Here is a 57671-nt window from a genome sequence, read left to right on the forward strand (position 1 = left end):
GCTTGAGGTATTTCTCGCGCAGCACATCCAGGCTGATGGGCTGCAAGGAAAAGGTGGTATTCATGGGGGGATTGGATTCGCGCTTCATGGTTTGGAATGATTGGTATTCGCTGCCTGCAGGCCTTGCGTTCCATCAAGAAGGGAATCAAAGCGCGTCCAAAAGAACCTGCCCGTCATGCTCCACATAGGGGTGGTACGGCCCCGTACCACTGTTGTCCGCCAGCGACGCGGGCACGAAGCCCCCGGTCTTGACATCGAACACATGCACTTCCCCCTCCTCGATCACATAGTGCCAGCCGTGCAGGCTGATCTGGCCTGCCTGCACTCGGCTACGGACCATAGGATATTCCATCAGCCGCTCCAACTGCAGCACCACCGCCCTTTGTTCCGTGCGGCGCAACACCTCGGGGCCTGGCTGCACGGGCAGCAAGGCCTCGCGCCCCAGGTCCAGCCAGCGGTTCAGGTTGGGAGCCTCGGGTGAAACCTCACCATACATGGCCTTGATAGCCCCACAGTGACTGTGGCCACACACCACGATGCGGTGCACGTGCAGGTTGAGCACGGCGAACTCGATCGCCGCCGTGGTGCCATGGTGGCCGTGCGATCCGTCATAAGGTGGAATGAACGCCCCCACGTTGCGCACCAGAAACAGCTCCCCCGGGCCCGCCCCGGTCAGCAGGTAGGGCACCAGGCGCGAGTCTGAGCAGCCGATGAACAGGGTCGTGGGGTGCTGCCCCTCGTCCACCAGCGTCTGGAACTGCTCGCGGTACTGGGGGAAGGCGTCGTCATGAAAACGGCGCAGGCGATCAAGCAGCTCGTCGGGCATGGAGATCGGGTGAAACGCGCTGCGGTTACTGCACCAGCGGCGAATCGGCCGCATCCAGCGCCACGCCTTCCACCACAGCAGCGCCTGCCAGCAGCTGCAGGTATTGGCGCAGTGCATTCACCCAGGCCTGCTGGCGCAGGGTGAGCGCGATGGCCTGGCGGACTTCCTCGAACGAGGGCTGCTGTCCCGGGTCGCGGGCCACCACCTCCACCACATGCAGTCCAAAGCGGCTGTGCACCAGGCGGGCCAGCACGCCGATTTCGGCACTGCCAAACACCTCGCGGGCGAACTCGGGGGCGCAGTCGGCACGGGTCAGCCAGCCCAGATCGCCCCCTTGCTGGCCGCTGGGGCAGTTGGACCATTGGGCGGCAGCCTCGGCAAACTTGGCACCGCCGTCGTCTGCGCAGCGCAAGTCGATCAGCATGGCCTCGGCCCGCAGGCGCAGCTGTTTCACGTCCACACCCGGCGTCACGGCAAACAGCACATGGCGCAGTTGGACGCGCTCGCCCTGGGCGTGCGCAGCGGGGTGGGCCTCGTGGTAGCGGCGGCAGGCTTCTTCCGACGGGTCGGGGATGTTGAGCTCACGTTCCAGCAATTGCTCGATGGCGTTGGAGGCCTGGACGCTGATGGCGCCTTCGACACCCGGCACATCGCTCGCGGGCAGCAGCCCGGCCTGCTGCGCAGCCTGGCGCAGCAGCTCGGTGCAGGCGCGCTGGCGCAGGGATTCTTCGTCCAGCAGCTCGTGCGGCGCATTGAGGGCCACGCCATTAACGCGTGCCACCTCGGCCACCACCGCGTCCACCTCGGGCGCCTGCGCGGCCTGCAGGGGCGCGTCGGTCATCGTCGCAGCCAGGGCTTCGTAAGCCGCTGCCTGCGTGGGACTCAGCGTGCTGGCTGTTGCCGCTGCGCTGTTGTCGGTGGAGCTGCAGCCGCAGCCCCCGGTTCCACATCCGCTCATGGTGTGCTCCTTGGGTCGGTGGATTTCAGGCGCGGCGGTCTTGCGACTGCATGTGGCCGGCGGGCAGATTCAAGCGGCGCGCACGCACCACCTGGTAGGGACGCAGCACATAGGCCAGCGTGCCGAAGCCGCTCCACACATGCACCAGTCGGGTGAACGGGAAGATCAGGAAGATGCTCATGCCCAGCGCCATGTGCGCCTTGAAGATCCAGCCGGCATCTGCCAGCAGCTCCACCCCGCCCGAGCGGAAGGTGACGATGCGCTGCGCCCATTCCGCCAGCAACATCATCATGGAACCATCCAGGTGCTTGGCCGACAGCGGAATCGTGGCCAGGCCCAGGGCCAGTTGCAGCCACAGCAGCAGCAGCAGGACGATGTCGCTCGTCTTCGACGTGGCGCGGATGCGCGGGTCCGACAAGCGGCGGTGCAGCAGGATGGAGACCCCCACAAAGCCCAAGAGCCCGGCGATACCGCCCGACACCATGGCCATCAGCTGCTTGTTGCCCGCGCTGATGAATGCCTCGTACAGGAAGTGCGGGGTGAGCATGCCCACTGTATGCCCGAAGAACAGGAACAGCACACCGATGTGGAACAGGTTGCTGCCCCAGCGCAGGCTGCCGGTGCGCAGCAGCTGCGAGGAGTCGCTCTTCCAGGTGTACTGGTCGCGATCGAACCGCGCCCAGCTGCCAATGAAGAAAACGGCCAGGCAGATGTAGGGATAGATGCCAAACAACAGGGTATCGAGCCAGGGGGTAGTCATGCTGAGACTCCTTCGGGGGCCCGCTCGGCGCGGGGAGTACGAACAAAATGCAGGGGTTGCGGCTGGTCAGGCTTGGACTGGCCCTGGGTGCTGCAACCTCCAAACGCTTCGGGCTCGGCCCAGACCTCGTCCATGGGCGGCTCGGGCGTGAGCGCGACCGACTGCACGCGCTGGCCCGAGACTTCGAGCACCGCGGCGATCACGCTGGCGTAGGGGCTGTTGCGCGCCACGAGCGCACTGAACAGTGCGTTGAGGATGTGGGCCATTTCGCCCAGAAACTCCTTGGCCACTGCGGGTGGCTGGGTGGAGGCGAACTCCAGCACCACGGGCAGGTGGTCGGGCAACTCGTCGGCCTCGAATTGCAGGCCGGCCTGTTCGTAGGTCTGCATCAGGTCGATGAGCGCCGGCCCCCGGTCGCGCGAGTCGCCGTGCACATGCTCGAACAGGTGCAGCGAGGTCTGGCGGCCCCGGTCGAAGTTGTCCACGTAGCGGGCCTCGGCTTCCAGCGGGTCCAGCGCGGCGAGGTGCTGGCACACGGCCTTCAGCTCGTCCATGCGCTCGGGTGTGAGGGCCTGTTCGGATTGCAGTGCGTCGATGAGCTGCGGCATCACGCTGCGCAGCTGCGCATCGGGGTAGCTCAGCAGGTAGCCCAGGGCGCGCAGGGTCAGGCGCACGGAGGTCGGGTTCTTCTTGAACATGGTGATTCCTTCCGTCGCACTCAAACAGTCGCTTTGATCGGGATCGTGCGGGGCTTCTTGCCGCCGAACATGCTGACTTCCGTCGCGCCGTCCGAGCAGCCGTTGCCGAACGAGAAGCCGCAGCCGCCCCGGATGTCGAACGCGTTCTCGGCGTATTCGCGGTGAGCCGACGGGATCACGAAGCGGTCCTCGTAGTTGGCAATCGCCATCACCTGGTACATCTCCTCGACTTCGGCCATCGACAGGCCTGCCTGCTTGAGCACGGCCAGGTTCTGGCGCTGCTCCACATGCTTGTCGCGCTGGTAGGTGCGCATGGCCAGCATGCGCTCGAGCGCCCGCACCACGGGGCCGGTGTCGCCGGCGGTGAGCAGGTTCGCCAGGTACTGCACGGGAATGCGCAGTTGCGAGACATCCGGAATCTCGCCGTTCGCCCCCACATGGCCTGCGTTGGCGGCGGCCGTGATGGGAGAGAGCGGTGGCACATACCAGACCATGGGCAGCGTGCGGTACTCGGGGTGCAGCGGCAGGGCCACCTTCCATTGCACGGCCATCTTGTAGACGGGGCTGTTGCGGGCGGATTCCATCCAGCTGTCGGGAATGCCGTCGATGCGCGCCTGCTTGATGACATCGGGATCGTTGGGGTCCAGGAAGATGTCGAGCTGGGCCTGGTACAGGTCGCGATCGCGCTCCACGCTGGCGGCTTCCTGGATGCGGTCTGCGTCGTACAGCAGCACGCCCAGATACCGGATGCGGCCCACGCAGGTCTCGGAGCACACGGTGGGCTGGCCCGCTTCGATGCGGGGATAGCAGAAGATGCACTTCTCTGCCTTGCCCGACTGCCAGTTGTAGTAGATCTTCTTGTAGGGGCAGCCGCTGACGCACATGCGCCAGCCGCGGCACTTGTCCTGGTCGATCAGCACGATGCCGTCTTCCTCGCGCTTGTAGATCGAGCCCGAGGGGCACGATGCCACGCACGCCGGGTTCAGGCAGTGCTCGCACAGGCGCGGCAGGTACATCATGAAGGTGTTTTCGAACTGGCCGTAGATGTCTTTTTGCACATCGTCGAAGTTCTTGTCCTGGCTGCGGCGGCTGAACTCGCCGCCCAGGATTTCTTCCCAGTTCGGCCCCCACTCGATCTTCTCCATGCGCTGGCCGGTGATCAGGCTGCGCGGGCGGGCCGTGGGTGCGGCCTTGCTTTCGGGCGCGGCCTGCAGGTGGTCGTAGTCGAACGTGAAGGGCTCGTAGTAGTCGTCGATCTGCGGCAGGTTGGGGTTGGCGAAGATGCGCATGAGCAGCTTCCACTTGCCGCCCTGGCGGGGCGCAATGGAGCCGTCGGGGCTGCGCACCCAGCCACCGTTCCAGCGGTCCTGGTTTTCCCATTCCTTGGGGTAACCGATGCCGGGCTTGGTCTCGACGTTGTTGAACCAGGCGTATTCCACGCCGGGGCGGCTGGTCCAGACGTTCTTGCAGGTGACGGAACAGGTGTGGCAGCCGATGCACTTGTCCAGGTTCAGCACCATGCCGATTTGTGCGCGAATTTTCATCGTGTTTCTCCTTGTCTTCGGCTTCAGGCGTGCGCGCCGGTGTCGGACATTTCGTCGTCCAGCCAGTCCACGCGGTCCATCTTGCGCACCAGCACGAACTCGTCGCGGTTGGTGCCGATGGTTCCGTAGTAGTTGAAGCCGTAGCTGTACTGGGCGTAGCCGCCGATCATGTGGGTGGGCTTGAGCACGATGCGCGTGACCGAGTTGTGGATACCGCCGCGGGTGCCGGTGATCTCGGAGCCGGGGGTGTTGATGATCTTCTCTTGCGAGTGATACATCATCACCATGCCGGGGTTCACGCGCTGGCTCACCACCGCGCGGGCCGCGATGGCACCGTTGGCGTTGAAGAGTTCGACCCAGTCGTTGTCCACGATGCCGGCGCTCCTGGCGTCGTCTTCGCTCAGCCACACCACCGAGCCGCCCCGGTTCAGCGTGAGCATCATCAGGTTGTCGCTGTACGTGCTGTGGATGCCCCACTTCTGGTGCGGCGTGATGAAGTTCAGCTGGATTTCCTTGTTGCCGTTGGGCTTCTTGCCCTCGACTTCATGCAGCGTCTTCAGGTGCACTGGCGGACGGTAGCTCACGAAGCCTTCGCCGAAATCGCGCATCCAGGGATGGTCCTGGTAGAACTGCTGGCGGCCCGTGAGGGTGCGCCATGGGATGTACTCGTGCACGTTGGTGTAGCCGGCGTTGTAGCTGACCTTCTCGCTCTCCAGGCCCGACCAGGTGGGCGAAGAGATGATCTTGCGCGGCTGTGCCTGGATGTCGCGGAAACGGATCTTCTCGTCCTCGCGGTGCAGCGCCAGGTGCACGTGGTCGCGTCCCGTCTGCTTGCCCAGGGCTTCCCAGGCCTTGCAGGCCACATGGCCGTTGGTCTCGGGGGCCAGCATCATCACCACTTCGGTGGCGTCGATGTCGCTCACGATGCGCGGCATGCCCTGCGTCACGCCCTCCTCCTTCACGCGGCCGTTCAGGTCGCCGAGCTGGCCGACTTCGGTCTGCGTGTTCCAGCCAATGCCCTTGCCGCCGTTGCCGGCCTTGTCCATCAACGGGCCCAGGGCGGTGAAGCGCTTGTAGAGGTTGGGGTAGTCGCGCTCGACCACCGTGACCTGCGGCGCAGTCTTGCCGGGGATGAGTTCGCACTCGCCCTTCTTCCAGTCACGCACGCCATAGGGCTGGGCCATTTCGCCGGCCGTGTCGTGCATGATGGGAGTGAGTACCACGTCCTTCTCGACGCCCAGGTGGCCCACGCTGACCTCGCTCACGGCCTTGGCGAAGCCCTTGTAGATCTCCCAATCGCTCTTGGCCTGCCAGGCCGGGTCCACCGCGGTGGACAGCGGGTGGATGAAGGGGTGCATGTCGCTGGTGTTGAGGTCGTTCTTCTCATACCAGGTGGCCGTGGGCAGCACGATGTCGGAGTACAGGCAGGTCGTGCTCATGCGGAAGTCGAGCGTGACCAGCAGGTCGAGCTTGCCTTCGGGCGCGTTGGCGTGCCACTGCACTTCCTCGGGCTTGGCTTCGTCCTTGCCCAGGTCCTTGCCCTGCACCCCGTGGGTGGTGCCCAGCAGGTGCTTGAGGAAGTATTCATGCCCCTTGCCCGAAGAGCCCAGGATGTTGGAGCGCCACACGAACATGTTGCGCGGCCAGTTGTCGGGATGGTCCGGGTCCTCGCAGCTCATCTGCAGGCTGCCGTCCTTCAGGGACTTGACCACGTAGTCCTTGGCGTCCAGCCCCAAGGCTGCGGCGTCCTTGGCCACCTGCAGCGGGCTGGTCTTGAGCTGGGGCGCCGAAGGCAGCCAGCCCATGCGCTCGGCGCGCACGTTGTAGTCGATCTGAGCGCCATGGTAGGCGCTGGCGTCGGCCAGGGGCGAGAGGATTTCCTCCATGCCCAGCTTCTCGTAGCGCCACTGGTCGGTATGGGCATAGAAGAAGCTCGTGCTGTTCATCTGGCGCGGTGGGCGGATCCAGTCGAGGGCAAAGGCCAGCGCCGTCCAGCCGGTCTGGGGCCGCAGCTTTTCCTGGCCCACGTAGTGCGCCCAGCCGCCGCCGCTCTGGCCGATGCAGCCGCACAGCATCAGCATGTTGATGATGCCGCGGTAGTTCATGTCGCAGTGGTACCAGTGGTTCATGGCCGCGCCGATGATGACCATGGATTTGCCATGGGTCTTGTCGGCGTTGTCGGCGAACTGGCGCGCCACGGTGATGATCTGGTCGCGCGGAACGCCGGTGATCTTTTCCTGCCAGGCAGGGGTGTAGGGGCGGTCAGCGTCGTAGCTGCCACCGGGCTCTTCACCGGGCAGGCCACGGTCGATACCGTAGTTGGCGGCCAGCAGGTCGAACACCGTGGCGACCATCACCTTGCCTTGGGCCTCGTGGCCGGCCAGCTCCAGGTGCGTCACGGGCACGGGGCGCACCATCACGTCGCTGCCTTGTTCGTTGGCCGTGAAATTGGGCGTCTGCACGCCGCCAAAGTACGGGAAGGCCACGGTGGCCACGTCGTGGGCCTGCGCACCACCCTCGATCACCGAGAGCTTGAGCTTGACGGTGTTGCCGGTGCGCGCTTCCTTGTTCTCCAGGTTCCACAGGCCCTGGTCCGCACGGCCATCGGCGCCCCAGCGGAAGCCGATGGAGCCATTGGGCAGCGTGACCTGGCCCAGCTCGTCGTAGCCGACGGTCTTCCAGTCGGGGTTGTTCGACTGGTCGAGCTGGCCGGGGAAGTCGCTGGCGCGCACATAGCGGTCCGGCACCATCACCGTGCGGCCATCGGGCAGCGTCTTTTCCTTCAACACGACCAGCAGCGGCAGGTCAGTGTAGCGGCGCGCATAGTCGTCAAAGTAGGTGCTGCGGCCCTTGCCGCCATCCTTGAAGTAGAACTCCTTGAGGATCACATGGCCCATGGCCATGGCCACGGCGGCATCGGTGCCCTGCTTGGGGTGCATCCACAGATCGCCCAGCTTGGCCACCTCGGAGTAGTCAGGGGTGATGGCCACGACCTTGGTGCCCTTGTAGCGCACCTCGGTCAGGAAGTGCGCATCGGGCGTGCGCGTCTGGGGCACGTTGGAACCCCAGGCAATGATGTACGAGCTGTTGTACCAGTCGGCTGACTCGGGCACGTCGGTCTGCTCGCCCCACACCTGCGGGCTGGAGGGTGGCAGGTCGCAGTACCAGTCGTAGAAGCTCATGCACACGCCGCCGATCAGGCTCAGGTAGCGCGAGCCAGCGGCGTACGAAATCATCGACATCGCGGGGATGGGCGAGAAGCCGATGATGCGGTCAGGGCCGTGCTTCTTGATGGTGTAGACGTTGGCCGCGGCAATCATCTGGTTGACTTCGTCCCAGGTGCTGCGCACGAAGCCGCCGAGGCCACGCTGCTTTTGCCATTCGCTGCGCGCGGCATTGTTCTCGACGATGCTGGCCCAGGCGTCCACCGGGCTCTTGGCCAGCGCGATGGCGGCACGCCAGTGCTTGAGCAGGCGGCCGCGCACCATGGGGTACTTCACGCGATTGGCGCTGTACAGGTACCAGCTGTAGCTGGCGCCGCGTGCGCAGCCACGGGGCTCGTGGTTGGGCAGGTCGGGACGGGTGCGGGGGTAGTCGGTCTGCTGGGTTTCCCAGGTCACGATGCCGCCCTTGACGTAGATCTTCCACGAGCAGGAGCCCGTGCAGTTCACGCCGTGGGTGGAACGCACGATCTTGTCGTGCGCCCAGCGGTCGCGGTAGGCGTCTTCCCAGGTGCGGTCTTCACCGTTAGTCTGGCCATGGCCTTGGGCAAAGGTTTCGCGGGGTTGCGAGAAGTACGTGAGTCGATCCAGAAAATGGCTCATCGGGGGCTCCTTGTTCTATTGGGGGGGATTGCTGATGGCTCAGGCAGCCATCAGCAAGGCATCTCGGCGTGCTTGCGCGCGTAGTACCACCAGGTGACTACGATGCAGATGGCGTAGAAGACAGCAAAGCACCACAGCGCAGCGTTGGGCGCGCCGGTCAGGGCGATGGAGCTGCCATAGCTCTTGGGAATGAAGAACCCGCCGTAGGCGGCCATGGCAGCGGTGAAACCCAGCGTGGCGGCGCCCAGGGTGTTGCCTTCCTTGTTGGCGCTGGCCACGGCGGCAGCATCGTTCTTGTCCACACCACGCATGGCTTCGGTCAGGAAAATCACGGGGATCATGCGGAAGGTGGAACCGTTGCCGATGCCGGTGGTGAGAAACAGCACCAGGAAGCACACGAAGAAGCCGGAAAACTGGCCCTCGTTGCCTGCCGAGGGAAGGAACACCGTCACACCCATCACGGCAATGGCCATGACGATGAAGTTCCACAGCGTGACGCGGGCTCCACCGAGCTTGTCGGCCAGCCAGCCACCAAAAGGCCGCACCACGGCGCCGACCAGCGGGCCCAGCCAGGCGTAGGCCAGTGGGTTGATGCCGGGGAACTGGCTCTTGATGAGCAGCGGAAAGCCTGCGGCGTAGCCAATGAACGAGCCGAAGGTGCCCAGGTACAGCACGCACATCAGCCAGTTGTGCTTGCGCTTGAAGATGGCGGCCTGCGCGGCGAACGAAGCACGCGCATCGGCAATGTCGTTCATGCCGAACCAGGCGGCCAGCGCGGTGATGGCGATCCATGGCACCCAGATGAAGGCGGCGTTCTGCGTCCAGACCTGCACGGTGTTGCCGTTCTTCACGATGGTCTGGCCTTCGCCGCCAAAGATGCCGAAGATGCCGGCCGTCACGACCAGCGGGCTCAGGAACTGCACCACCGAAACGCCCAGGTTACCGAGGCCGGCATTCACGCCCAGCGCCGAGCCCTTGCGCTCCTTCGGGAAGAAGAAGCTGATGTTGGCCATGCTGGAGCTGAAGTTGCCGCCACCCAGGCCGCACAGCAGCGCCAGGATGAGCATGGTGGGGTAGGCCGTGGTGTTGTCCTGCACGGCAAAGCCGATGCCGATGGCGGGGATCAGCAGCGAGGCGGTGGAGATCGCCGTCCAGCGGCGGCCACCCACCAGCGGCACCATGAACGAGTAGAAGATGCGCAGCGTGGCGCCCGAAAGCGCGGGCGCTGCCGCCAGCCAGAACAACTGGTTGGTCGAATACTTGAAGCCCAGGCCCGGCAGGCTCACGGCCACCACGCTCCAGACCTGCCAGATGGCAAAGGCCAGAAACAGCGCGGGCACCGAGATCCAGAGATTGAGCTTGGCGACGGCCTCGCCTTCGCGCTCCCAGAAGGACTTGTCCTCCGGCGTCCAGAGAGTGAGCAGGCGCCCCTGGCGCCCGCTGGTGGTGGTGGCAGACATGGTGAGGTTCCTTGAGATAAATCAGCGGGCAGCCGCAGGTGCGGCGGCGTCCTGCGAGCCCATGACGGGGGTGCGGCGCACTTCGGTGAAATACATCCAGATCAGCGAGACCCAGACCACGCCATACATCAGCATGAACGCACTGGAGCGGACGCCGGTGAAGTCCATCAGAGCGCCGAACATGATGGGCAGGACGAAGCCACCAAGGCCACCCGCCAGCCCCACAATGCCGCTGATGGCACCGATGTTTTTCGGATAGTCGTCGCTGATGTACTTGAAGACGCTGGCCTTGCCGAAGGCGAACGCCACGCCCAGCACCCCCATCAGCGCCGTGAACGCATAGACGTTCAGGCCGAGGTGGAACGTGGTGGGCCCATTGACCGTGAGGATGGTGAAATCGGTCTGCGGATAGCTCAGCAGGAACAGGCAGATCCAGCTCACCCACATCACCCACCAGGTGACGCTGTGGGCACCGTACTTGTCACTGAGCACACCGCCAATGGCGCGCAGCACACCGCCCGGCAGCGAGAAGCAGGCCGCCAGCAGCGCTGCCACGCGGATGTCCAGGCCGTATTCACCCACGTAGTACTGCACCATCCACAGCGACAGCGCCACATAGCCGCCAAACACGATGCTGTAGTACTGGCAGTACTTGATGACCTTGGGGTCCTTCAGCGCCCTGAGCTGGTCGGTGAACTTGACGTTGCTGGGCACCAGGTGGGCCGGGTCGCTGTAGCTGAACAGCCAGAACAGCACCAAGGTGCCGAGCATGATGGCGGCGTACACCTGCGGCACCATGGCCCAGCCAAACGCCACCAGCAGCACCGGGGCCACGAACTTGTTCACGGCCGCACCGGAATTGCCCGCACCATACACCCCCATCGCCGTGCCCTGCCGATTCCTGGGAAACCAGCGCGCCACATAGGGCGTGCCCACCGAGAACGAGCCGCCCGCCAGGCCCACAAACAGGCCGATCGTGAGGAAATGCCAGTACTCGGTGGCATAGCTCATGAGCCAGATGGCCGGCACCGTTATTGCCATGAGCGCGGCCATCACGATCCGCCCGCCAAACCGGTCGGTCCAGATGCCCAGCGGCACGCGCACCAGCGAGCCGGTAAGCACCGGCATGGCCGTGAGCAGGCCGAACTGCGTGGCGCTCAGGTTCAGCATTTTCTTGATGGGAATGCCGATCACCCCGAACATCATCCACACCATGAAACAGACGGTGAAGGCGAGCGTGCTGACCAAGAGCACGGACCAAGCCTGCCGGGTGCGTTGCGGACTGTCGCCCGCCGAAAACGCTGCATTTGCCATGGGTTGTTCCCTCTGTTTTCTGTATGGCATGCATGGTCCCGCGAAGGCAGGGTTTTGCCTATCCCTCTTCAGGACGGGTCAGCACGGCAAAAGGATGATGGGAGCGCCACCCCATCGTTCGAAAGGACTAGTCCCCTGAAACAGGGATGTCGGGGCTTGCGCGCTACCGCTGGCGGTCAGAGGCGTACACGGCGGCCTGCACGCGCGAGCTCAGTCCCAGTTTGCGCAGAATGTGCTGCACATGGATCTTGACGGTGGTTTCGGCAATATCCAGCGCCCGGGCGATTTCCTTGTTGCTGGAGCCCCGTGCAATCTCGCGCAGCACGTCTTCCTCGCGCGGAGAAAGAGGCGTGCCCTGCGGCGCCACCGCCGACGCCTTGTCGGAAGTCGACGCCGCAAGGGCGTCGTTCGCCTCTGGCGCCCCCTGCGACTGGAAAGCAGCCACCAGCTTGCCCATCAACTCGGGGCTGACCACGGGCTCGCCGGCGGCAGCGCGGTGAATGGCCTGCGCCAGCAGATCGCCGTCGATGGTCTTGAGCAGATACCCCTGCGCACCGTTGCGCAGCGCGGTGGCCAGATCCTGTGAATCTTCGCTCACGGTGAGCATGAGCACGCGGGAGGCCGGAGACACTTCACGCAGCCCCTGGATGGCATCCACCCCCGTCACCCCGGGCAAATGGTTGTCGAGCAGGATCACGTCCGGGCGCAGGGCGGGGGCCAGGCGCATCGCCTGCGCGGCATCGCCCGCCTCGCCCACCACCTGCAGGCGCGGGTCCTGCCCCAGCAAGGCCACCAAGCCCCGGCGAAACAGGTTGTGGTCGTCCACGACGAGCAAGGTCACGGGCGGCAGATTTGGCATAGGCATCAATGAACGAAACGGGCAACAGGCAGCATGGGCGGCTCGCGCGGCTCCTGCGCTGCGGACAGGGTGGGAAGCTCGATGCACACGCGCGTGCCCGCACCGGAAGACGAATCGACCTGCACCGCCGCGCCAATGCGCTGCGCGCGCTCGCGCATGATGCCTAGACCGACATGCATGGAGTCGGGCGGCACCGCCCGAACATCAAACCCCACCCCGTTGTCCTGCACTTCGAAGCGCCAGCGGGGATGCCGTTGCACGCGCAACTCCACCCGGGTCGCGCCCGCGTGCTTGCGCACGTTCGACAGGGCTTCCTGCACCATGTGCAGGACCTGGATCTGCACATCGGGCGGCAGGGGCAGGCCGTGGCCCGCCATGGTGAGCGCAGTGGCGATGCCGGTCTGGTGCTCGAACTTGGAAAGGGTCGAGCGCAGTGCCGTCTCGATGTCTTCTTCGCTGGTACGTGTGCGGAAGTGCACCAGCAATTCGCGCACATCGGCATAGCACTCGCGCACGCCCACATCGAGCTCGCCCATGCTGCGGTCCCGCGCCACGATATCGCCCTTGGCCACGGCATCGCGCAACAGCTGCGTCTGGATCTTGAGGAAAGCCAGCGACTGGGCAATCGAGTCGTGCAGCTCGCGCGCCAGCAGGCTGCGCTCCTGCGCCACGGCGGCCTCGCGCTCCAGGGCAGTGGCGCGCAAGCCCTCCATGGCGCTGGCCAGATGGCGCGTCATGGCTTCCAGAAGATCACGCACTTCATCCGTCAGCGCCACCGACGGTCGGAAAAACAGATTGACCTCGCCGAGCACCCGCTGCTGCATCTGTACCGGTATGGCCACCAGGGTCTGGTAGCCGGCATCGCGGCAATGTGGAAACACCAGCGGGGTGGATGCAACGATCGGTATGACACGGGTATAGGCCTGGTTCTGCGGCTGGCCGCACATGCAAGTGCCCGTGTGCAGACAATGTTCCTTTTCGGTCATGGCGTGCGGCATGCCGTCGCCGGCCAGCAGCACATAGCGCTCGTTGGCCTCGTCGGACCAGCGCACTGCGGCTGCATCGGCGCCCGCCACCCGGCGGATCTGCTGCACAAAGCCTTGCGCCAGCGCTTCCAGAGCGGTCGCCGTGGAAGCCAGCGCGCTCACCTCATAAAGCGCCGCCAGGCGCTGGTTCTGCACGGCGATGCTGGCGGTCTTCTCGCGCACCTTTTGCTCGAGGTCCTCGTGCGAGACCTGCAAGGCATGGGCCATCAGGTTGAAGCCCGCCGAAAGCTGGCCAAATTCGTCCTCTTCCCCCAGGGGTAGCCGCACTCCCCACTCACCCTGGCGCAAGCGCCCCAGCGCCTGCTGCAATTGCGCCAGCGGGTTGATCACCAACAGATAGCTCACCGCCATGAAGGTCACCGCTGCGGCAATCGCCACGGCCATCATGAAGAGCTGAAAGACATGCAACGCGGCCGTCCAGCCCGCGATCTGGACTTCTATGGCCTCGACGAAACCGTCCACCTGCTGCACAAAGCGGTCGGCCTGGGCCAGGGACCGGGCACGGTCCGGCGGCAAACCCAGGGACCACTCGGTGCGCAAGCCCAACCAGGTGTTGCGGATGCGTTCAAAGCGTGTCCGCGTGTCATCCCCCCAGGGCACGAACAGGGGGCGCGAGGGATCGCCCGTGCGCAGCAACTCCAGGCTGGCGTCGAACTGCCGCGCATGCCTTTGCACCTCTTCGGGGGACGCCGTCTGCTGCACCAGCACCATGCGCAGCATGTTCATGCGCAGGCGCCCGGCCTCGTTGACGGCCGCCGCGCCGCCTTCGAGTTTCCAGGTCACCCACAGCGTCAAGCCAATGGAAGCCAGGGCCACCAGCAGAAAGCCCCCGCCCATGGCCAGCAGTTTGAAGGTCAGCGGGGACTTGGTGCGCATAGGCGCAGTGTAGGAAGGGTGGGCAGGTCTTGTCTTGACGTAAATCAAGTTGAAGATGCGTAGCATGGCGCCATGCCGTCCACGTTTTCCCGCTTTTTTCGGCCTCTGGGAGCCGCTTTCGCCGCCCTGGCCCTCGCCGGCTGCGCCAGTTCCCCTGCCGTGGTGCCTGGCGCCTTGTGGCCGGCGCCGCTGGAAGGCGCCGCGCCCACCGACATACTGCTGCTCGGCGAGCAGCATGACGCCCCCGACCACCAGCGACTGCAGCGCGACACGGTGCTGTGGCTGGCAACGCGCGGCCGGCTGGCGGCCCTGGTGCTGGAAATGGCCGAGCGCGGCCACAGCACCGCGGCGCTGCCGCAGGATGCCACCGAAGAGAAAGTACAGGCGGCCCTGCAGTGGCACGACGCCGCTTGGCCCTGGTCCACCTATGGCCCCGTGGTCATGGCCGCCGTGCGTGCCGGAGTGCCCGTGCTGGGGGGCAACCTGCCGCGCAGCGCAATGGCCGCGGCCATGCAGGAAACCCGCTGGGACAACCACCTGTCTGCCACCGCCCGCCAGCAACTGCTCGATGCGCTGCAGGACGGCCATTGCGGCCTGCTGCCCGCCGCGCGCCTGCCTGCCATGGCCCGCATCCAGATCGCGCGCGACGCCAGCCTGGCCCGCACGGCACAGGAGGCGGTGCGCCCAGGCCAGACCGTGCTGCTGGTGGCCGGCGGCGAGCATGTGCTGCGCCACCGGGGCATTCCCACCCACTGGCCGGGCAGTTTGACATCCCAAGTGCTATCAGCGCATACGGGTCCGGCGCTAGCAGCTCCAAAAACAGGAGTAGACATCGCCATCACCACCGCGCCGCTGCCGCCGCAGGACGCATGCGCCGTGTTGCGTCCGCAGAAGTAGCCCGCACCGGCTCGCCGGCCGGAAAAGCCGTCGGCCTCGCCGCCGCGCTCGCGCAAAAATGCCAGCTGCTCGGCCGTTTCGGCGCCCTCGACCAGCACCCGCAGGCCCAGTTCGCGCAGACGCCGCATGGTCACGAGCGCCATGCCCACCGGATGGCGCATGCATCGCATTCTTCCATCACCTGCTGGCCTAGCTGCGACAATGTGGCAGCTATGACCAACGCCTATATTCTTACCCTGTCCTGCCCCGACCGCCTGGGGCTGGTGCATGCTGTCTCGGGCTTCCTGCTGGAGCACGGCGGCAACATTGAAGAAGCCGCCCAGTACAACGACCACGCCACCGGCCTGTTCTTCATGCGCGTGCAGTTCGCCTGCGACCAGCACGACCACGCCACCCTCAAGGCGCGCCTGGCCAGCTTTGCAGAGCCCCACCAGATGCGCTGGACCCTGCATGCCACGGCCACGCCCATGAAAACCGTGCTCCTGGTCAGCAAGGAAGGCCATTGCCTCAACGATCTGCTGTTCCGCTGGAAGAGTGGCCTGCTGCCCATCGATATCCGCGCCATCATCAGCAACCACCGCGACTTCTACCAGCTCGCGGCCAGCTACAACGTGCCGTTCCACCACATCCCGGTGACTGCCGCCACCAAGCCCCAGGCCGAGGCCAGGCAGCTGGAGATTATCGAGGCCGAAGGGGCCGAGCTGGTGGTTCTGGCGCGTTACATGCAGGTACTGTCTCTTGACCTGTGCCAAAAATTGACGGGTCGGGCCATCAACATCCACCACAGCTTCCTGCCCAGCTTCAAGGGTGCCAAGCCTTACTACCAGGCGCATGACCGGGGCGTGAAACTCATCGGCGCCACCGCCCACTATGTGACGGCCGACCTGGACGAAGGCCCGATCATCGAGCAGGACGTGGCCCGCGCCGATCACACCGACACGGTGGAAGACCTGACAGCCCGGGGCCGCGACACCGAAAGCCAGGTGCTGGCCCGCGCCGTGAAGTGGCACAGCGAGCACCGCGTGATCCTGAACGGTCACAAGACGGTGATCTTCCGCTAAACCGTTCCGTTCCATGGCCACGGCAGCCCCGTCCTCTTTCCTCAGCAGCGCCGCACGGCGCATTCCGCCCATCCAGTGCCTGCTCACCTTCGAGGCGCTGGCCCGACTGCGCAGCGTGACGCAGACGGCCGACGAGCTGTGCGTGACGCCCAGCGCCGTGAGCCACCGCGTCAAGCAGCTCGAGCAGATCCTGGGCGTGCGGCTGTTCGGCCGGGCCGACTTTTCGCTGACCACCGAGGGCAGCGCCTACCTGGCCCATGTGCGCGAAGGCCTGGGCGCGCTGCAGCGCTTTCCGGGCCAGGCCGCCGCGCCCGGGCGCCGGCGGCTCAAGCTGGCCGTGACACCCACGTTTGCGCGCACCATCCTCATCCCGCGCCTGCGGCAGTTCACCGAGGCGTATCCCGAGATCGACCTGGCGCTGCAGGTGTCCATCCCGCTCCTGGACGTGGTGGCCGAAGACGCCGACCTGATGGTGCGCTTTGGCCCCGGCCACTATGCCGACGTGGAGCATGTGGAGCTGGCCCGCGACGTGGTCACGCCCCTCGCATCCCCCGCCTTCGTGCGCGAACACGGCCCGTTCGAGCGGCCCGAAGACCTGGAAGGCGTGCCCCTGCTGCGCAGCCCGCTAGAGCCCTGGCGCACCTGGTTCGCCGCCACAGGCCTCGACTGGGCCGAGCCCAGCGAGGGCTCGCAGTTCAACGACATCGGCCTGATGTGCGACGGCGCCGCCGCCGGCATGGGCGTGGCACTGGTGCGCCTCAAGCTCGGCGCACCCTGGCTGGAGAACGGCACGCTGGTGCGCCTGTTCGCCACCGACACCGCCAGCCCCCACGCCCACTATCTGTGCTGGCGTACCGGCACCATGGACCGGTGGGAATGCGCGGCCTTTGCCGAATGGCTGCGCAAAACCATGGCGTAGTAGAGGCATCCCCCTGAGTCGCCTTTGGCACCTTCCCCCTTCTCTCGGCTGCGCCGGGAAGGGGGACGCAGCCCTCGCTGCGGGGCGGCCCTTGCTCGGCTGCCCTCGCCCGAGCCGCGCCCTCCTCCATCAGGTTCAGGCAAATTTGCCTCCAGCGCCTATCCAACAAGCGCCAGCAGCTATCAATTGATGAGCAATCCGGTGTTTTTCACAATCCCCTGCAGAAAAGCTCAAGCCCAGGCACCCAGCCATCCCCTACAGTGATAGCCATGAACACTGCCGCCGCCCCCACCGCAGCCCTGTCCGAACGCGCCGCACGCCAGGCCGAAGTGGTCCAGGCCCTGAGCCGCGCCGTGCCCGCCCACGCCCTGCTCTGGCACAGCGAAGACACCACACCCTACGAATGCGACGGCCTCACCGCCTACCGCCAGCGCCCGCTGGTGGTGTGCCTGCCCGAAACCTATGACGAGGTGCAGGCCGTGCTGCAGGTGTGCCACCGGCTGCAGGTGCCGGTGGTGGCGCGCGGTGCGGGCACGGGCCTGTCGGGTGGTGCCATGCCGCATGCGCTGGGCGTGACGATGTCGCTGGCCAAGTTCAACCGCATCCTCGACATCAACCCCGAAAGCCGCACGGCCGTGGTGCAGTGTGGCGTGCGCAACCTGGCGATCAGCGAGGCCGCAGCGCCCTACGGCCTGTATTACGCACCCGACCCCAGCAGCCAGATCGCCTGCACCATCGGCGGCAACGTGGCCGAGAACTCGGGCGGCGTGCATTGCCTGAAATACGGCCTCACGGTGCACAACGTGCTCAAGGTGAAGGGCTTCACGGTGGAGGGCGAGCCGGTGGAGTTTGGCAGCGCGGCGCTGGACGCCCCCGGCTACGACCTGCTGGCCGCGGTGATCGGCAGCGAGGGCATGCTGGCCGTGACCACCGAAGTGACGGTGCGCCTGATCCCCAAGCCCCAGCTGGCGCGCTGCATCATGGCCAGCTTTGACGACGTGCGCAAGGCGGGCGATGCCGTGGCCGCCGTGATCGCCGCCGGCATCATCCCTGCCGGCCTGGAGATGATGGACAAGCCCATGACCGCCGCCGTCGAGGATTTCGTCCACGCCGGCTACGACCTGACGGCCGAAGCCATCCTGCTGTGCGAAAGCGACGGCACGCCCGAAGAGGTGGAAGAGGAAATCGGCCGCATGAGCGAAGTGCTGCGCGCTGCGGGCGCCACCGCCATCAGCGTGAGCCGCGACGAGGCCGAGCGCCTGCGCTTCTGGAGCGGCCGCAAGAACGCCTTCCCCGCCAGCGGCCGCATCAGCCCCGACTACATGTGCATGGACTCGACCATCCCGCGCAAGCGCCTGGCCGACATCCTTCTGGCCATCCAGGCCATGGAGAAGAAATACCAGCTGCGCTGTGCCAACGTGTTCCACGCGGGCGATGGCAACCTGCACCCGCTGATCCTGTTCGACGCGAACGATGCCGACCAGCTGCACCGCTGCGAGCTGTTTGGCGCCGACATCCTGGAGACCAGCGTGGCCATGGGCGGCACGGTGACGGGCGAGCATGGCGTGGGCGTGGAGAAGCTCAACAGCATGTGTGTGCAGTTCTCTGCCGAAGAAAACGCGCAGATGCTGGGGCTCAAGCATGCGTTCGACCCGGCGGGGTTGCTGAACCCGGGCAAGGTGATTCCTACGCTGAACCGGTGTGCGGAGTACGGGAAGATGCTGGTGCGGGGGGGGCAGATCAGGCATCCGGAGTTGCCGAGGTTTTGATTCTCGGCCGGAGCCTGCCGCGCCTGACCGAATCCGGTCGGGCTGAGCTTGTCGAAGCCGGGACAGGCTCACTCGCGGGTTTATGCGCTTTGCCTGGGTTGAGGCCGGAGGCCGGGGTGTGCGCCCGGCGGCGCAGTGGCTTTCTTTTGCTTCGCCAAAAGAAAGCCCCCAAAGAAAAGGCGCCCCTACAGGCTGCGTCCCTGCGCTGCGCTGCGGGCAACCTGCGGTGCTCGCGTCCAGCGGGGTCTCGCTCGAACTCGCTGCGCTCAGACAATCGCGAGCCCTGATCCGCTGGCCGCTGCGCTCCTCGGCGCAACCTGAAGGGAACCCGAGCAAACATCCCTTCGGGCCATCGCTGCGCTCGGCCCAGCCTGTGCAGCGCGTGGCGCTTGCGCCCGCAAGATGGGGCCGAGCAACGCGATGGCCCGTGGGTTGTTTGGATGTTTTTTCTCCACCCCATCTGGCTGCGCCTGCGGCGGGGCGGTTGCGGGGTGAGCATGCGCGTCGCAGCGCGCATGCCTCGTCAACTGACTCGCCGTGGCTGTCCGAGCGCAGCGCGCCAGCGCGTAGCGAGTTCCACGGCGCACCCCGCAACCGCACCGACGCAGGTCTGCCCCGAAGGGGTCGCAGACTGTGGGTCGCCTTTTCTTTGCTTACTTTCTTTTGGCGAAGCAAAAGAAAGTGAGGCGGCCGCCGGGCCGAGACCCGGCCTCCATCCTCAGAAAAAACACGCCACAAGCAAAAGCAACGCCTCAAGACTTCAAAACAACGCCCGCCAGATCTCCCCCGCATTCGACACCCCAAACAACACCAGCCCAATCAAGCCACCCACCACCGTCCCATTGATCCGGATGTACTGCAGATCCTTGCCGATGTTCAACTCGATCAGTGCCGCCATCTCCTCGGCATCCCAGCGGCGCACCGTGTCCTCGATGTGCTGCGCAATGAACTGCGACACATCCGGCGCAAGCCCCTGCACCCAGCTTTCCAGCCGCAGGTTGAGCGACTGGCGCAATGCCGCATCACCCGCCAGCGAGCGGCCAAACCACGCGCCCATGGCATGCACGTTGCGCGCCACGGCCGAGTGCTCGTCGGCCAGGTCGCGCTGCAGGGCCGCGCGCATGCCCAGCCACAGGTCCTGCACATAGCGGCCCAGCGTCGCATTGGTCTGCAGGTAGCGCCGGATCTCCTCGCCCCTGCGCGCCCAGTCCGGATCGGTCTGCAGCCTGTGCACCAGCCGCTGCACGGCCGCGTCGAACTGTTCGCGCAACTGGTGCTGCGGGTTCTGCGCCACGTCGGCCAACACGGCCTCGAGCGCGTTGGCGATCATGGCCGAGCCCTTGTCGCCCAGCCAGTCGGTGGGCAGCATTTTTTCCTTGAGCGGATGCTCTTTCTTGAGCCACTGCACGATGGTGGTGGCAATCAGCTGGCGCGTGCCCTCCTCCTGCAGCACCACGATCAGCCGGCCCAGTGCATCGTCGAGCAGCGCCTGGTGGCGCCCGTTGTGGGTGAGCGCCCCCAGCACCGTGGCCAGGGTGCCCGACAGATCCACCCGCCCGATGAGGGCGCGCGCCGCCTTGCGGATGAAGCGCTCCATCTGCGCATCCTGCACGGTGTCGAGGGCGGCGCTGAGCAGCCGCGCCGCCTGCTGGCCCAGCAAGCTGGCGTTGCCCGCATCGCCCAGCCATTGGGCCAGCCGCGCGGCGGGATCGTGGCGCCGCATCAGCGCCACCAGCGAGGGCGGATCGAGGAAGCGGTCGCGCACAAAGGCGGCCAGGTTGGCGCCGATGCGGTCCTTGTTGCGCGCGATCACCGCCGTGTGCGGGATGGGCAGGCCCAGCGGCCGGCGAAACAACGCCACCACCGCAAACCAGTCGGCCAACGCGCCCACCATGGCCGCCTCGGCCATGGCTTTCACGCAGTTCAGCAGCAGCCCGCGCTCGACCACGCTGGTGGCGATGAACACGGCCGTCACCAGCAGCAAAAGGCCCAAGGCCTGGCGCTTGGCACGGCGCAAGGCGAGGACTGCGGGGTTGGTACCTGGATTCATCCGTGCCAACCAGCCAACTTCAACCGCTCCCTGTCAGGCAGCGGCCGCCATCTGGTCCAGCGCCCGGGACAGGTGTCCCACCGTGCGCTCCACGTCGTGCCACTTGTCCAGTCCGAACAGGCCGATGCGGAAAGTCTTGAAATCCGGCCCTTCGTCGCACTGCAGCGGCACGCCGGCGGCGGTCTGCAGGCCCGCCTCCATGAATTTCTTGCCGTTCTGGATGCCGGGATCGGTGGTGTAGCTCACCACCACGCCGGGCGCCTTGAAGCCTTCGGCCGCCACGCTGGGGAAGCCGCGCGATTCGAGCAGCGCGCGCACCTTGGCGCCCAGCTCGATCTGTTCCTCGCGCACCTTGGCAAAGCCGTAGGCACGCGTCTCCTGCATCACGTCGCGCAGGCGCACCAGGGCGTCGGTGGGCATGGTGGTGTGGTAGGCGTGCTGGCCCTTTTCGTAACCCTCGGCGATCTGCATCCACTTCTTGAGGTCGCACGAGAAGCTGCTGCTGCTGGTGTCGTCGATAGCCTGGCGCGCGCGTTCGCTCAGCATCACCATGGCGCAGCAGGGCGAGCCGCTCCAGCCCTTTTGCGGCGCGGAAATCAGCACGTCCACGCCCGTGGCCTGCATGTCCACCCACATGGCTCCCGAGGCCACACAGTCGAGCACGAAGAGCGCGCCCACCTCGTGCGCAGCGGCCGTCAGCGTGCGGATGTAGTCGTCGCTCAGGATGATGCCGCTGGCCGTTTCCACATGGGGCGCGAACACCACCTTGGGGTTTTCGGCGCGGATGGCGGCCGCCACCTCATCGGCCGGGCATGGTGCCCAGGGCGCCTGCGGTCCGCTGCCCTGCGGGCGGGCCTTGCAGACCACGGCGCCACCGCCCAGGCCCTTGTCGGCGTCGAAAATCTGGCTCCAGCGGTAACTGAACCAGCCGTTGCGCACGATCAGCACTTTTTCGCGGTTGGCGAACTGGCGCGCCACGGCTTCCATGCCAAAGGTGCCGCTGCCGGGCACGATCACGGCGGTGGGGGCGTGGTACACCTCCTTGAGAATGGACAGGATGTCCTGCATCACGCCGGTGAAGCGCCTGGACATGTGGTTGAGCGCGCGGTCGGTGTAGACCACCGAAAATTCGAGCAGGCCATCGGGGTCGATGTCGGGCAGCAATCCGGGCATGAAAAGATCTCCATTGACGGGTTGTGATGGCTCCACCGCCCACGAGCGGCGTGCAATAGGACGGGCCAAATCAGCTTAGCACGGGCCGCAATGCAGGCATCCGGCGCTGCATCAGGGTGCCGGATAGGTCCGGCCGCCAAAGATGCCCGTGCCTACCCGCACCAGGGTGCTGCCCGCCTGGATGGCGGCCTCCAGATCGGCAGTCATGCCCATGGAAAGGGTGTCAAAACCTTCGAGCCCGGGCTCCCCCAGGGCCAATATCTGGTCAAAAAGCCTTCTGGCGCTTGTGTGTTTTGCGAGTTGCGCCTCGAAATCAGGGGCATGGTCGGGGATGCTCATCAGCCCGCGCACCCGCAGGCGTGGCAGTTTTGCCACAGCACGCACCAGCTCCAGGGTATCCGCCGGTGCCACTCCCGACTTGGTGGGGCCGCCGTCGATGTTCACCTGAATACAGATCTGCAGCGGTGGCAGGTGGTCCGGCCGCTGGGCCGACAGGCGCTCGGCGGTCTTGAACCGGTCCACGGTGTGCGCCCAGTCGAAATGCTCGGCCACCAGGCGGGTCTTGTTGCTCTGGATGGGGCCAATGCAATGCCACTGCAGCGCGGGCGCGCATGCCCGCCCCACCGCGGCGATCTTTTCCACCCCCTCCTGGATGTAGTTTTCACCGAATGCCCGCTGGCCGGCGGCGGCGGCCTGCACCACCGATTCGGCACTAAAGGTCTTGGAAACGGCCAGCAGCGAGACGCTGTCGGGAGCCCGGCCGGCGGCGGCACAGGCCTGCGCAATGCGGCCCCGTACCTGTTGGAGGTTGGTAGCAATCGTGGTCATAATGAGAAACAAGCGTACCAAAGAGAGGGAACCCGTGGACATTACCCAGTTGCTCGCATTCAGCGTCAAGAACAAGGCATCCGACCTGCACTTGTCCGCGGGCTTGCCGCCCATGATCCGGGTCCACGGGGATGTACGGCGCATCAATGTGGACGCGCTGGACCACAAGACCGTCCACGCCATGGTGTACGACATCATGAGCGACTCGCAGCGCAAAACGTATGAAGAGTTTCTGGAGGTGGACTTCTCGTTCGAGATCGATGGCCTGGCGCGCTTTCGGGTCAACGCCTTCAATCAGAACCGCGGCGCCGCTGCCGTGTTCCGCACCATTCCCAGCAAGATCCTCACGCTGGAGCAGCTCAACGCCCCCAAGATCTTCGGCGACCTGGCGCTCAAGCCGCGCGGCCTGGTGCTGGTGACCGGGCCCACGGGCTCGGGCAAATCCACCACGCTGGCAGCCATGGTGAACTACCTCAACGAAACCGAATACGGCCACATCCTCACGGTGGAAGACCCGATCGAATTCGTGCACGAATCCAAGAAGTGCCTGGTCAATCAGCGTGAAGTGGGGCCCATGACGCTGTCGTTCGCCGCCGCGCTCAAGTCCGCACTGCGTGAAGACCCCGACGCCATCCTGGTGGGCGAAATGCGCGACCTCGAAACCATCCGCCTGGCCATGACGGCCGCCGAAACGGGCCACCTGGTCTTTGGCACGCTGCACACGTCGAGTGCCGCCAAGACCATCGACCGGATCATCGACGTGTTCCCCGCCGAAGAAAAGGAAATGGTCCGCGCCATGCTGTCCGAATCGCTGCAGGCCGTGATTTCACAGACGCTGTGCAAGCTGAAAGACGGCTCGGGCCGCGTGGCCGCGCACGAGATCATGCTGGGCACCAGCGCCATCCGCAACCTGATCCGCGAGGCCAAGGTGGCGCAGATGTATTCGACCATCCAGACCAGCAACAGCGTGGGCATGCAGACACTCGACCAGAACCTCACCGATCTGGTGCGGCGCAACATCATCAGCCCCGCGGAAGCCCGCAGCAAGGCCAAGATCCCCGAGAACTTCCCGGGTTGATCGCACTCCGGCTGCCCCCACACATCCTTCTGACAAAGCGGCAGCAGACGCCGCACACTGGAGCCATTTATGAAAGGCATTCTCAGCCTTCTGCGCCGTAACACCCGCGGGGACAAGCCTCCGGAAGATCAGACCGACTCCGTGCTGTTCTCCACGGCCTTCGCCAGCCAGGGCGTGGACGCCTCCATGCTGGTGCCCTGGGAGGCGCGTGCCGTGGAAGTGGGCGCCAAGCGCCTGCCCCCCAGCCGCGGCGGCAAGCTGCTGCAGGCCTTGTGGGCCAAGGACAAATACATGGCCCACCTCGACACGGACGCGGTGGAGCGCATGGAGCGTTTTTTCGAGTTTGCCGCCGTTCCAGCCAACCGCGACGTCATCCGGCAGGAGGAATACGGCAACTTCATGGTGGTGCTGCTCACCGGCGCCATCGCGGTGGACCGCCTTCAGCCCTGGGGCGAGCAGCTGCGCCTGGCAGAGACGCGGCCCGGAGACATCCTGGGTGAAATGTCGCTGCTCGACAGCGGCATCCGCTTTTCGGCCTGTACCACCCTCATCGACAGTGAAATCGCCGTGCTGAGCGCCGAGGCCATGGACGACATGATGACCAAGGATCCCCAGCTGGCCGCCAGCCTGATTGCGCTGCTGGCGCGCAAGCTGTCGCTGCGCCTGCGGGTCGTGAGCGCCCGGCTGAGCGACAACCAGAAATGACCCCCCGCCCTGCAGGCACAGCACCCCGGAAGGATCTTTGATGGAACGCGATCAGGCCAGTAAATTCATCAACGACTTGCTCAAGCTGATGGTGAGCCGCAATGGCAGCGACTTGTTCATCACGGCAGAGTTTCCGCCCGCCATCAAGGTGGACGGCAAGGTCACCAAGGTGTCACCCCAGCCGCTGACCGGCACCCACACCCTCACGCTGGCGCGCGCCATCATGAGCGACAAGCAGGTGGCCGACTTCGAGCGCACCAAGGAATGCAACTTTGCCATCTCGCCCGCCGGCATTGGCCGCTTTCGCGTGAACGCCTTCATCCAGCAGGGCAAGGTCGGCATGGTGCTGCGGACCATTCCGCTCACGCTGCCCACCATTGACGGCCTGGGCGTGCCCCAGGTCCTCAAGGAAGTGACCATGACCAAGCGCGGCCTGTGCATCCTGGTGGGTGCCACGGGTTCGGGCAAATCGACCACGCTGGCCGCCATGGTGGACTGGCGCAACGAAAACTCGTTCGGCCACATCATCACGGTGGAAGACCCGGTGGAATTCGTGCACCCGCACAAGAACTGCGTGGTCACGCAGCGCGAAGTGGGCCTGGACACCGACAGCTGGGAAGCGGCGCTCAAGAACACGCTGCGCCAGGCCCCCGACGTGATCCTGATGGGCGAAATCCGCGACCGCGAGACCATGGAACACGCCGTGGCCTTTGCCGAAACCGGCCACCTGTGCCTGGCCACCCTGCACGCCAACAGCGCCAACCAGGCACTGGACCGGATCATCAACTTCTTTCCCGAAGAGCGCCGCGCACAGTTGCTGATGGACCTGTCGCTCAACCTGCGCGCCATGGTGTCGCAGCGCCTGATCCCGAAGCAGGACGGCAAGGGCCGGGCAGCGGCGGTCGAGGTGATGCTCAACACCCCGCTGATTGCCGACCTGATCTTCAAGGGCGAAGTCGCCGAGATCAAGGAAGTCATGAAAAAGAGCCGCAACCTGGGCATGCAGACCTTCGACCAGGCGCTGTTCGATGCCTACGAGGCCAATGTGATCAGCTACGAGGATGCGCTGCGCAACGCCGACTCGCTCAACGACCTGCGCCTGCAGATCAAGCTCAACAGCCAGCGCGCCAAATCAGCCGACCTGGCCTCGGGTACCGAGCACTTCGCGATAGTGTGACCCCCCCTGTGCGGCTGCGCCGCTTCCCCCTTCTCTCGCGCTGCGCGCGGGAAGGGGAACGACGCCAATGGCCTGGGCCGCGCCAATTCCAAACGCTGCCCCTGTGGCAACCTTTTTTACAGGAACCACCTCTATGTCAAGCACCAACCCCCGCAGCTACGACAGCACCCCCGCCCGCAAAGTCGCCTTTCTGGGATTGGGCGTCATGGGCTATCCCATGGCCGGCCACCTCGCCCTGGCGGGCCATGAAGTCACGGTCTACAACCGCACCACTTCAAAATCAATAGCATGGTGTGCAGAATACGCCAGCGCAAAAGCCCCAAAACATGCCAATACACCGCGTGAGGCCGCCCAGGGTGCCGATCTGGTGTTCTGCTGCGTGGGCAACGACGACGACCTGCGCTCGGTGACGCTGGGCGCGGACGGCGCCTTCGCCGGCATGCAGCCGGGCGCCGTCTTCGTGGACCACACCACGGCCTCGGCCGAAGTGGCGCGCGAGCTGCATGCCGCCGCGCGCGCACTGGGACTGCACTTTGTCGATGCCCCGGTCTCCGGGGGCCAGGCGGGCGCACAAAACGGCCAGCTCACGGTGATGTGCGGCGGCGACCAGGCGGCTTTTGACGCCGCCCGGCCGGTGGCCATGGCCTTCTCGCGGGCGTTCACGCTGCTGGGTTCCAGCGGCTCGGGCCAGCTGGCCAAGATGGTCAACCAGATCTGCATCGCGGGCCTGGTGCAGGGCCTGTCCGAAGCCGTGGCCTTTGGCAAGAATGCCGGGCTGGACATGAAGCAGGTGCTGGATGTGATCGGCAAGGGCGCCGCCCAAAGCTGGCAGCTCGACAACCGTGGCAAGACCATGGTGGACGACCAGTTCGACTTCGGCTTTGCCGTGGACTGGATGCGCAAGGATCTGGGCCTGGTGCTGGACGAAGCCCGCCGCAATGGTTCGCGCGTGCCGGTGACCGCGCTGGTGGACCAGTTCTATGCCGACGTGCAGAAAATGGGTGGCAACCGCTGGGATACATCCAGCCTGGTCAAGCGCCTGACCTGACAGCGAGGCGGCGGGCTGTGCCGCCGCCTGCCGCCATACGCCGTTAATTGTCAGTTGCTCTTTGACGCGGGCTGGTCGGTGGTCACGGGCGCGGGCGACTGGGTCGTGCTGGCGCGGCGCAGATCGTCCTCAGTGATCATCTCGAAGACCCGCACCACCTTGCTCACGCCGCTCACACCGCGCGCAATTTCGGTGGCGCGCGTGGCCTCGCGCTGCGTCACCAGCCCCATCAGGTAGACCACGTTGCGTTCGGTCACCACCTTGTAGGCGCTGGCAAAAACATCCTTGGCATCCACGAAACTCGCCCGCACCTTGCCGGTGGTCAGGGTGTCGCTGGAACGCTGGCCCAGCGAAGAGTTGGGCATCACGCCCAGATCGTTCACCACCGCACGCACATTGTTCACCTCCGTCACGATCTTCTCCACCGTGGCACGGTCCTGCGCCGTCGGCACCTCGCCGGTCAGCAAGGCCTGGCGGTTGAAGCTGGTGACGTTGACATGCGCACGATCGCCCAGCACCTCGCGGATGCGGTTGGCGGCACGCAGCTCGATCCCTTCGTCTTCCACCTGGGTGCCGGTGGTGCGGCGGTCCGTGGCCATCAAGCCACCCACCATCGCCCCCCCGACAACCAGAGGCGCGCAGGCAGACAGGCCTGCAGCAAGTGCAGCGGCAGCCAGCAAGGTGCAGGCCGTACGGTTCATGGTCAGCTTCATAGCGGTATTTCCTGTTCTCCAAGTAACTGGGCATCCACGCCGTCACACAGGCAGTGCAACACCAGGGCATGGACCTCGCGCACCCGCGCGGCACGGTCGTGCGGCACGCTGATCAGCACGTCGGTCTCGCGCACCATGGCAGCGAGCTTGCCGCCGGTGCGACCGCTGAGGATCACCACGGTCATGTCACGCTCGTGCGCGGCTTCGGTGGCTGCGATCACGTTCGCATCGCTGCCCGTGACGGACAGCGCCAGCAAGACATCGCCGGCCTGGCCGAGCGCGCGCACCTGGCGAGCGAATTGCTGGTCCACGTCGCTGCTTCCCCCGACCACCGTGAGCAGGGCGCTGTCGCAGGTCAGCGCGAGCGCAGCCAGTTCGGGCCGGTCACGCTCGAATCCTGCTACGCAGAATGCCGCAAACTGCAGCGCCTCGGCGGCCGAAGGGCCATTGCCGCAGGCCAGCACTTTGCCGCCGCTGGTGACGCAGGCCAGAATGGCCTGCACGGCTGCGGCGATGGGCGTGCTGAGGGCCTGCGCCGCCTGGTATTTCAGGTCGGCACTGTCGATGAAGTGCTGTTGGATGCGTTGCTCAAGCATGGGAGCCCGATGATACCCGCGGCCTGTTATCAGTTTTGTAGCAAACCGTAGTCGTCGGCGTGGCGCACAAGGCTTTGGGTGGTCCGCGCTTATTGGGCGTCGAAGGCCGCCTTGAGCCATTGCACCGATGCATCCACCAGGATCACGTCGAAGCGGCACGGCGGTGGCGTGGACATGCGCATCAGGTAATGGCGTGCGGCAAACACGATACGCCGCTGCTTGGTGGCGCCAATGCTGGCACCGGCCCCACCGAAGGCATTGCTGGCGCGGCTGCGCACCTCGACAAACACCACGGTGCCGTCGCGATCGCGCATCACCAGATCAATCTCGCCTCCGCCGCGCCCGGGCGTCCGATAATTGCGCTCCAGCAACTTCAGGCCCCCGGCCTGCAGGCAGGCCAGCGCCTGGTCCTCGGCCGCATTGCCCCGCTGCCGTGTGGTGCTGCCGCTGGCGACATCCGGGCCCGAAGGGCTCGCACGGGCTGGTTTTTTTCCAAGGAAATTCATTGAGCGCCTCTTTCGCATCTGCCCTGAACGCCGCACGCGATGCAGCGGCTGCACAGCATTATCCGCAGGGTGCGCTGTATGTCGTGGCCACGCCCATCGGCAACCTGGCCGACATCACGTTGCGCGCGCTGCATGTGCTGCAGCTGGCCGATGCCATTGCCTGCGAGGACACGCGCCACACCCAGGCACTGCTGCGCGCCTATGGCATCGACAAGACCAGCGTGCAACTGCTGGCGGTACACCAGCACAACGAAGCCGAAGCCGCCTTGGCGGTGGTGCAGCGACTGCAGCAAGGCCAGCGCATTGCCTACGTGAGCGATGCCGGCACACCGGGCGTCAGCGACCCCGGCGCACGCCTGGTGGCCGCCGTGCAGGCGGCCGGCCTGCGCGCCCTGCCGCTGCCGGGCGCCAGCAGCATCACCACGGCCTTGAGCGTGGCGGGCGCCGTGGCGCACAGCCCGGAAAGCGGGGGTTTTCTCTTCGCCGGCTTTTTACCGGTGAAGCATGCCGAGCGGGCCGCTGCCGTACAGCAGCTGGCCAGCGAACCCCGCTGCGTGGTGCTGCTCGAAGCCCCCCACCGCATTGGCGAGCTGGCCCAGGCGCTGTCGATACTGGGGGATCGCACGGTCACACTGGCGCGCGAACTCACCAAGCAATTCGAAGAAATCGCTACCCAACCGGCCCGGGATCTGCCGGCCTGGCTGGAAGGCTCGCCCCAGCGGTCGCGCGGTGAATTCGTGGTGCTGCTGCACCCCACGGCACCCACCACCGACGACGGCGACAGCCTGCGCGTTCTGCGCCTGCTGCTGCAGGAACTGCCCCTCAAGACCGCAGTGCGCCTGGCCGCGGAAGTCACGGGCGCATCCCGCAACAGCCTGTACGACACCGCACTGGCATGGAAACGCGGGGCCCCCGAAAGCGGGGACGAATGAAGCACTTTTGAATCAAATATGCCTAAAGCGCTTTTTGACAAGCGCATGCAGCTACTATTTAAGTAGCACTTCCACCGCCGCGCCGCGGATCAAGGGGCGCAAACCGCCAGCCCTGCTGCGACGCCACCAAACAGGTCGCCTTCGACCTGCGGGGTGTCAGGAAACGCCACGCGCAGCGCCTGGCGCAGCGGGCGCAGTGCCGACGATCCCCCGGTGAGATAGATGGCCTGCAAATCCTGGGGCACCAGCCCGGCCCGCTGCAGGCATTCGGTGGCGCAGTTCACAACCTGTTGCAAGGACCCGGCAAGGTGGCGGGCCAGGCCGTCGGGGGTCATGAGTGCGTTCAGACCCGGCTCGACCCAGTCCAGCGCCATCGGCGCTTCCGCAGCATCGACAGACGCCGCAATCTTGGCCTGCTCCACCGTGTTGGCCAAACGATGCCCCAGACGCTGGTGCAGCACCGTCATCAGGCGATCATGCAGCTGGGGCTGCGCATAGTCGGGGCGCAGGGCCTGCGCATCGCGCAGTGCCCGCGGCGCATACAGCCACTGGATCAGGTGCCAGGTTGCCAGGTCGAAAAACACCCGGCTCGGCACCTCGCGCCCCGCAGGCCCGGTGTGGCCCAGGCCCAGCAGGGGCATCAGCAGTGCCAGGCTCAGGCGCCGGTCGAAATCGGTGCCGCCGACATGCACACCGGTGGTGGCCAGAATGTCGCGGCTGCGATCGGTGCGCGCCCGCCGGTCCGGCCCCAGGCGCACCACGGTGAAATCGGAGGTACCACCGCCAATGTCCACCACCAGCACCAGCGACTCGCGCTCGATGCGCTGCTCATAATCCAGCGCCGCGGCGATGGGCTCCAGCTGGAACGCGATGTTCACAAACCCCGCGTCCTGCGCCGCCTGCCGCAGGGCATCTTCGGCCTGCCGGTCCCGCGCGGCGTCACCATCCACGAAGTGCACGGGCCGCCCCAGCATCACCCGGCCCGGCATGCCACCCAGGGTGTCCCGCACCTGGCTGGCCAGCATGCGCAGGAACAGGCTGATGATGTCCTGGTAGCTCACCAGCGCGTTGTGCACCGCCGTCTTGTCCTGCAGCAGCGAACTGCCCAGCAGGCTTTTGAGCGAACGCATGAACCGCCCTTCAGTGCCGGCAAGATACTGCTCCACCGCATCGCGCCCATAGTGGGTGCTGTGGTCTTCGGCATTGAAGAACAGTGCTGTTGGCAAGGTGTTGCTCTCGCCTTCCAGGCGCAACATGCGCGCGGGCGAATCCCCCTGGCGCACGGCCATTGCCGAGTTGGAGGTGCCAAAGTCAATGCCCAGGGTCGTGTCCGTCAGAGCTGCCATCGTGAAAATAAAGATAGAGAGAGAACCGGAATGGCGGCCGCCTCGGAAAATACGGAACGGCGACTTCGTGCAACATCGCCGGTACCAGCGTGTGCCCCCAGCCCCTGCTGGGCCCGGAACGCCAATAGGAAAAGCCCTTGATTCTTACGAACCAAGGGCTTTCATTTTTGGTGGCCTGGGACGGAATCGAACCGCCGACACAAGGATTTTCAATCCTCTGCTCTACCGACTGAGCTACCGGGCCTGAGCCTTAGATTATATACCTGAATTTCCGACCGAATCACCAACGACCCCAAGATTAATTCCGCTTTCCGCGACCGAGATCCACGCCCAATTGGCGCAGCTTGCGGTACAGGTGGGTGCGCTCGAGTCCGGTTTTTTCTGCGACGCGAGTCATGGAGCCGCCTTCGCGGGCCAGATGGAATTCAAAGTAGGCCTTTTCAAAGCCGTCGCGGGCTTCACGCAGGGGGCGGTCCAGATCGAACCCCTGATGTGCGTGGGGGCCGGACTCTCCCAGCATGGCGGTGGTGACGATCGGAGCGGGCACAAAGCCGCCCTCCATGGGCGCCACGGCGGGCTGCTGGGCGGCCACGGGAGCCAACTGCTGGGCCGCGTTGCGTGCCAGACCCTGTTCCACCGCCTTGAGCAGCTTTTGCAAGGTGATGGGTTTTTCAAGGAACGAGAAAGCGCCGATCCGCGTGGCTTCCACGGCGGTATCTATGGTAGCGTGTCCACTCATCATGATGACGGGCATGGTGAGTGCTCCAGCCGTGGCCCACTCCTTGAGCAGCGAGACGCCGTCCGTGTCCGGCATCCAGATGTCCAGCAACACCAGGTCGTACGCACCTGCCGCACGCGCCACCCGCGCCTGTGTGGCGTTCTCGGCGAGGTCCACGCTGTGTCCCTCGTCATTCAGGATTTCCGACAAGAGGTCACGAATACCGAGTTCGTCATCAACCACCAGAATGTTTGCCATGTGTATGAAACGCCTTGGATGCTGCGATGGGTGTTGTTATGACACCACCGATGGGTAAGTGGCGAATGATAACGACACTTGTGCCCCCCGCACCACGCCGTCGTCAAGCCGGTTCGACAACTCGATCCGGGCACCGTGCTCGTCGGCAATCTTCTTCACCACGGCCAGGCCCAGTCCGGTGCCCCGTGGTTTGGTGGTGACATAGGGTTCAAATGCCCGCTGCAGAATGTGCGCGGGAAAGCCTGAGCCACTATCGGTCACGGTCAGGCGAACACGGTGCGATGACTCGCTCCAGCGGGTGCTGATACGCACCGGCAGCATCGGCTCAGAGCCCCCTGCACGAGCCTGCACCGTGGCGTCCTGGGCGTTTTGCAGCAGGTTGTGCACGACCTGGCGCAGCTGCTGTGCGTCGCCGGCAATCGGCGGGCAACGCAGATCCAGCTCGGATTCCACGGGTACCGTGGCATTTTCGGCCCCATACAGATAGAGCACGTCGGTCACCAGCGTGTTCAGGTCCAGCGTCTGCAATTCGGCAGCGGGCAGGCGTGCATAGTCGCGGAACTCGTTGACGAGCCGCTTCATCGCATCCACCTGCTCCACGATGGTCCGGACCGACTTGGTCAAGATGGCCTGCTCCGGCGCCGGCAGCTTACCGGTGAGCTTCATTTCCAGGCGCTCGGCAGAGAGCTGGACGGGGGTAAGGGGATTCTTGATTTCATGGGCCAGGCGCCGCGCCACCTCTCCCCAGGCCTGGGCACGCTGGGCCGAAACAATTTCCGAAATATCGTCAAAAACCAACAACCGCGACGCATCTGGAAGCTCGGCACCCCGCATGACCAGGCTGGTCGCGTGGTGCGCCGTGCCACTGGCGGAGCCATGGAGCTCAAACGGTTGCTGCCAATGGTCCAGTCCGTGGTGGTGGAGGTCACCCAGGAATTCATCGAACTGCTTTTGCACTGCCGCGGCAAAAACGGCCAGCCCCGGCACCGCTGCCAGTGGCTGACCCGCGTAGGCCGCCATGGGGGCGCGCAGGATGCGCGTGGCACCCGGATTGAAGGACAGGATGACGCCTTGCTGGTCGAGGACAACCACACCTGCGGTGAGGTTGTCCAGAATGGTCTGCAGCTTGGCACGCGCTGCATCCACCTCGCCCATGCTCTGCTCCACCGCACCCTGCGCGTCCGCAATCTGCTGGGTCATGGTGGCAAAGGAGCGCGTGAGTCCGTCGAGCTCATCCTTGCCCTGCAGGGCGGCCTTGGGGCTGAGATTGCCCGCCGCCACTTCCCGCACCCCCTCCGCGAGCACCAGAAGTGGCCGCACCAGCTGGTTGCCCAGCAATACGGCCAGAAGGACAGCGCCAAAAACGGCCAGGAACAAGCCCAGCGTCAAGGTGCCCACATACATGCGGCGAAGGCCCTCGCGGGCCAGGGCTCGTTCCTGGTATTCCCGATTGGCTTCCTGCACCGCCAGGGCATTGGCCACCAGTGCCGGTGGCAGCGGCATGGTGACCTGCAAAAAACGCGGCTCGAGCAGCAAACCCACGCTGGGGCTTGCAACCAGCGCAAACACCTTCACCCGTGCGCTCTGCGCGGCCGCAGGGTCGGTAATGTCGTCCAGCCCCTCGATCTGGGCCAGGGTGCGCTGCTGGCGCACCATGCGCAGCTGCGCTGCGCCAGGGCGCTCCGGGCTCAGGCTGAGACGCGACTGGCCGGCGCTGGCAACAGCGTGCCCGGCGGCACTCCACAAGATCACGTCGCCGGCGGAAAGCTGGTCGCGGATGCGCTCCAGCACCAGCCCGGCTGCGGCATCGGGCACCTGGGCCAGCTGCACGCTGGCGGCCCGCGCCTTGCTCGCCATGTCTTCGGCCATGGAGTCGAGGGACACCCGCGCCAGATTCACTCCCGCCACCAGAGCGCCCTCCACCTTCACATCAAACCAACTTTCAATGGACCGGGTGACAAACTGGTACGACACCACATAGATCAGTAGCCCGGGCAGCAGGCCCACCAGCGCAAAAATGGCGGCCAGCTTGACCAGCAGGCGGCTGCCAAAGCGCCCGCGCCGCAGCCGCACGGCCAGCCGCACGCCCACCCACGCCAGCACCGCCAGCAACAGCACGGCCACCAGCACGTTCACCCCGAACAGCCAAGCGTAATTGCGCTCGTAGAGCGCCCGGTTGTTGGTGGCCAGCGTCAGCATGAAAAGCAGCACCATGCCGATGGCCGACATGATGGCGGCACCCACCCCGACGGTCCAGCGCACCGCCCGCGACTGCCGCCCCAATGCCTGAGTTGACGCAGATTCCGCGGAAAGTTTGCGCTTGCTCACCGTGTGACCTCCGGCGCCAGGCGCTGGTTCCGGGCGACCGCCAAGCTCCAGCCCGCGCTGCCCACGGCCCCGATCTGGAGGGGACGTGGCAATTGCGTCATGTCCAGCCGAAACCGGAAATGGACGGTGTGCACAGCATCTGCATCGATTTCGCCATCCTCCGCAATCTTCCAGCGCGAAATCCGCTGCATGGCCGACACGGCATCGCGCAGATCGTCAAAATTCTGGCCCAGCGCCACCCCCAGCCCGGTGTTCGAAAACGGCACGGGCGACGTGCTCAGACGCCAGCGCCGGGTCAGGGGCTGATAGTTCAGGCGCAGATGGCGGGTGACGGTGGCCACCTGGCGGTCTGACCAGTACCAGCGCTCCCGCAGCACCTGGGCTTCGACCACAAAGAACATGGGAATGCCCTTGTAGAGGGCGTCTTCGGCCAGCTCGGGCAGTGCCAACTGCAAGCTGGCGCTGAGGTAGACACCATCGTCCGCGCGCTCCAGACGCAGATCGGTCACTTCGCTCGCATGCGATTGCGCCTGTACCTGCAGCGGCCAGGCCAGCACGCACAGCCAGGCGAACACCCAACAGAAGATCGAGCGGACCATGCGGCGCTCACCCGGGGGCTTTATGCAACAGTGCGTAAAAAAATCCGTCGTGCTCACCCGCTGCATTGTCCGGGACTGTTCCGCGATTGTTTCCATTGCCAGGAATTAAATGCCCTGGGGATGGCAGCAACCGGGCATCGGTGTTGTGCGCAAGAAACGTTTGGACCTGCGCATCGCCTTCGGCGCGGAACACCGAACAGGTGCAGTACAGCAGGCGCCCGCCCGGTTTCACCAGCGGCCACAGGGCCGCCAGCAGGCGTGCCTGCTGGGCCGCGAGCTGGGCAATATCGGTTTCGCGGCGCAGCCAGCGCACATCCGGGTGGCGGCGGACGATGCCCGATGCCGTGCACGGGGCATCCAGCAAGATCGCATCGAACAAGGCACCGGCGCAGTGCTGCCGCCACCAGTCCTGCGGCTGCGCCGCATCGGCCACCAGCACCTGCGCGCGCAGGCCCAGGCGATCCAGGGTTTCGTGGATGCGTGCGCTGCGCACGGCATCCACCTCCAGCGCGGTCACCTGGATGGGACTGGCTGCGCCCGCGTATTCCAGCAGGTGGGCGGTCTTGCCTCCCGGCGCGGCGCAGGCATCCAGCACCCGCAAGGGCTGCGTGAGGTCCAGCCCTTGCAGCAGCAACGGTGCTGCCTGCTGCGCAGCGGCATCCTGCACCGAAACCATTCCCTGGGCGAATCCCGGCAAGTCCGCCACCGGCAGGGGCTGCTGCAAGATCAGCCCATATTCACCGACCGCGAATGACTCAATATTCATAGCAGCTAGCGCTTTCTGGTATTGCGCTACCGTGCTTTTCCCTCCATTCACCCGCAAGACCATGGGTGCGTGGGCGTTGTTGGCCTGCAGGATCTGCTGCCATTGCGCCGGGTGGTCTTTCTGCAGCTTTTTCACCCACCACAGCGGGTGGTTCCAGCGCGCCACAGGGTCGGCATCGGTCGCGGCGACCAGGGTTTCGCGCTCCCGCAGAAAGCGGCGCAGGCAGGCATTGATGAAAGAGGCCTGCGCACGGGTGGCCATGCTGCGTTTGGCCGCTTCCACGGCCTGGTTGACCAGGGTGAAGGGTTCGTAAGGCGCCTCGTCGGCCCGCCACGACAGTGCCAAAGCCGTGCACAGCAACGCATCGGCAGCGGGAGGCGGCGTGCGGGACACCAGCTGACGCCGCAGTGCCTGTGCCCGGCCCAGCGTGCGCAACACCTGAAAAAGCAGCGCCTGCACCCCCGGCCGCAAGCCAGCATCCACGGTGGCCATCGCCGCCGTGCCCGATTGGCCGGCACAAATGGCCTGCAACGCCGTGGCGACGCCCGCGAGTTGCTCCCACAGCGCAACCCCGGACGCTCCATGGGAGTCGGTGCTGCGCCGTGGCGGCAAGGAATCGCGGCTTCCAGGTGCGGGCGCGGTGCGGGGTCTGCGGTGTGAACCGGTTGGTGTCATGAATGGCTTTCTCGCGCAATGGACAGCGCACGCGCTGGAGTGAACCCGAAGGCCCAGGCCAGCATCAGTGCAGGAAACTGCCCGAGTGCGGCGTTGTAATGGAGCACCGCATCATTGAAGATCTGTGCCGCCTGTTCGTTATGCTTGCGCAATTCGTCCCACCGGGCGCGCCAATGCGCCATCTTGCGGTTGGCATCTTCGGCATCGGCGCCAGGCTGCAGATTCAGCCACACTGCATCCAGAACCGCGCACGCGGCAGACAGCGCCGCCACGGGCTCCCCCTGCAACGGCCGCGCCCGTGCCACGGCCAAAGAGACTGTCAATTGTGTGGTGGCCCCTTGCAGGGTGCTGTGCGCTTCACGGTCCAGGGCCCCGGCGGTGACCTGAGCGGCGTCGAACTCACCCACCATGGCAAGCCATCGGACCAGGTGGGCGTCCAGACTGCCAAAGGCCTGCACCACCGCCGAGCGCAGACGCACCAGGCGGTTGTAAGCGCCGACGGCCCAGAAAAGAGCGATCGCGATGACTATCCAGCTGAGCGGCGATGACCACATGCGCTAACACCGGCACCGCATGCGGCATGCGGCCCGGTCCGTGAGAGTTCCAGAAAAAACGCTCCCGGCCCGTCAGGAGACAGGGCGGGAGCGCATCAGTGACGGCCCGGGGGCTTAGTCGGCAGCCGCGTCAGGAGCGGCACCTTCCGTCACGGAGGCTTCTGCCGAGGCCTCCATTTCGGCGGCTTCCGCTTCGGCAATGGCGCGGCGCTCGGCGTCGTCCATGGCGTCCTTGGCCTTGCGTGCCTGGTGGTAGGCCATACCGGTACCGGCAGGAATCAGGCGACCCACGATGACGTTCTCCTTCAAGCCGCGCAGCTCGTCGCGCTTGCCCATGATGGCAGCCTCGGTGAGCACGCGGGTGGTTTCCTGGAAGGAAGCGGCCGAGATGAACGAATCGGTCGACAGCGAGGCCTTCGTGATACCCAGGAGCAGGTTGCTGTAGGTCGCGGGGATCTTGCCCGCTGCCTGCAGCGCATCGTTGGTGTTGAGGATCTCGGAGCGCTCGACCTGCTCGCCACCGATGTAGCTGGACTCGCCGATGTTCTCGACCACCACGCGGCGCAGCATCTGGCGAACGATCACCTCGATGTGCTTGTCGTTGATCTTCACACCCTGCAAGCGGTACACGTCCTGCACTTCATCGACGATGTAGCGCGACAGCTCTTCGATGCCCAGCAGGCGCAGAATGTCCTGCGGGTCGGCCGGGCCGTCCACGATGGACTCGCCCTTGTTGACCACCTGGCCTTCGTGCACCAGGATGTTCTTTTCCTTGGGCACGAGTTCCTCGAAAACGTGGCCTTCAGGGTCGGTGATCTGCAGGCGCACCTTGCCCTTGGTTTCCTTGCCGAACGACACGGTACCGGTCATCTCGGCCAGCGTGCCCTTGTCCTTGGGCGTACGGGCTTCGAACAGCTCGGCCACGCGGGGCAGACCGCCGGTAATGTCGCGGGTCTTCTGGCCTTCGACCGGGATACGGGCCAGCACTTCGCCGGGGCCCACGTCCTGGCCATCGCGCACCTGGATCAGGGCGCCGACCTGGAAGCCGATGGTCACCGAGTGGTCGGTGCCAGGGATCTTCACTTCGTTGCCCTGGGCATCGATCAGCTTCACCTGCGGGCGCACGACCTTGGCGGCACCACGGCGCTTCGGATCGATCACCACCAGCGTGGACAGGCCGGTCACTTCGTCGACCTGCTTGGCCACCGTGAGGCCTTCCTCGACGTTCTCGAACTTCACCTGGCCCGCAAACTCGGTAATGATCGGGCGCGTCAGCGGATCCCAGTTGGCGAGGATGGTGCCAGCCTTGATGGTCTGGTCGGCCTTCACCGTCAGCGTGGCGCCGTAGGGCACCTTGTGGCGCTCGCGCTCACGGCCATGCTCGTCCTGGATGACGATTTCACCCGAACGCGCAATCACCACCAGCTCGCCCTTGGTGTTGCTCACGTAGCGCATCGTGGCGTTGAAGCCGATCACGCCGTTGGACTTGGCCTCCACGCTCGACGCGATGGCGGCGCGCGAAGCGGCACCACCGATGTGGAACGTGCGCATGGTCAGCTGCGTGCCGGGTTCGCCGATGGACTGGGCAGCGATCACACCCACGGCTTCGCCGAGGTTGATCAGGCCGCCACGGCCCAGGTCGCGGCCATAGCACTTGGCGCACAGGCCGTAGCGGGTTTCGCAGGTCAGCGCGGTGCGCACCTTGACTTCGTCCACGCCAGCGGCTTCGATTTCCTCGATGAGGTCTTCTTCCAGCATCACGCCGGCAGGCACCAGCACGGCACGCGTTTCGGGGTGCAGCACGTCCTCGGCAGCGGTGCGGCCCAGGATACGTTCGCGCAGCGATTCGATCACTTCACCGCCTTCGACGATGGCGCGCATCAGCGAACCATTGGCCGTGCCGCAATCCTCTTCGGTCACGACCAGGTCCTGCGTCACGTCCACCAGACGGCGGGTCAGGTAACCCGAGTTGGCGGTCTTCAGCGCCGTGTCGGCCAGGCCCTTGCGGGCGCCGTGGGTGGAGATGAAGTACTCCAGCACGTTCAGACCTTCGCGGAAGTTCGCGGTGATGGGCGTTTCGATGATCGAGCCGTCTGGCTTGGCCATCAGACCTCGCATACCGGCCACCTGGCGGATCTGGGCGGCAGAGCCGCGGGCACCGGAGTCGGCCATCATGTAGATGGAGTTGAAGGACTCCTGGTCCACTTCCTTGCCGTGGCGGTCCATGACCTTCTGCTTGGACAGCTGGGCCATCATCACCTTGGACACTTCGTCGCCGGCCTTGCCCCAGATGTCCACCACCTTGTTGTAGCGCTCGCCGGAGGTAACCAGACCGGACACATACTGCTGTTCGATCTCTTTGACTTCCTTCTCGGAGCGCTCGATGATGCCGGCCTTTTGCGGCGGCACCAGCATGTCGTCGATGGCGATCGAGATACCGGCGCGGGTGGCCAGGCGGAAGCCGTTTTGCAGCAGCTTGTCGGCAAACACCACCGTCTCCTTCAGACCGCATTTGCGGAAGGACACGTTGATGAGCTTGGAGATCTCCTTCTTCTTCAGCGCCTTGTTCATGTGCGAGAACGGCAGGCCCTTGGGAAGGATTTCGGACAGCAGCGCACGGCCGGCCGTGGTTTCCACCAGCGAGGTGGAAGGCACGAACTCGCCGGTTTCCTTGTTCTTGGTCCACTCGGTCATGCGCACCGTGATCCTGGCGGCCAGTTCGACCTGGCCGGCGTCCAGCGCGCGCTGCACTTCGCCGGTATCGGCGAACACCAGACCTTCGCCCTTGCCGTTGATGCGGTCGCGGGTGGCGTAGTACAGGCCCAGCACCACGTCCTGCGAAGGCACGATGGAGGGTTCGCCCGAGGCGGGGAACAGCACATTGTTGGAGGCCAGCATCAGCGTGCGGGCTTCCATCTGCGCTTCCACCGACAGCGGCACGTGGACAGCCATCTGGTCACCGTCGAAGTCGGCGTTGAAGGCCGCGCAAACGAGGGGATGCAGCTGAATGGCCTTGCCTTCGATCAGGATGGGCTCGAAGGCCTGGATACCCAGACGGTGCAGCGTAGGCGCCCGGTTGAGCATCACGGGGTGTTCCTTGATGACCTCTTCCAGGATGTCCCACACCACGGGGGTGCCGGATTCGACTTCCTTCTTGGCGGCCTTGATCGTCGTCGCGATGCCCATGGCTTCGAGGCGCGAGAAGATGAAGGGCTTGAACAGTTCCAGCGCCATCAGCTTGGGCAGGCCGCACTGGTGCAGCTTGAGCGTGGGGCCCACGGTGATCACGGAACGGCCCGAGTAGTCGACGCGCTTGCCCAGCAGGTTCTGGCGGAAGCGGCCCGACTTGCCCTTGATCATGTCGGCCAGCGACTTCAGGGCACGCTTGTTGGCGCCCGTCATGGCCTTGCCACGGCGGCCGTTGTCCAGCAGTGAATCGACGGCTTCCTGCAGCATCCGCTTTTCGTTGCGCGCGATGATCTCGGGAGCCTTGAGCTCCAGCAGGCGGCGCAGGCGGCTGTTACGGTTAATGACGCGGCGGTACAGGTCGTTCAGGTCCGACGTGGCGAAGCGGCCGCCGTCCAGGGGCACCAGCGGACGCAGGTCCGGAGGCAGCACGGGCAGCACTTCCAGCACCATCCACTCGGGCTTGATGCCGGACTTCTTGAAGGCTTCCAGCACCTTCAGGCGCTTGGCGTTCTTCTTGACCTTGACTTCAGAGCCGGTCAGGTCGCCGCGCAGCTTCTCGATCGACAGGTCGATGTCGATGGATTCGAGCAGGTCCTTGATGCCTTCTGCGCCCATCTTGGCGATGAACTCGTCACCGTATTCCTTGCGCTTGGCGTCGTAGTCGTCCTCGGACATGATGCTGAACTTCTTCAGCGGGGTCATGCCGGGGTCGGTCACCACATAGGCTTCGAAGTACAGCACGCGTTCGATGTCGCGCAGCGTCATGTCGAGCACCAGGCCCAGACGCGATGGCAGCGACTTCAGGAACCAGATGTGGGCGCAGGGCGCGGCGAGGTCGATGTGACCCATGCGCTCGCGGCGCACCTTGGTCTGGGTGACTTCAACGCCGCACTTCTCGCAGATCACGCCGCGGTGCTTGAGGCGCTTGTACTTGCCGCACAGGCATTCGTAGTCCTTGATGGGACCAAAAATCTTGGCACAGAACAGGCCGTCGCGCTCGGGCTTGAACGTGCGGTAGTTGATGGTTTCGGGCTTCTTCACTTCGCCGAAAGACCACGAACGGATCTTTTCGGGCGAAGCCATGCCGATGCGGATGGCATCGAAATGCTCGTCCGGCGTGAATTGCTTGAACAGGTCGAGTAGCGATTTCATGTGACTCTTTCCTTTTTAATCTGTTGAGGACAGAGCGGCGCGGCGCGCCGGTCTATCCCGCAAGGCTTCACGAACGTTCCAGCTCGATGTCCAGGCCCAGCGAACGGATTTCCTTGACCAGCACGTTGAACGATTCCGGCATACCGGCTTCGATGGCGTGTTCGCCCTTGACGATGGATTCGTACACCTTGGTACGGCCCACCACGTCGTCGGACTTCACGGTCAGCATTTCCTGCAGCACGTAGGCGGCGCCGTAGGCTTCCAGCGCCCACACTTCCATTTCACCGAAACGCTGGCCACCGAACTGGGCCTTGCCGCCCAGCGGCTGCTGCGTGACGAGCGAGTAAGGACCGGTCGAGCGAGCGTGCATCTTGTCGTCCACCAGGTGGTGCAGCTTCAGGTAGTGCATGTAGCCGATGGTGGTCGGACGCTCGAAGCGCTCGCCCGTGCGGCCATCAAACAGGTAAGCCTGCGTGCGGGTCGGTGTCAGGCCCTTGCGCTCCGCGATGTCGTCCGGGTAGGCGATCTTGAGCATGTCCTTGATTTCTTCTTCCGAAGCACCATCGAACACTGGGGTGGCGTAAGGCACGCCGCTCGTCAGGTTCTCCGCCATGGCCATCAGGTCGTCGTCGCTCAGTTGCGACAGGTCTTCCTTGCGGCCGCGCGAGTTGTACACCTCTTCGAGGAAGGTACGCAGCTCGGACGCCTTGGCCTGCTCCTGGAGCATGTTGCCAATGCGCTGACCAATGCCCTTGCCGGCCCAGCCCAGGTGGACTTCCAGCACCTGACCGATGTTCATCCGCGAGGGCACGCCCAGCGGGTTCAGAACGATGTCGGCAGGGGTACCGTCGGCCATGTAAGGCATGTCTTCGACCGGAACGATCTTGGACACCACACCCTTGTTACCGTGGCGGCCGGCCATCTTGTCACCAGGCTGCAGGCGGCGCTTGACGGCCAGGTAGACCTTGACCATCTTGAGCACGCCAGCAGGCAGCTCGTCGCCTTGCGTGAGCTTCTTGCGCTTTTCTTCAAAAGCCAGGTCGAAACTGTGGCGGGTTTGCTCCAGCGCGTTCTTGATGGATTCGAGCTGGGTGGCGACTTCGTCTTCCGCGGGGCGGATGTCGAACCAGTGGAACTTCTCGACGGAAGCCAGGTAAGCCTTGTCGATCTTCGTGCCCTTGGCCAGCTTCTGCGGGCCGCCGTTGGCCACGCGGCCGGTCAGCAGCTTTTCGATACGGTCGAACGCGTCGGCCTCCACGATGCGCAGCTGGTCGTTCAGGTCCAGGCGGAAGCGCTTGAGTTCATCGTCGATGATTTGCTGGGCGCGCTTGTCACGCTGGATGCCTTCACGGGTGAACACCTGCACGTCGATCACGGTGCCCGACGAGCCCTGGTCCACGCGCAGCGAGGTGTCCTTCACGTCGGAAGCCTTCTCGCCGAAGATGGCGCGCAAGAGCTTCTCTTCGGGCGTGAGCGTGGTTTCGCCCTTGGGCGTGACCTTGCCGACCAGCGTATCGCCGGGCTGCACTTCGGCGCCCACGTAGATGATGCCGGACTCGTCCAGGCGGTTGAGCTGCTGCTCCGACAGGTTCGGGATGTCGCGCGTGATTTCTTCGGCGCCCAGCTTGGTGTCGCGGGCCATCACCACCAGCTCCTCGATGTGGATCGAGGTGTAGCGGTCTTCCGCCACCACGCGCTCGGAGATCAGGATCGAGTCTTCGAAGTTGTAACCGTTCCAGGGCATGAAGGCGATCAGCATGTTCTGGCCGATGGCGATTTCGCCAAAGTCCGTCGATGCGCCGTCGGCCACCACGTCGCCCTTGACCAGTTTGTCGCCCTTCTTCACGATGGGGCGCTGGTGGATGTTGGTGTTCTGGTTGGAACGTTGGTACTTGATGAGGTTGTAGATGTCCACACCCACTTCACCGGCCACGGCTTCTTCGTCGTTCACACGCACCACGATGCGGGTCGCATCGACGTAGTCCACGATACCGCCACGGGTGGCAGTGACCACGGTACCCGAATCCACAGCAGCCACACGCTCGATACCCGTGCCCACCAGGGGCTTCTCGGGACGCAGCACAGGCACGGCCTGGCGCGACATGTTGGCGCCCATCAACGCGCGGTTCGCGTCGTCGTGCTCCAGGAACGGAACCAGCGAGGCGGCCACCGAGACGATCTGCGCGGGCGACACGTCCATGTACTGCACGCGGTCGGCACCGCACAGGATGGATTCACCCTTTTCACGGGCGGAGACCAAGTCCCCTGTCAGGCGGCCGTCCTTGTCGAGCTGCGCATTGGCCTGCGCGATCACGTACTTGCCTTCTTCGATGGCCGAGAGGTAGTCGATCTCGTTCGTCACCTTGCCATCCACCACGCGGCGGTACGGCGTTTCGATGAAACCGTACTCGTTCAGGCGGGCGTACAGGGCCAGCGAGTTGATCAGACCGATGTTCGGGCCTTCAGGCGTTTCAATAGGGCAGACGCGGCCGTAGTGGGTCACGTGCACGTCGCGCACTTCGAAGCCTGCGCGTTCGCGGGTCAGACCGCCCGGACCGAGGGCCGACACACGGCGCTTGTGCGTGATTTCCGCCAGCGGGTTGGTCTGGTCCATGAATTGGGACAGCTGCGAGGCACCGAAGAACTCTTTCAACGCAGCCGAGATCGGCTTGCTGTTGATCAGGTCGTGGGGCATCAGCGGCTCTTGCTCGGCCTGGCCCAGACGCTCCTTCACGGCCTTCTCGATACGGGCCAGACCGGTGCGGTACTGGTTTTCGGCCAGTTCGCCTACGCAGCGCACACGGCGGTTGCCCAGGTGGTCGATGTCATCGACTTCGCCGTTGCCGTTGCGCAGGTCCACCAGGATCTTGACCACGGCCAGGATGTCTTCGTTGGACAACACCATGGGGCCGGTGGATTCGTCACGGCCGATCTTGGCGTTGAACTTCATGCGGCCCACGCGCGACAGGTCGTACGTGTCGGGGTTGTAGAACAGGCGCTGGAACAGGGCCTGCACCGCGTCTTCCGTTGGCGGCTCGCCGGGGCGCATCATGCGGTAGATGGCCACGCGCGCAGCGAACTCGTCCACCGTTTCATCGATGCGCAGGGTGTGCGACATGTACGCACCCTGGTCGAGTTCATTGGTGTAGATGCACTGCACGTCCTGCACGCCAGCGCTGCGCAGCTTCTTGAGCAGTGCTTCGGTCAGCTCGTCGTTGGCCTTGGCAATGATTTCACCCGTGTCGGTATCCACGATGTTGCGGGCGACCACGCGGCCGATCAGGAAGTCTTCGGGCACGCTGATGTGCGTGGTGCCGGACTGCTCCAGTTCGCGGGTGTGGCGGGCCGTGACGCGCTTGTCCTTGGCCACCACCACCTTGCCGGACTTGTCGGTGATGTCGAAGCGTGCGACTTCGCCGCGCAGGCGCTCGGAGACGAACTCCATCTGCGCACCGCTGTCCATCAGACGGAAGTTGTCGTTGACGAAGAAGTTCGCCAGGATGGACTCGGGGTTCAGGCCGATGGCCTTGAGCAGGATCGTGACCGGCATCTTGCGGCGACGGTCCACGCGGAAGTACAGAATGTCCTTTGGATCAAACTCGAAATCCAGCCAGGAGCCACGGTAGGGAATGATGCGCGCGGAGAACAGCAGCTTGCCCGAGCTGTGGGTCTTGCCCTTGTCGTGCTCGAAGAACACGCCGGGTGAACGGTGCAGCTGCGACACGATCACGCGCTCGGTACCGTTGATGATGAACGAGCCCTTGTCGGTCATGAGCGGCACTTCGCCCATGTAGACCTCTTGCTCCTTCACCTCCTTGACCACCTTGGACTGCGAAGTCGAGGACTCGCGGTCATAAATGATCAGCTGCACCTTGGCGCGCACGGCCGAGGCGAAGGTCAGCCCCCGGGTCTGGCATTCGCGCACGTCGAAAGCCGGCTTGGCCAGGTTGTACTCGATGAACTTCATCTCCACAAAGCCGTTGTGGGAGACGATGGGGAAGGCAGCGTCGAATGCAGCCTGAAGGCCTTCGATGGTTCTTTTCTGGGGTGCTTTATCAGCCTGCAGGAAAGCGGTGTACGCATCCTTCTGCATCTGCAGCAGGTAAGGAACTTCGAGCACGCTGTCGCGGGTGCCGAAACTTTTGCGAATTCGCTTGCGTTCGGTGTAGGAATAGGCCATGAGATCTCCGGGCAAAGACATGAGTCCTGGGTCTTCGACGACTGACCCGCAAGGAGATGTGTCCTCACGGGCTTGGCGGTTGGCCACTACCAACCATGGCGGACGGTGATGCATTGCACATCACCCGAACCAAGGCGTCTTCTGCTGTCGGGGTTGTCAGAAGACACTCGAAAGCCCCTTTTCAGGAGGTCGCTTTCGGGTGCTTTCTGAAGCACCAAAGGCTGGAGGCCCTCTGAGGAACACTCCAGCCCTTGAGCAAGATCGAATTACTTGAGTTCGGCCTTGGCGCCGGCTTCCACCAGCTTCTTGACGGCTGCTTCGGCGTCGGCCTTGGCAATGCCTTCCTTGACGTTCTTGGGAGCGCCGTCCACCAGGTCCTTGGCTTCCTTGAGGCCCAGGCCGGTGATTTCGCGCACTGCCTTGATGACGGACACCTTGTTGGCGCCAGCTTCGGTCAGCACCACATTGAATTCCGTCTTTTCTTCGGCAGCAGCAGCGCCAGCGCCACCACCAGCGGCAGCAGGAGCAGCCATGGCTGCAGCGCTCACGCCAAACTTCTCTTCAATGGCCTTCACCAGGTCATTGAGTTCCAGAACCGTCATGCTGTCCAGCGCGGTCAAAAATGCGTCTTTATCGAATGCCATTTTGATTTCCTAACAATTTTGTTGGTTAACTGCCCGGCCATCAAGCCGCGACAGGTTCGGCGGCCGGTGCGGCAGCGCCTTCGCCTTTTTTCGCCGCCAGTGCGCCCAGCACAACGGCCGTACGCGACATGGGGGACATAAGCAAGCCACAAATCTGGGCCAACAGAACTTCCTTGGAGGGAATGTTGGCCAGTTGCTTAACGCCGTTGACATCCAGGGCTTTGCCACCGAAAGCGCCACCGCGAATCACCAACTTGTCGTTGGTTTTCGCGAAATCGGCCACCACCTTGGCGGCGGCCACAGCGTCTTCGGAGAAGCCATAGATCAGCGGACCGGTCATCTGGTCTGCCACCACGTCAAATGCGCTGCCAGCCACAGCACGGCGAGCCAGGGTGTTCTTCAGAACACTCAGGGTCACGCCCTTGCTGCGGGCATCAACACGCAGTTTGGTCATGTCGGCGACCGTGATGCCACGGTATTCCGCGATCACAAGCGTTTGAGCTTTTGCGGCGAGGCTGGTCACTTCACTGATGACCGCTTCTTTCTCACTGCGATTAAGACTCAAGGTCTACTCCTTAAAATGCGCAATCGGCACAGGCCTCATGCGCGCTCTTGTTGCAGCGACCAACTGTGTTCAGGAAAACATTCCATCTGCAGCGGGATCGCCATCTGCGTTGGCCCCCAGGGGTTTAAGTGCGAATATCCTGCACACCAACGGTCTTGGATGGCCTGAAAACGCCAGAGCGCTTTCAGCCCACCACATCAGGCCTTCTGACGGGCCTGAAGATTTTTTTGCAATTACGCTGCGATGGACTGGGTATCCACGCGGACGCCCAGGCCCATCGTCGACGAAACAGCAACCTTGCGCAGATACAGGCCCTTGCTCGAAGCAGGCTTGGCCTTGTTCAACGCATCGATCAGTGCAGCCAGGTTGCCCTGCAGCTTGTCGTTGTCGAACGAGCGACGACCAATCGTGCCATGCACGATTCCAGCCTTGTCGACGCGGAATTGCACCTGGCCAGCCTTCGCATTCTTGACCGCCGTGGCGACATCCGGTGTCACCGTGCCCACCTTGGGATTAGGCATCAGGCCACGGGGACCCAGGATCTGCCCCAAAGTACCCACAACGCGCATGGCGTCAGGGGCAGCGATCACCACGTCGAAAGGCATGTCTCCAGCCTTTACCATGGCGGCCAGGTCGTCCATGCCGACCACGTCGGCGCCAGCGGCCTTGGCTTCCTCTGCCTTGGCACCTTGGGCAAACACGGCCACGCGAGTGGTTTTGCCGGTGCCGTTAGGCAGCACTACAGCGCCACGCACAACCTGATCGGACTTCTTTGCGTCAATGCCCAATTGCACGGCCACATCAATCGACTCGTCGAACTTGGCAGTTGCCGCATCCTTGACGATGGCGATGGCTTCTGCAAAAGCGTAGAGCTTGGTGCTGTCCACTTTGCCCTGCAGGGCCTTTTGTTTCTTTGTCAGCTTGGCCATTTACAAACCCTCCACCGTCACGCCCATGGAGCGCGCAGAGCCAGCCAGCGTGCGAACTGCAGCGTCCACATTGGCAGCATTCATGTCCTTCAACTTGGTCTTGGCAATTTCTTCGAGCTGTGCGCGAGTGATCTTGCCGACCTTGGTGCTCAGGGCGTTTGGCGAACCTTTTTCCAGCTTGATCGCCTTCTTGATCAAAACCGTCGCAGGCGGCGTCTTGATGATGAAGGTGAAGCTCTTGTCTGCAAAAGCCGTGATGACCACAGGCAGAGGCAGACCAGGCTCGACACCTTGGGTCTGCGCATTGAATGCCTTGCAGAACTCCATGATGTTGAGGCCGCGCTGACCGAGCGCAGGACCAATGGGTGGGGATGGATTGGCCTTACCAGCTGGCACTTGCAGCTTGATAAAACCGACGATTTTCTTCGCCATGCTTTACTCCTTGCGGGTGATAACGCCTGACTTGCTGAGGCAAGACAAGGCTCCCCGGGGTTAACGACTCACCAAATGCATTCACACCGAGTCGAAAAGTGTGATGCCCAAAACTCCATGGATCAGGTTTTTTCGACCTGCCCAAATTCCAGTTCCACAGGGGTGGAGCGACCGAAGATCATCACGGAAACGCGCACACGGCTCTTTTCGTAATTCACATCTTCCACCGATCCATTGAAATCCGTGAAAGGACCTTCCTTGACACGAACCAGCTCACCCACCATGAACTCAACCTTGTGCCGAGGCTTTTCGGTGCCCTCCTGCATCTGGCTGACGATCTTCTGCACCTCTTCTTCCGAGATGGGCGCAGGGCGATTCTTCGCCCCACCCACGAATCCGGTGACCTTGTTGGTGTGTTTGACCAGGTGCCAGGTATCGTCATCCATGACCATCTCGACGAACACATAACCAGGAAACAACCGGCGCTCTGTCGTTTTGCGCTGACCGTTCTTCATCTCGACCACTTCTTCAGTGGGAACCAGAATGCGGCCAAACTTGCCCTCCATGCCGGAGCGCGCAATGCGCTCAAGAATGTTGCGCTCGACCGCTTTTTCCATCCCCGAATAGGCATGGACGATGTACCACCGCAGATCAGGATTGGAAGACGCAGCACCAGAGGCATCGGCCCCAGCCAAATCCACAACGCTTGTCATGACTTCCTCCAGCCCAAAATCAGGTCATACAAAACCCACTCAAGGGTTTTGTCGGTAAACCACAAGAACAATGCCATGATGACGACAAAAGCAAACACGTAAGCAGTCATCTGCAGTGTTTCCTTGCGCGTCGGCCAGACCACCTTTTTGACTTCACGCCAAGCATCTCGTGCGAAGGCAACAAACTGACGTCCTGGTTCGGAAACCAGAAAGACAGCCGCTGCAACAACGAGGCCCAGCAGCAATGCAGCCCATTGCACGATCGGCCCCTGTTTGCCCAGCAAATAGAAACCCACCACAGAGGCAATCACCAACGCCACGACTGCAGCGAGCTTGGCCTTGTCCGCCCCCGTATTGACAGTTTCAACTTGTGTAGTGGCCATGTCTTAATTTTCCTGCTTCAATTTTCGGTATCGCCCAAGACACCGAAGCCCGCCAATGCTGGCGGGCTTGTTTTTGACCACATTCAAGTGGCAGGGGCAGTAGGAATCGAACCTACAACCTTCGGTTTTGGAGACCGACGCTCTGCCAATTGAGCTATACCCCTATGAACACGCTTTAAGCAATGATCTTGGCCACGACGCCAGCGCCCACGGTACGGCCGCCTTCACGGATAGCGAAGCGCAGGCCTTCTTCCATGGCGATGGGGTTGATCAGCTTGACGGTGATCGACACGTTGTCGCCAGGCATGACCATTTCCTTGTCGGCTGGCAGCTCGATGGCGCCGGTCACGTCGGTCGTGCGGAAGTAGAACTGAGGGCGGTAGTTGTTGAAGAAGGGGGTGTGGCGGCCGCCTTCGTCCTTGCTCAGCACATACACCTCAGCCGTGAAGTGGGTGTGGGGCTTGATCGAGCCGGGCTTGCACAGCACTTGGCCACGCTCCACGTCTTCGCGCTTGGTGCCGCGCAGCAGCAGGCCCACGTTGTCGCCAGCCTGGCCCTGGTCCAGCAGCTTGCGGAACATTTCCACGCCGGTGCAGGTGGTCTTGACGGTGTCCTTGATACCGACGATTTCGATTTCTTCGCCGACCTTGATGATGCCGCGCTCGATACGGCCGGTCACCACGGTGCCGCGGCCGGAGATGGAGAACACGTCTTCCACGGGCATCAGGAAGGCGCCGTCCACTGCGCGCTCGGGCGTGGGGATGTAGGTGTCCAGGGCTTCGGCCAGCTTCATGATGGCTTCTTCACCCAGCTTGCCCTTGTCGCCTTCCAGGGCGAGCTTGGCGGAACCGCGGATGATCGGGGTGTCGTCGCCAGGGAAGTTGTATTTGTCCAGGAGTTCGCGCACTTCCATTTCGACGAGTTCGAGCAGCTCTTCGTCGTCCACCATGTCGCACTTGTTCAGGAACACGATGATGTAAGGCACGCCCACCTGGCGGGCCAGCAGGATGTGTTCGCGGGTCTGGGGCATGGGGCCGTCAGCGGCCGAGCACACCAAAATGGCGCCGTCCATCTGGGCTGCGCCGGTGATCATGTTCTTCACATAGTCGGCGTGGCCGGGGCAGTCCACGTGGGCGTAGTGGCGTGCAGCCGTTTCGTATTCCACGTGGGCGGTATTGATCGTGATGCCGCGGGCCTTTTCTTCAGGTGCTGCGTCGATCTGGTCGTAGGCCTTGGCTTCGCCGCCAAACTTGGCCGACAGCACCGTGGCGATGGCCGCCGTCAGCGTCGTCTTGCCATGGTCCACGTGACCGATCGTGCCCACGTTGACGTGGGGCTTGGTGCGCTCGAATTTGCCTTTTGCCATTTTTCCGACTCCGAAAAAAATCTATGCCAACAAAACAGGATTTCGGCGCAACCGAATTCGGACGCACCAGAATTGGTGCCCATGGCGGGAATCGGACCCGCGACCTCTCCCTTACCAAGGGAGTGCTCTACCACTGAGCCACATGGGCCATTTGGAACCACCGAAGCAGCACCAAAGACTTTTTCAAACTCTACAAACCAGCCAACAGACAATGGAGCGGGAGACGGGAATCGAACCCGCGTCATTAGCTTGGAAGGCTAGGGTTCTACCATTGAACTACTCCCGCATCAGCAGCCTTCACCGCATCTGCGCTGCCCAGCACCTGCCAGGCACCACCGACATATCATCCAAAAACTGGTGGAGGGGACTGGATTCGAACCAGTGTAGGCGTAAGCCAACAGATTTACAGTCTGCCCCCTTTAGCCACTCGGGCACCCCTCCGAAGAATTTCGAATTATAGCACTGATTTTGGCTTCGCCGAGATACCTCGCAACAACCTGAAGCTTCGGAGAGCAGAAATTTGCTGCGCATCAGCTGCAATTTTTCCACTTCAACCATCGAAAATCGACGTAACCCATTGATTACAAAGACATCCGGCACACCCAAAACGGACATTCTAGCTGCGGATCTACGCCCAAATGACTCAAGTTGTCGCGCTTAGCTTGCAAAAACTGCCCCACATGCCTCCCGGAGTTGGGACTCTTGGCCTCTAGCGCCTTTTTCCTGCACGGATCTGCGCCAGGGAAATCGAGAGGCAGCATGTTGACAACAGCGCCTACAACGCCCTCAGCTGCCTCATCGACTCCAAGCATCCGACGACTCCAGGTGCGCTTCTATCCACCCGGTGCCGTGGTGGAGCCGAAGGGTTCAGCCGACATGGGCGAGGTGAACAAGAACATCACCCCGCCGGAGGAACAATGGCCTGGACAGCACGCAGCGGGAAATCCGCAATTGCTCCCAGGTTCGAGACACCAGCGTGGCGAACGTGATGGCGCAGCCAGCGCAGTGAATTGCTCAGGTGTTCCAGGAGCTTCGCCGACGCCAATACCCGTGCGAGTTGTTGTCCTCGCGTATGACCTCTGCCTTCACAGATTCAGGGTCAATCAAGATACCGTCACCCAGATCCACGGCGGCGATGTCGCAACAGGAGGCGATCAGATCGGACTCATCGGCGGAGCCACGGCCCAACAGGTCAGCATCTCGTGTGGCGCGGTGCAAGATGTAATACCGCAACACAAAGAACAGCACCCCCTTGGACAGAAAGCGATGCGCATGCTGTGATGTGCCGACGCGAGCCAGCAGACGTCCCATACCGAAGCGGTTGAGCAGCAGGTCGAGTCCTCCCCCATTGCTTGGCACGCGCCAAAAGCCGGGCCAGGATGGACGCCAGGAGGTTGCCAGTCATTGCATCACCAGGTAGGGCTGCATGACAGGTTCAATGCAATTGATCTTGGAAAAGTAGCTCAGCTCGGCCAACCGCGCCCTCCGTCGGGCATCCGCGGCACGCCGAAGCCAGCAGCCCTCACCGCCTGGCAACGATTTGCGCCAAGACAATCCGCGCCTCCTCGAGATTGCGCCGCTGGTTCTGGGCCATGGCCGGAAAATCTGACCCGAGAAGCACATGGAAGCCGAGCGGTGCGACGCCCTCTTTGCGGATCTTTTCGGCCAGCGCCACGAACCATGCCCGCGCGGCATCGGTTGTATCCAACCAGGACTCGATCTCGAACCCGGCGGCCTTGAGAAGGCTGCGCAGTTCGTCCGGCGTCGCGAGAAAGCTCGCTTCAGGGGTGCGCGCCCAAGGAACCGGGAAGAGCACGGGGCCGGATGGTCCGGCAAGAATGTCGTAGATCGCAAGCGTGCCCCCCGGCTTGAGGACGCGATACATCTCCTGGTACAGCCTCGGCTTGTCCGGAATATTCATCGCAGCGTGCTCCGTCCACACGATGTCAAATGAAGCATCCGGAAAGGGCAAACTCGTTGCGTCGCCGTGGCGATAGTCGACGAGTTCGCCCAGGCCAGTTCGGTCGGAAAGCATTGCCGCCGCGCTGCAGTACTCCTCTGTCAGGTCGATGCCGGTGACCCGGCAGCCGAATTCCCGAGCAAGGCAACGGGACGTCCCGCCAACGCCACTGCCCACATCGAGCACGCGTTTTGTAGCGTCGACCTTCGCAGCCCGAGCAAGTTCGAGCGTTGCAGTCCGACCGCGAATGTGGAATTCATCGATGGGCGCCAAGTCTTCCGGCGTGAGTCGATTCAAATTTTTGCCTGCCCTTTCGAGCGCAGCAAGGATGAGATCGCCCAGACCGGAGCGGGTGTAGTGGGCCTGGACGGATTCGCTGACTTGCGTTGGGGTTGCCATCATTCCCCCCCTTCGTTGTGGTGCCAAGGTTCCATCTTTCTAGCACGACCGTCGTTGCAGAGCAAGAAAGCCCTCTTCCCGTAGCGCAGCTGCGGCGATCGCTCGCAAACCATCGCCTGCCCTTGCTCGCTGCGCACAGCGTCAGCCTGCCCTCCATTCAAAAGCAGACACCCGCAGCCGACCCTGCTGCAACCCCTGCCAGCGCCATTGCCCATGATTGGCACCGCCAAAAGCGCTCTCTGGCGGCGGCCCGTTCATGGCCGTGCCGCCATTTCATGCACTTCACCGAAAGCAGCTCCCCAGCCGATTTGCCGCTCAAATCGCACGCCTGCTATGGGGGACGCCTATCGAACGCACACTCCCGGCCAAGTAAGCCGTTCACGGATGGCGGCTTACAGGTGTCCGGCCGGTGCATCAGGGACAGCAGCGGGAGGCCACTACCCAGCTGCCTGCACATCATTGCCCCCTTGCGAACAAGGCATTTCTTGAATGTAAAGATTTTGTAAAACGAGACTGATTTGCATTTACAATGCGCACGCTTCCACAGCGCAAGACAGGTAGTAGCCATTTGACGCCAGGATATGTACCTGGTCGAGATCCGCCATGCCGAACTAAACAAGCTTTATTCGACAAGGCATCCATGACATTCAGGTATTTGCCGCTGGTAGCGGCATTGGCACAGGCGTTTTCCGGCGGGGCAATGGCGCAACAGGCACCCGAGCCTACATTGAAGGAGGTTCAGATTCGCAGTGACCGCGAATTGGAACCGGCTTACAACCCACCTACGGCCACCAGCGCGACAAAGATCGAAGCGCCGTTGCGCGACATTCCGCAGACGGTGAACGTGGTGCCCCAGAGCCTGCTGCGCGACCAGGCCGCGCAGTCCATGCAGGATGCACTCAAGGTGGTTCCTGGTGTGGGCCTGTCCCATGGCGACGGCCAGCGTGATCAAGTCACGATCCGCGGGTTCTCTGCCATTGCCGACCAGTTCGTGGATGGTCTGCGTGACGATGCGTTGTACTTTCGCGATCTGTCCAACATCGAGCAGGTCGAGGTGCTCAAGGGGCCCGCGTCCGTGCTCTACGGACGGGGCTCTTCGGGCGGCCTGATCAACCGCATTACCAAAAAGCCGGGCATCAACCGGAGCGAAGTGGGAGTGACGCTGGGCAGCTGGAATCAGCGTCGCGGCGAGTTCGACCTGGCGCGCGCGCCGCAGGACAGTCGCTTTGCTTTCCGCATCACCGGTGCGCTGGAACGCGCCGATAGTTTCCGCGACCCGCAATTCCTGGATCGCGAAGCGCTGGCAGCCTCGTTGCTGTTCAAGGCCAGTGCGGACACCAGCGTGCTGCTGCAGATGGACCATCTGAAGGACAGCCGCATCACGGACTTCGGCATCCCGGCCTTGAACGGCCGGCCCGTCGATGTCCGACCTGGCGCTTACTATGGCGCCGCCAATGCGCGTGATGTGGACGTGAGTACGTCCAAGGTCGATTCGGTCGGCCTCACGCTGAATCACCGCTTCAACGACAGTTTGTCGCTGCGCAATGCCTTGCGCTATTACACCTACTCGCTGGATCGCAACAACACGCTGACGCGCAGTGTCAACGCGCGGGATCTCACGTTCACGCTCAACCATGGCAACGTTTACCGCGATGAGCACGGCTGGTTCAACCAGACCGAGCTGGCGCAGAAGACGCAACTCCTCGGCATGAAGCACCAGGTGTTGTACGGCGTTGAACTGGGACAGCAGAACAAGGACGTGGTGAACTTCTCGGCGCCTGTGACCGACGCCAACGGCAGGATCCGTAACTTCGCATTGTTCAACCCAGCGCTGCCGACACTGCCACTCAGCACTTCCCAGACGCCGGGTGCGAACAACCTCGGCACTTTCAAAACCCTGGCGTTCTACGCCCAAGACCTGGTGGAGCTCAGCGCGCAATGGAAGGCCCTTGCCGGCTTGCGCTACGACCGCTTCGAGCAGGAGACCTACGAGCGCATGCCTGGGAAATCGAATCTGGGCAGGACCGACACCTCATGGAGTCCCCGCATCGGTCTGGTCTACCAGCCTTCGACCACCTGGTCGTACTACGCCTCGTGGAGCAAGTCTTTCCAGCCATCGGGCGAGGCCTTCTCCCTGGCGGCCAACAATGCGCAGATCGCCCCCGAGAAAACGACCAACCAGGAGGTGGGGGTCAAATGGGATCTGCCGGACGGAAAATCCTCGTTGACGGCGTCGCTTTTCAAGCTGGAGCGCACCAATATCAAGAGCACCGATCCGGTGACCAACACCCTGGTGCCCCTGGGTGTGCAGCGTACCAATGGGCTTGAATTGACCTTTGCTGGCGAGGTTGCCCCCACTTGGCAGCTCTGGGCCGGCTATGCCTTCCTCGATGGTGAGATGACCACCTCGCCTGCCGTTGACGCCGGCCAGCCCGTGCAGGGCAAAAGGCCCACGCTGACCCCCCGGCACAGCGCCAACCTATGGGTCACCAAGGCGCTGGGCCATGGCTTCGGTCTGGGTGGCGGCCTGAACTATGCCGGCGCCCGGTTCGCCAACCCCGGCAACACGGTCACCTTGCCTGGCTACACCACGGTTGACGCCATGGCCTACTACCGCATGGGCTCCTGGGACATGCAGCTCAAGCTCAACAATCTGTTCGATCGCCGCTATATCGTGGCGGGCCATGGCAGTTCGCCTAACCTGAACCTGCCAGGTGCCCCGCGCTCGGCACAGGTTGTTGCACGCTACCGGTTCTGAGGCCAAGGCCATGCAGCAAGCCATTGACATCGCTTCACGCCAAGCACTGGAGGCCACGGCGAGGCCGCATCCCGCAAAGCCGCGCGGTGGGGGAGGCCACTTGTTCATGCCGGCGCGCTGGCATCGGCCCGCCGTGCTCAAGTGGCTGCGGCGCACGCATGCCTGGCTGGGAATGTGGGGCGGCGTCCTGGGCTTGCTGTTCGGCACCACTGGCCTGCTGCTTAACCACCGGGCCACGATGAAAATTCCTGGCCCGGCCTATGCCAACACGCAATGGCAGCTCAGTCTTGACCGGAAGCCCGAAAACATTGATGCACTGGTTCTTCACCTGCAGCATGAGTTGGGTATTGCCAAGCCACCGCATCAGAAAAAAGTGGCGCCGGCCGGGCCTACCCCCTGGCCTGGGGCGGTACAGCCTGAACATTGGGTGATTGCCTTCGCTACGCCCCGGGCCACGGTGAACGCCGAGTACTGGGTGGGCAACAACTCGGTGGCGGTCAAGCGCATGGACCCGAATCTGTTGGCACGGTTGAATCGGTTGCATATGGCCACGGGCGCTTCGGTGCCCTGGATCCTGCTGACCGATACGCTGGCCGGTGCCTTGATCGTACTGTCGCTGACGGGTGTGCTGTTGTGGACCAAGCTGCACGGCAGCCGGTTGCTTGCACTGGGCCTTGCGGGCACCAGCTTTGGCCTCTTGCTGCTTTTAGGGGTCTCGGCCTGAAGCTGCATGGCATGCCTGGATCGCGCACAGCCATCCGCCCCCATCCGATTTCCTGACGCAGGCGGCATTAAGGCCATGGAACATGCCGGGCCGTCTTATGGTCTATGGACTTTGGTAATGCTCAACGTGGCGGTCTTCGCCATGTTCACCTTCGGTTTCTTTCAACCGGCAAGCGCGCGCGATTGGCGCAGCTTTGGTGCCTTCACCCCACCTTTATCGTCGCGCTGTCCGTGGATGTGTATGGATTTCCGCTGACCATCTACTCCCTGTCAGGCTGGCTCGGCCAGAAATTCCCGGGCGTGGACCTGCTCAATCACGATGCGGACCATCTGCTGGAACGGCTGTTCGGTTGGGACGGTGCCCCCCACAACGGCAAGGGCGCCTTGCGCACACTGGCGTGTATGCTCGGATCCGGCACCCTCGATATGTCGCGTTTGTGCTGATCATGCTTGGCTTTCTCCGCCAATGGCCGACGCCATGGACGTTGTTGATGTTTCCCGTGCTGGCGGTGATGTATGTACGTCTGGCACAGAACGAGGGACGAGATAGTGCGCGTCGTTTCGGTGAGGCGTGCACAGAATGTGCGCGAAGCGTGTCCCGCTTGATTCCCTGCTGGGGTGTCATGGCGGCCGTGGGTGGCAGAACGAGTGGCAGAGCATGATCAGGGACAGGAAATCGGTGAGGCTGTGATGAGAGTGAAGTCGCTGGCGACGTGGTTTGCAGGTATGACAGCCGTGCTGTTGGCCGCAGGAGCCGGGTACATCTACCTGCGCAACAGCAGCCTGCAACCACCGGCAGCGCCGCATCGCCTGCGCCCCGATGACGCGCAGGTGCTGCATGCCGGCGCAGGCCTATACCTGCAGCACTGTGCGGTTTGCCATGGAGCCAAGGGCGAGGGTCAACCGGATTGGCGCGACCGTGGAACGGATGGCCTCCTGCCCGCGCCACCCCACGATCCCAGCGGCCATACGTGGCACCACCCCGATGAGCAGCTCTTCGCCATCACCAAGCAGGGGTTGGTCCGGCTCATCAATCAACCCGATTACCGAACCGCAATGCCTATCTATGAAGGCGTGTTGAGTGACGATGAGATCGTGGCGGTCCTGTCTTGGATAAAGGCGCAGTGGCCGGCGGAGATACGGCAGCGCCACGACGAAATCAACGCCCAGTACCGCAAGTCTCTGTCCCGATAGCAATTCGGTCGCGTGGTGGTACTCATCGCCATTGCCGCCTTCTTTGTCTGGGGGGGTCGCTCCGGAACCTCGTTGGGTGTTTGGTTTGATCAATGCCGTGGCCGTGCTCATCATCGCGTGCCCGTGAGCGCTGGGGCGGGTCACGCCCATGTCGGTGATGATCGCCACCGGCCGTGCCGCCACCCAGGGTATGCTGTTCCGCGATGCGGGCGCCAGCGTGACG

46 protein-coding genes, 5 tRNA genes and 2 pseudogenes (2 of these 53 cut by a window edge) are annotated in these 57671 nt (G+C 63.9%); 14 read left to right on the top strand and 39 right to left on the bottom strand.

Features of this window, described 5'->3' with window-relative positions; all coding sequences use genetic code 11:
- The 11 genes from AC1RDS_RS12445 to AC1RDS_RS12495 all read right to left on the bottom strand — a co-directional run.
- On the bottom strand, positions 1-88 hold the 5' end (the start) of the coding sequence (locus tag AC1RDS_RS12445) for an adenosylcobalamin-dependent ribonucleoside-diphosphate reductase (protein ID WP_348684175.1). The gene continues 2348 nt to the left of window position 1, outside the view; the window shows 88 of its 2436 coding nt (coding positions 1-88); the start codon lies at positions 86-88; its stop codon lies off the left edge, out of view.
- A gap of 57 nt (positions 89-145) precedes the next feature.
- Complete coding sequence (locus AC1RDS_RS12450) at positions 146-826, bottom strand: carbonic anhydrase (RefSeq protein ID WP_092697458.1); 681 nt, start codon at positions 824-826, stop codon at positions 146-148.
- A gap of 25 nt (positions 827-851) precedes the next feature.
- On the bottom strand, positions 852-1784 hold the full coding sequence (locus AC1RDS_RS12455; protein WP_244273628.1) for a peptidylprolyl isomerase: 933 nt from the start codon (positions 1782-1784) through the stop codon (positions 852-854).
- A gap of 25 nt (positions 1785-1809) precedes the next feature.
- Positions 1810-2544, bottom strand: a complete 735-nt coding sequence (gene narI / locus AC1RDS_RS12460; RefSeq protein ID WP_092697456.1) for a respiratory nitrate reductase subunit gamma — start codon at positions 2542-2544, stop codon at positions 1810-1812.
- Positions 2541-3242 (bottom strand): nitrate reductase molybdenum cofactor assembly chaperone, encoded by a 702-nt coding sequence (narJ, locus tag AC1RDS_RS12465; RefSeq protein ID WP_092697455.1) that lies wholly within the window; start codon positions 3240-3242, stop codon positions 2541-2543. Before narJ ends, narI begins: the two co-directional genes overlap by 4 nt.
- 20 nt (positions 3243-3262) lie before the next feature.
- The gene (gene narH / locus AC1RDS_RS12470; RefSeq protein WP_287878348.1) at positions 3263-4786 is read right to left on the bottom strand and encodes a nitrate reductase subunit beta; all 1524 of its coding nucleotides are present in this window, start codon (positions 4784-4786) and stop codon (positions 3263-3265) included.
- 23 nt (positions 4787-4809) lie between these two features.
- Entirely contained in the window at positions 4810-8610 is a 3801-nt protein-coding gene (locus AC1RDS_RS12475; RefSeq protein WP_492227062.1) for a nitrate reductase subunit alpha, read from the bottom strand.
- A gap of 50 nt (positions 8611-8660) precedes the next feature.
- A complete protein-coding gene (locus AC1RDS_RS12480) occupies positions 8661-10070 on the bottom strand; it encodes a NarK family nitrate/nitrite MFS transporter (RefSeq protein WP_092697452.1) in 1410 nt (469 codons plus the stop codon).
- A gap of 21 nt (positions 10071-10091) precedes the next feature.
- Positions 10092-11384 carry an MFS transporter gene (locus tag AC1RDS_RS12485; protein WP_092697451.1) on the bottom strand — a complete coding sequence of 431 codons (1293 nt, stop codon included), beginning with the start codon at positions 11382-11384 and terminating at the stop codon, positions 10092-10094.
- 163 nt (positions 11385-11547) lie between these two features.
- Positions 11548-12249 carry a response regulator gene (locus tag AC1RDS_RS12490; RefSeq protein ID WP_208859696.1) on the bottom strand — a complete coding sequence of 234 codons (702 nt, stop codon included), beginning with the start codon at positions 12247-12249 and terminating at the stop codon, positions 11548-11550.
- Positions 12249-14165, bottom strand: coding sequence for a type IV pili methyl-accepting chemotaxis transducer N-terminal domain-containing protein (locus AC1RDS_RS12495; RefSeq protein ID WP_092697449.1), 1917 nt, complete (start codon positions 14163-14165; stop codon positions 12249-12251). The genes AC1RDS_RS12490 and AC1RDS_RS12495 overlap by 1 nt, the downstream gene beginning before the upstream one ends.
- A 72-nt stretch (positions 14166-14237) precedes the next feature.
- Between AC1RDS_RS12495 and AC1RDS_RS12500 the strand changes: the two genes are divergently transcribed.
- The 4 genes from AC1RDS_RS12500 (at position 14238) to AC1RDS_RS12515 (ending at position 18811) form a co-directional block, all read left to right on the top strand.
- Entirely contained in the window at positions 14238-15062 is an 825-nt protein-coding gene (locus AC1RDS_RS12500; protein ID WP_092697448.1) for a ChaN family lipoprotein, read from the top strand.
- Positions 15063-15274: 212 nt separating this feature from the next.
- Positions 15275-16123, top strand: a complete 849-nt coding sequence (gene purU / locus AC1RDS_RS12505; protein ID WP_348684185.1) for a formyltetrahydrofolate deformylase — start codon at positions 15275-15277, stop codon at positions 16121-16123.
- A gap of 13 nt (positions 16124-16136) precedes the next feature.
- Entirely contained in the window at positions 16137-17042 is a 906-nt protein-coding gene (locus AC1RDS_RS12510; RefSeq protein ID WP_026436281.1) for a LysR substrate-binding domain-containing protein, read from the top strand.
- 269 nt (positions 17043-17311) lie between these two features.
- A complete protein-coding gene (locus tag AC1RDS_RS12515) occupies positions 17312-18811 on the top strand; it encodes an FAD-linked oxidase C-terminal domain-containing protein (RefSeq protein WP_287878338.1) in 1500 nt (499 codons plus the stop codon).
- A 760-nt stretch (positions 18812-19571) separates the two neighbouring features.
- Here the strand turns inward: AC1RDS_RS12515 and AC1RDS_RS12520 are convergent.
- The 3 genes from AC1RDS_RS12520 to AC1RDS_RS12530 form a co-directional block, all read right to left on the bottom strand.
- The gene (locus tag AC1RDS_RS12520) at positions 19572-20861 is read right to left on the bottom strand and encodes a DUF445 domain-containing protein (protein WP_348682348.1); all 1290 of its coding nucleotides are present in this window, start codon (positions 20859-20861) and stop codon (positions 19572-19574) included.
- A gap of 33 nt (positions 20862-20894) precedes the next feature.
- Positions 20895-22034: an aminotransferase class V-fold PLP-dependent enzyme gene (locus tag AC1RDS_RS12525; RefSeq protein WP_092697547.1), complete on the bottom strand. Its 1140-nt coding sequence runs from the start codon at positions 22032-22034 to the stop codon at positions 20895-20897.
- A 111-nt stretch (positions 22035-22145) separates the two neighbouring features.
- Positions 22146-22862, bottom strand: a complete 717-nt coding sequence (locus AC1RDS_RS12530) for a YggS family pyridoxal phosphate-dependent enzyme (RefSeq protein ID WP_287880159.1) — start codon at positions 22860-22862, stop codon at positions 22146-22148.
- A gap of 34 nt (positions 22863-22896) precedes the next feature.
- Here AC1RDS_RS12530 and AC1RDS_RS12535 point away from each other — a divergent pair, with 34 nt between their 5' ends.
- From AC1RDS_RS12535 to AC1RDS_RS12550, 4 genes are all read left to right on the top strand, one after another.
- Positions 22897-23940 carry a type IV pilus twitching motility protein PilT gene (locus tag AC1RDS_RS12535; protein ID WP_092697546.1) on the top strand — a complete coding sequence of 348 codons (1044 nt, stop codon included), beginning with the start codon at positions 22897-22899 and terminating at the stop codon, positions 23938-23940.
- A gap of 69 nt (positions 23941-24009) precedes the next feature.
- Positions 24010-24645 carry a Crp/Fnr family transcriptional regulator gene (locus tag AC1RDS_RS12540; protein WP_092697442.1) on the top strand — a complete coding sequence of 212 codons (636 nt, stop codon included), beginning with the start codon at positions 24010-24012 and terminating at the stop codon, positions 24643-24645.
- A 40-nt stretch (positions 24646-24685) separates the two neighbouring features.
- Positions 24686-25822 carry a PilT/PilU family type 4a pilus ATPase gene (locus AC1RDS_RS12545; RefSeq protein WP_092697441.1) on the top strand — a complete coding sequence of 379 codons (1137 nt, stop codon included), beginning with the start codon at positions 24686-24688 and terminating at the stop codon, positions 25820-25822.
- Between the two features lie 133 nt (positions 25823-25955).
- A complete protein-coding gene (locus AC1RDS_RS12550) occupies positions 25956-26870 on the top strand; it encodes an NAD(P)-dependent oxidoreductase (RefSeq protein WP_348682349.1) in 915 nt (304 codons plus the stop codon).
- Positions 26871-26920: 50 nt separating this feature from the next.
- Here AC1RDS_RS12550 and AC1RDS_RS12555 read toward each other — a convergent pair whose 3' ends face one another.
- The 3 genes from AC1RDS_RS12555 to AC1RDS_RS12565 all read right to left on the bottom strand — a co-directional run bounded on the left by AC1RDS_RS12555 (position 26921) and on the right by AC1RDS_RS12565 (position 28685).
- A complete protein-coding gene (locus tag AC1RDS_RS12555) occupies positions 26921-27583 on the bottom strand; it encodes a BON domain-containing protein (protein WP_092697439.1) in 663 nt (220 codons plus the stop codon).
- On the bottom strand, positions 27580-28179 hold the full coding sequence (locus tag AC1RDS_RS12560; protein WP_092697438.1) for an SIS domain-containing protein: 600 nt from the start codon (positions 28177-28179) through the stop codon (positions 27580-27582). The genes AC1RDS_RS12555 and AC1RDS_RS12560 overlap by 4 nt, the downstream gene beginning before the upstream one ends.
- Before the next feature lie 89 nt (positions 28180-28268).
- Positions 28269-28685, bottom strand: a complete 417-nt coding sequence (locus tag AC1RDS_RS12565) for a YraN family protein (RefSeq protein WP_092697437.1) — start codon at positions 28683-28685, stop codon at positions 28269-28271.
- Here AC1RDS_RS12565 and rsmI point away from each other — a divergent pair.
- Positions 28685-29617 carry a 16S rRNA (cytidine(1402)-2'-O)-methyltransferase gene (gene rsmI, locus AC1RDS_RS12570; RefSeq protein WP_287880173.1) on the top strand — a complete coding sequence of 311 codons (933 nt, stop codon included), beginning with the start codon at positions 28685-28687 and terminating at the stop codon, positions 29615-29617. The genes AC1RDS_RS12565 and rsmI overlap by 1 nt on opposite strands.
- Positions 29618-29706: 89 nt before the next feature.
- Here the strand turns inward: rsmI and AC1RDS_RS12575 are convergent, their stop codons facing one another.
- The 22 genes from AC1RDS_RS12575 to AC1RDS_RS12680 form a co-directional block, all read right to left on the bottom strand.
- Positions 29707-30963 (bottom strand): Hsp70 family protein, encoded by a 1257-nt coding sequence (locus tag AC1RDS_RS12575; protein ID WP_348682351.1) that lies wholly within the window; start codon positions 30961-30963, stop codon positions 29707-29709.
- Between the two features lie 168 nt (positions 30964-31131).
- A tRNA-Phe gene (locus AC1RDS_RS12580) sits at positions 31132-31207 on the bottom strand.
- 54 nt (positions 31208-31261) lie between these two features.
- The gene (locus tag AC1RDS_RS12585) at positions 31262-31939 is read right to left on the bottom strand and encodes a response regulator (RefSeq protein WP_092697434.1); all 678 of its coding nucleotides are present in this window, start codon (positions 31937-31939) and stop codon (positions 31262-31264) included.
- Between the two features lie 36 nt (positions 31940-31975).
- Positions 31976-34168, bottom strand: coding sequence for a sensor histidine kinase (locus AC1RDS_RS12590; protein WP_348682358.1), 2193 nt, complete (start codon positions 34166-34168; stop codon positions 31976-31978).
- Positions 34169-34263: 95 nt separating this feature from the next.
- Positions 34264-34866 carry a DUF4390 domain-containing protein gene (locus AC1RDS_RS12595; protein ID WP_348682353.1) on the bottom strand — a complete coding sequence of 201 codons (603 nt, stop codon included), beginning with the start codon at positions 34864-34866 and terminating at the stop codon, positions 34264-34266.
- A 7-nt stretch (positions 34867-34873) separates the two neighbouring features.
- Positions 34874-36307 carry a 16S rRNA (cytosine(967)-C(5))-methyltransferase RsmB gene (gene rsmB, locus AC1RDS_RS12600; RefSeq protein WP_492227063.1) on the bottom strand — a complete coding sequence of 478 codons (1434 nt, stop codon included), beginning with the start codon at positions 36305-36307 and terminating at the stop codon, positions 34874-34876.
- On the bottom strand, positions 36304-36861 hold the full coding sequence (locus AC1RDS_RS12605) for a LemA family protein (protein ID WP_492227064.1): 558 nt from the start codon (positions 36859-36861) through the stop codon (positions 36304-36306). The genes rsmB and AC1RDS_RS12605 overlap by 4 nt, the downstream gene beginning before the upstream one ends.
- Positions 36862-36975: 114 nt before the next feature.
- Complete coding sequence (gene rpoC, locus AC1RDS_RS12610; protein WP_492227065.1) at positions 36976-41202, bottom strand: DNA-directed RNA polymerase subunit beta'; 4227 nt, start codon at positions 41200-41202, stop codon at positions 36976-36978.
- Positions 41203-41269: 67 nt separating this feature from the next.
- Positions 41270-45382, bottom strand: a complete 4113-nt coding sequence (rpoB, locus tag AC1RDS_RS12615) for a DNA-directed RNA polymerase subunit beta (protein ID WP_092697428.1) — start codon at positions 45380-45382, stop codon at positions 41270-41272.
- A 266-nt stretch (positions 45383-45648) separates the two neighbouring features.
- Positions 45649-46026, bottom strand: coding sequence for a 50S ribosomal protein L7/L12 (rplL, locus tag AC1RDS_RS12620; protein WP_008907085.1), 378 nt, complete (start codon positions 46024-46026; stop codon positions 45649-45651).
- A 40-nt stretch (positions 46027-46066) separates the two neighbouring features.
- Complete coding sequence (gene rplJ / locus AC1RDS_RS12625; RefSeq protein ID WP_007850048.1) at positions 46067-46591, bottom strand: 50S ribosomal protein L10; 525 nt, start codon at positions 46589-46591, stop codon at positions 46067-46069.
- A 233-nt stretch (positions 46592-46824) separates the two neighbouring features.
- Complete coding sequence (rplA, locus tag AC1RDS_RS12630; protein ID WP_092697427.1) at positions 46825-47520, bottom strand: 50S ribosomal protein L1; 696 nt, start codon at positions 47518-47520, stop codon at positions 46825-46827.
- The gene (rplK, locus tag AC1RDS_RS12635) at positions 47521-47952 is read right to left on the bottom strand and encodes a 50S ribosomal protein L11 (RefSeq protein ID WP_092697426.1); all 432 of its coding nucleotides are present in this window, start codon (positions 47950-47952) and stop codon (positions 47521-47523) included.
- 122 nt (positions 47953-48074) lie between these two features.
- Complete coding sequence (gene nusG, locus AC1RDS_RS12640) at positions 48075-48665, bottom strand: transcription termination/antitermination protein NusG (protein ID WP_026436686.1); 591 nt, start codon at positions 48663-48665, stop codon at positions 48075-48077.
- Positions 48662-49048: a preprotein translocase subunit SecE gene (secE, locus tag AC1RDS_RS12645; protein WP_348682356.1), complete on the bottom strand. Its 387-nt coding sequence runs from the start codon at positions 49046-49048 to the stop codon at positions 48662-48664. Before secE ends, nusG begins: the two co-directional genes overlap by 4 nt.
- 88 nt (positions 49049-49136) lie before the next feature.
- Positions 49137-49212: transfer RNA gene (locus tag AC1RDS_RS12650), tRNA-Trp, on the bottom strand.
- 11 nt (positions 49213-49223) lie between these two features.
- The gene (gene tuf, locus AC1RDS_RS12655) at positions 49224-50414 is read right to left on the bottom strand and encodes an elongation factor Tu (protein WP_303837647.1); all 1191 of its coding nucleotides are present in this window, start codon (positions 50412-50414) and stop codon (positions 49224-49226) included.
- Positions 50415-50487: 73 nt separating this feature from the next.
- Positions 50488-50562, bottom strand: a tRNA-Thr gene (locus tag AC1RDS_RS12660).
- Between the two features lie 64 nt (positions 50563-50626).
- Positions 50627-50700, bottom strand: a tRNA-Gly gene (locus AC1RDS_RS12665).
- A 69-nt stretch (positions 50701-50769) separates the two neighbouring features.
- Positions 50770-50855 (bottom strand) — tRNA-Tyr (locus AC1RDS_RS12670).
- Between the two features lie 573 nt (positions 50856-51428).
- Complete coding sequence (locus AC1RDS_RS12675; RefSeq protein WP_092701617.1) at positions 51429-51725, bottom strand: nucleotidyl transferase AbiEii/AbiGii toxin family protein; 297 nt, start codon at positions 51723-51725, stop codon at positions 51429-51431.
- A gap of 211 nt (positions 51726-51936) precedes the next feature.
- Positions 51937-52773 carry a class I SAM-dependent methyltransferase gene (locus tag AC1RDS_RS12680; RefSeq protein WP_492227066.1) on the bottom strand — a complete coding sequence of 279 codons (837 nt, stop codon included), beginning with the start codon at positions 52771-52773 and terminating at the stop codon, positions 51937-51939.
- 640 nt (positions 52774-53413) lie between these two features.
- Here AC1RDS_RS12680 and AC1RDS_RS12685 point away from each other — a divergent pair.
- The 5 genes and pseudogenes from AC1RDS_RS12685 to AC1RDS_RS12705 all read left to right on the top strand — a co-directional run.
- On the top strand, positions 53414-55531 hold the full coding sequence (locus AC1RDS_RS12685; protein WP_092701614.1) for a TonB-dependent receptor: 2118 nt from the start codon (positions 53414-53416) through the stop codon (positions 55529-55531).
- Positions 55532-55541: 10 nt separating this feature from the next.
- Positions 55542-56255: a PepSY-associated TM helix domain-containing protein gene (locus AC1RDS_RS12690; protein WP_348682509.1), complete on the top strand. Its 714-nt coding sequence runs from the start codon at positions 55542-55544 to the stop codon at positions 56253-56255.
- A gap of 75 nt (positions 56256-56330) precedes the next feature.
- Positions 56331-56916: pseudogene (locus AC1RDS_RS12695) on the top strand (methyltransferase family protein).
- 28 nt (positions 56917-56944) lie between these two features.
- Positions 56945-57448 carry a c-type cytochrome gene (locus tag AC1RDS_RS12700; RefSeq protein ID WP_092701598.1) on the top strand — a complete coding sequence of 168 codons (504 nt, stop codon included), beginning with the start codon at positions 56945-56947 and terminating at the stop codon, positions 57446-57448.
- Positions 57449-57671 (top strand): annotated as a pseudogene (locus AC1RDS_RS12705) (HAD family hydrolase) (its annotated part continues 298 nt past the right edge of the window); the annotation flags it as partial.

Source organism: Acidovorax sp. GW823-FHT02H02 (assembly GCF_058797075.1).

Bases quoted from the DNA above. Each gene is read 5' to 3' on its own strand.
- AC1RDS_RS12485 (WP_092697451.1), bottom strand. From the start codon at position 11,384: ATGGCAAATGCAGCGTTTTCGGCGGGCGACAGTCCGCAACGCACCCGG.
- AC1RDS_RS12520 (WP_348682348.1), bottom strand. From the start codon at position 20,861: ATGAATCCAGGTACCAACCCCGCAGTCCTCGCCTTGCGCCGTGCCAAG.
- secE (WP_348682356.1), bottom strand. From the start codon at position 49,048: ATGGCCACTACACAAGTTGAAACTGTCAATACGGGGGCGGACAAGGCC.
- AC1RDS_RS12685 (WP_092701614.1), top strand. From the start codon at position 53,414: ATGACATTCAGGTATTTGCCGCTGGTAGCGGCATTGGCACAGGCGTTT.
- AC1RDS_RS12575 (WP_348682351.1), bottom strand. From the start codon at position 30,963: ATGGCAGCTCTGACGGACACGACCCTGGGCATTGACTTTGGCACCTCC.
- AC1RDS_RS12540 (WP_092697442.1), top strand. From the start codon at position 24,010: ATGAAAGGCATTCTCAGCCTTCTGCGCCGTAACACCCGCGGGGACAAG.
- AC1RDS_RS12450 (WP_092697458.1), bottom strand. From the start codon at position 826: ATGCCCGACGAGCTGCTTGATCGCCTGCGCCGTTTTCATGACGACGCC.
- narH (WP_287878348.1), bottom strand. From the start codon at position 4,786: ATGAAAATTCGCGCACAAATCGGCATGGTGCTGAACCTGGACAAGTGC.
- narJ (WP_092697455.1), bottom strand. From the start codon at position 3,242: ATGTTCAAGAAGAACCCGACCTCCGTGCGCCTGACCCTGCGCGCCCTG.
- narI (WP_092697456.1), bottom strand. From the start codon at position 2,544: ATGACTACCCCCTGGCTCGATACCCTGTTGTTTGGCATCTATCCCTAC.
- AC1RDS_RS12510 (WP_026436281.1), top strand. From the start codon at position 16,137: ATGGCCACGGCAGCCCCGTCCTCTTTCCTCAGCAGCGCCGCACGGCGC.
- AC1RDS_RS12565 (WP_092697437.1), bottom strand. From the start codon at position 28,685: ATGAATTTCCTTGGAAAAAAACCAGCCCGTGCGAGCCCTTCGGGCCCG.
- AC1RDS_RS12675 (WP_092701617.1), bottom strand. From the start codon at position 51,725: ATGGGACGTCTGCTGGCTCGCGTCGGCACATCACAGCATGCGCATCGC.
- AC1RDS_RS12545 (WP_092697441.1), top strand. From the start codon at position 24,686: ATGGAACGCGATCAGGCCAGTAAATTCATCAACGACTTGCTCAAGCTG.
- AC1RDS_RS12515 (WP_287878338.1), top strand. From the start codon at position 17,312: ATGAACACTGCCGCCGCCCCCACCGCAGCCCTGTCCGAACGCGCCGCA.
- AC1RDS_RS12525 (WP_092697547.1), bottom strand. From the start codon at position 22,034: ATGCCCGGATTGCTGCCCGACATCGACCCCGATGGCCTGCTCGAATTT.
- AC1RDS_RS12595 (WP_348682353.1), bottom strand. From the start codon at position 34,866: ATGGTCCGCTCGATCTTCTGTTGGGTGTTCGCCTGGCTGTGCGTGCTG.
- AC1RDS_RS12700 (WP_092701598.1), top strand. From the start codon at position 56,945: ATGAGAGTGAAGTCGCTGGCGACGTGGTTTGCAGGTATGACAGCCGTG.
- AC1RDS_RS12550 (WP_348682349.1), top strand. From the start codon at position 25,956: ATGTCAAGCACCAACCCCCGCAGCTACGACAGCACCCCCGCCCGCAAA.
- AC1RDS_RS12590 (WP_348682358.1), bottom strand. From the start codon at position 34,168: ATGTCGGCCATCGGCATGGTGCTGCTTTTCATGCTGACGCTGGCCACC.
- rsmB (WP_492227063.1), bottom strand. From the start codon at position 36,307: ATGACACCAACCGGTTCACACCGCAGACCCCGCACCGCGCCCGCACCT.
- AC1RDS_RS12530 (WP_287880159.1), bottom strand. From the start codon at position 22,862: ATGACCACGATTGCTACCAACCTCCAACAGGTACGGGGCCGCATTGCG.
- rplA (WP_092697427.1), bottom strand. From the start codon at position 47,520: ATGGCCAAGCTGACAAAGAAACAAAAGGCCCTGCAGGGCAAAGTGGAC.
- rplL (WP_008907085.1), bottom strand. From the start codon at position 46,026: ATGGCATTCGATAAAGACGCATTTTTGACCGCGCTGGACAGCATGACG.
- rpoC (WP_492227065.1), bottom strand. From the start codon at position 41,202: ATGAAATCGCTACTCGACCTGTTCAAGCAATTCACGCCGGACGAGCAT.
- AC1RDS_RS12555 (WP_092697439.1), bottom strand. From the start codon at position 27,583: ATGAAGCTGACCATGAACCGTACGGCCTGCACCTTGCTGGCTGCCGCT.
- AC1RDS_RS12500 (WP_092697448.1), top strand. From the start codon at position 14,238: ATGCCGTCCACGTTTTCCCGCTTTTTTCGGCCTCTGGGAGCCGCTTTC.
- AC1RDS_RS12480 (WP_092697452.1), bottom strand. From the start codon at position 10,070: ATGTCTGCCACCACCACCAGCGGGCGCCAGGGGCGCCTGCTCACTCTC.
- AC1RDS_RS12605 (WP_492227064.1), bottom strand. From the start codon at position 36,861: ATGTGGTCATCGCCGCTCAGCTGGATAGTCATCGCGATCGCTCTTTTC.
- tuf (WP_303837647.1), bottom strand. From the start codon at position 50,414: ATGGCAAAAGGCAAATTCGAGCGCACCAAGCCCCACGTCAACGTGGGC.
- AC1RDS_RS12585 (WP_092697434.1), bottom strand. From the start codon at position 31,939: ATGGCAAACATTCTGGTGGTTGATGACGAACTCGGTATTCGTGACCTC.
- AC1RDS_RS12495 (WP_092697449.1), bottom strand. From the start codon at position 14,165: ATGCGCACCAAGTCCCCGCTGACCTTCAAACTGCTGGCCATGGGCGGG.
- rplK (WP_092697426.1), bottom strand. From the start codon at position 47,952: ATGGCGAAGAAAATCGTCGGTTTTATCAAGCTGCAAGTGCCAGCTGGT.
- AC1RDS_RS12690 (WP_348682509.1), top strand. From the start codon at position 55,542: ATGCAGCAAGCCATTGACATCGCTTCACGCCAAGCACTGGAGGCCACG.
- rpoB (WP_092697428.1), bottom strand. From the start codon at position 45,382: ATGGCCTATTCCTACACCGAACGCAAGCGAATTCGCAAAAGTTTCGGC.
- purU (WP_348684185.1), top strand. From the start codon at position 15,275: ATGACCAACGCCTATATTCTTACCCTGTCCTGCCCCGACCGCCTGGGG.
- AC1RDS_RS12455 (WP_244273628.1), bottom strand. From the start codon at position 1,784: ATGAGCGGATGTGGAACCGGGGGCTGCGGCTGCAGCTCCACCGACAAC.
- nusG (WP_026436686.1), bottom strand. From the start codon at position 48,665: ATGACAAGCGTTGTGGATTTGGCTGGGGCCGATGCCTCTGGTGCTGCG.
- AC1RDS_RS12475 (WP_492227062.1), bottom strand. From the start codon at position 8,610: ATGAGCCATTTTCTGGATCGACTCACGTACTTCTCGCAACCCCGCGAA.
- AC1RDS_RS12560 (WP_092697438.1), bottom strand. From the start codon at position 28,179: ATGCTTGAGCAACGCATCCAACAGCACTTCATCGACAGTGCCGACCTG.
- AC1RDS_RS12680 (WP_492227066.1), bottom strand. From the start codon at position 52,773: ATGGCAACCCCAACGCAAGTCAGCGAATCCGTCCAGGCCCACTACACC.
- AC1RDS_RS12490 (WP_208859696.1), bottom strand. From the start codon at position 12,249: ATGCCTATGCCAAATCTGCCGCCCGTGACCTTGCTCGTCGTGGACGAC.